General features: G+C 62.0%; 47 protein-coding genes, 1 tRNA gene and 1 pseudogene (1 of these 49 running past the window's edge). 23 read left to right on the top strand and 26 right to left on the bottom strand.

The window, feature by feature from the left end; genetic code table 11:
* Positions 1-198, bottom strand: the 5' end (the start) of a protein-coding gene (gene trhO, locus AC1DD7_RS20780; protein ID WP_477516411.1) for an oxygen-dependent tRNA uridine(34) hydroxylase TrhO. The gene continues 699 nt to the left of window position 1, outside the view; the window shows 198 of its 897 coding nt (coding positions 1-198); the start codon lies at positions 196-198; its stop codon lies beyond the left edge, outside the window.
* Between the two features lie 171 nt (positions 199-369).
* On the opposite strand from trhO, the gene AC1DD7_RS20775 reads away from it, so the two are divergent.
* Both AC1DD7_RS20775 and AC1DD7_RS20770 read left to right on the top strand, forming a co-directional pair.
* Positions 370-1,065, top strand: a complete 696-nt coding sequence (locus AC1DD7_RS20775) for a GNAT family N-acetyltransferase (protein WP_431116569.1) — start codon at positions 370-372, stop codon at positions 1,063-1,065.
* Positions 1,066-1,160: 95 nt separating this feature from the next.
* Positions 1,161-3,503 (top strand): DEAD/DEAH box helicase, encoded by a 2,343-nt coding sequence (locus AC1DD7_RS20770; RefSeq protein ID WP_477516410.1) that lies wholly within the window; start codon positions 1,161-1,163, stop codon positions 3,501-3,503.
* Positions 3,504-3,544: 41 nt separating this feature from the next.
* Here AC1DD7_RS20770 and AC1DD7_RS20765 read toward each other — a convergent pair whose 3' ends face one another.
* The 7 genes and pseudogenes from AC1DD7_RS20765 to ssd all read right to left on the bottom strand — a co-directional run bounded on the left by AC1DD7_RS20765 (position 3,545) and on the right by ssd (position 8,966).
* On the bottom strand, positions 3,545-3,907 hold the full coding sequence (locus AC1DD7_RS20765) for an Rv3654c family TadE-like protein (RefSeq protein WP_477516409.1): 363 nt from the start codon (positions 3,905-3,907) through the stop codon (positions 3,545-3,547).
* Complete coding sequence (locus AC1DD7_RS20760) at positions 3,904-4,266, bottom strand: TadE family type IV pilus minor pilin (protein WP_477516408.1); 363 nt, start codon at positions 4,264-4,266, stop codon at positions 3,904-3,906. The genes AC1DD7_RS20765 and AC1DD7_RS20760 overlap by 4 nt, the downstream gene beginning before the upstream one ends.
* A 68-nt stretch (positions 4,267-4,334) precedes the next feature.
* Positions 4,335-4,499, bottom strand: a pseudogene (locus AC1DD7_RS20755) (DUF4244 domain-containing protein); the annotation flags it as partial.
* 636 nt (positions 4,500-5,135) lie between these two features.
* Positions 5,136-5,741: a type II secretion system F family protein gene (locus AC1DD7_RS20750; protein WP_477516407.1), complete on the bottom strand. Its 606-nt coding sequence runs from the start codon at positions 5,739-5,741 to the stop codon at positions 5,136-5,138.
* Positions 5,738-6,196 (bottom strand): type II secretion system F family protein, encoded by a 459-nt coding sequence (locus tag AC1DD7_RS20745; protein WP_477516406.1) that lies wholly within the window; start codon positions 6,194-6,196, stop codon positions 5,738-5,740. Before AC1DD7_RS20745 ends, AC1DD7_RS20750 begins: the two co-directional genes overlap by 4 nt.
* 353 nt (positions 6,197-6,549) lie before the next feature.
* Complete coding sequence (locus AC1DD7_RS20740; protein WP_477516405.1) at positions 6,550-7,851, bottom strand: TadA family conjugal transfer-associated ATPase; 1,302 nt, start codon at positions 7,849-7,851, stop codon at positions 6,550-6,552.
* A complete protein-coding gene (ssd, locus tag AC1DD7_RS20735) occupies positions 7,848-8,966 on the bottom strand; it encodes a septum site-determining protein Ssd (RefSeq protein ID WP_477516404.1) in 1,119 nt (372 codons plus the stop codon). The genes AC1DD7_RS20740 and ssd overlap by 4 nt, the downstream gene beginning before the upstream one ends.
* 124 nt (positions 8,967-9,090) lie before the next feature.
* Between ssd and AC1DD7_RS20730 the strand changes: the two genes are divergently transcribed.
* The 3 genes from AC1DD7_RS20730 to AC1DD7_RS20720 all read left to right on the top strand — a co-directional run bounded on the left by AC1DD7_RS20730 (position 9,091) and on the right by AC1DD7_RS20720 (position 12,161).
* Positions 9,091-10,782: a bifunctional 3'-5' exonuclease/DNA polymerase gene (locus AC1DD7_RS20730; protein ID WP_477516403.1), complete on the top strand. Its 1,692-nt coding sequence runs from the start codon at positions 9,091-9,093 to the stop codon at positions 10,780-10,782.
* Between the two features lie 43 nt (positions 10,783-10,825).
* A complete protein-coding gene (locus tag AC1DD7_RS20725; protein ID WP_477516402.1) occupies positions 10,826-11,725 on the top strand; it encodes a CHAD domain-containing protein in 900 nt (299 codons plus the stop codon).
* 235 nt (positions 11,726-11,960) lie between these two features.
* Positions 11,961-12,161, top strand: a complete 201-nt coding sequence (locus tag AC1DD7_RS20720) for a YegP family protein (protein ID WP_223934443.1) — start codon at positions 11,961-11,963, stop codon at positions 12,159-12,161.
* A 21-nt stretch (positions 12,162-12,182) separates the two neighbouring features.
* Here the strand turns inward: AC1DD7_RS20720 and AC1DD7_RS20715 are convergent, their stop codons facing one another.
* The 3 genes from AC1DD7_RS20715 to AC1DD7_RS20705 are packed head-to-tail and all read right to left on the bottom strand — an operon-like array spanning position 12,183 to position 15,089.
* Positions 12,183-12,860, bottom strand: a complete 678-nt coding sequence (locus AC1DD7_RS20715) for an NUDIX hydrolase (RefSeq protein WP_477516401.1) — start codon at positions 12,858-12,860, stop codon at positions 12,183-12,185.
* Positions 12,857-13,651: an endonuclease III gene (gene nth / locus AC1DD7_RS20710; protein WP_477516400.1), complete on the bottom strand. Its 795-nt coding sequence runs from the start codon at positions 13,649-13,651 to the stop codon at positions 12,857-12,859. The genes AC1DD7_RS20715 and nth overlap by 4 nt, the downstream gene beginning before the upstream one ends.
* Before the next feature lie 10 nt (positions 13,652-13,661).
* Entirely contained in the window at positions 13,662-15,089 is a 1,428-nt protein-coding gene (locus tag AC1DD7_RS20705; RefSeq protein WP_477516399.1) for a hypothetical protein, read from the bottom strand.
* Positions 15,090-15,526: 437 nt separating this feature from the next.
* On the opposite strand from AC1DD7_RS20705, the gene acs reads away from it, so the two are divergent.
* The 4 genes from acs (at position 15,527) to AC1DD7_RS20685 (ending at position 20,744) form a co-directional block, all read left to right on the top strand.
* Positions 15,527-17,572, top strand: coding sequence for an acetate--CoA ligase (gene acs, locus AC1DD7_RS20700; RefSeq protein ID WP_477516451.1), 2,046 nt, complete (start codon positions 15,527-15,529; stop codon positions 17,570-17,572).
* Positions 17,573-17,737: 165 nt separating this feature from the next.
* Complete coding sequence (locus AC1DD7_RS20695; RefSeq protein WP_216927051.1) at positions 17,738-18,535, top strand: DeoR/GlpR family DNA-binding transcription regulator; 798 nt, start codon at positions 17,738-17,740, stop codon at positions 18,533-18,535.
* An 87-nt stretch (positions 18,536-18,622) separates the two neighbouring features.
* Positions 18,623-19,372 carry an ABC transporter ATP-binding protein gene (locus AC1DD7_RS20690; RefSeq protein ID WP_477516398.1) on the top strand — a complete coding sequence of 250 codons (750 nt, stop codon included), beginning with the start codon at positions 18,623-18,625 and terminating at the stop codon, positions 19,370-19,372.
* Complete coding sequence (locus AC1DD7_RS20685) at positions 19,365-20,744, top strand: FtsX-like permease family protein (protein ID WP_477516397.1); 1,380 nt, start codon at positions 19,365-19,367, stop codon at positions 20,742-20,744. Before AC1DD7_RS20690 ends, AC1DD7_RS20685 begins: the two co-directional genes overlap by 8 nt.
* Before the next feature lie 115 nt (positions 20,745-20,859).
* Here the strand turns inward: AC1DD7_RS20685 and AC1DD7_RS20680 are convergent, their stop codons facing one another.
* Both AC1DD7_RS20680 and AC1DD7_RS20675 read right to left on the bottom strand, forming a co-directional pair.
* Entirely contained in the window at positions 20,860-21,879 is a 1,020-nt protein-coding gene (locus AC1DD7_RS20680) for a LacI family DNA-binding transcriptional regulator (protein WP_477516396.1), read from the bottom strand.
* 14 nt (positions 21,880-21,893) lie between these two features.
* Positions 21,894-23,093 carry a Gfo/Idh/MocA family protein gene (locus AC1DD7_RS20675; protein WP_477516395.1) on the bottom strand — a complete coding sequence of 400 codons (1,200 nt, stop codon included), beginning with the start codon at positions 23,091-23,093 and terminating at the stop codon, positions 21,894-21,896.
* A 202-nt stretch (positions 23,094-23,295) separates the two neighbouring features.
* Here AC1DD7_RS20675 and AC1DD7_RS20670 point away from each other — a divergent pair, with 202 nt between their 5' ends.
* From AC1DD7_RS20670 to AC1DD7_RS20655, 4 genes are all read left to right on the top strand, one after another.
* Entirely contained in the window at positions 23,296-24,270 is a 975-nt protein-coding gene (locus AC1DD7_RS20670; protein WP_442003426.1) for a carbohydrate ABC transporter permease, read from the top strand.
* A gap of 27 nt (positions 24,271-24,297) precedes the next feature.
* The gene (locus AC1DD7_RS20665; RefSeq protein WP_477516394.1) at positions 24,298-25,266 is read left to right on the top strand and encodes a carbohydrate ABC transporter permease; all 969 of its coding nucleotides are present in this window, start codon (positions 24,298-24,300) and stop codon (positions 25,264-25,266) included.
* Positions 25,267-25,293: 27 nt separating this feature from the next.
* Positions 25,294-26,634, top strand: coding sequence for an ABC transporter substrate-binding protein (locus AC1DD7_RS20660; RefSeq protein ID WP_477516393.1), 1,341 nt, complete (start codon positions 25,294-25,296; stop codon positions 26,632-26,634).
* Positions 26,635-26,736: 102 nt separating this feature from the next.
* On the top strand, positions 26,737-28,938 hold the full coding sequence (locus AC1DD7_RS20655; protein ID WP_477516392.1) for an alpha-galactosidase: 2,202 nt from the start codon (positions 26,737-26,739) through the stop codon (positions 28,936-28,938).
* Positions 28,939-29,058: 120 nt separating this feature from the next.
* Here AC1DD7_RS20655 and aroQ read toward each other — a convergent pair whose 3' ends face one another.
* Together aroQ and AC1DD7_RS20645 are read right to left on the bottom strand one after the other, a co-directional pair.
* On the bottom strand, positions 29,059-29,523 hold the full coding sequence (gene aroQ, locus AC1DD7_RS20650) for a type II 3-dehydroquinate dehydratase (RefSeq protein ID WP_477516391.1): 465 nt from the start codon (positions 29,521-29,523) through the stop codon (positions 29,059-29,061).
* Between the two features lie 51 nt (positions 29,524-29,574).
* Complete coding sequence (locus AC1DD7_RS20645) at positions 29,575-30,759, bottom strand: MarP family serine protease (protein ID WP_477516390.1); 1,185 nt, start codon at positions 30,757-30,759, stop codon at positions 29,575-29,577.
* Between the two features lie 235 nt (positions 30,760-30,994).
* On the opposite strand from AC1DD7_RS20645, the gene AC1DD7_RS20640 reads away from it, so the two are divergent.
* Positions 30,995-31,672 carry a Crp/Fnr family transcriptional regulator gene (locus tag AC1DD7_RS20640; protein ID WP_011775987.1) on the top strand — a complete coding sequence of 226 codons (678 nt, stop codon included), beginning with the start codon at positions 30,995-30,997 and terminating at the stop codon, positions 31,670-31,672.
* A 140-nt stretch (positions 31,673-31,812) separates the two neighbouring features.
* Here the strand turns inward: AC1DD7_RS20640 and AC1DD7_RS20635 are convergent, their stop codons facing one another.
* Genes AC1DD7_RS20635 through AC1DD7_RS20625 form a run of 3 tightly spaced genes read right to left on the bottom strand, consistent with a single transcriptional unit; the run spans position 31,813 to position 33,436 of the window.
* The gene (locus tag AC1DD7_RS20635; RefSeq protein WP_477516389.1) at positions 31,813-32,724 is read right to left on the bottom strand and encodes an NUDIX hydrolase; all 912 of its coding nucleotides are present in this window, start codon (positions 32,722-32,724) and stop codon (positions 31,813-31,815) included.
* Positions 32,725-32,741: 17 nt separating this feature from the next.
* Entirely contained in the window at positions 32,742-33,278 is a 537-nt protein-coding gene (locus tag AC1DD7_RS20630) for a RidA family protein (protein ID WP_431116595.1), read from the bottom strand.
* 2 nt (positions 33,279-33,280) lie between these two features.
* Positions 33,281-33,436, bottom strand: a complete 156-nt coding sequence (locus AC1DD7_RS20625) for a DUF4177 domain-containing protein (RefSeq protein ID WP_011775990.1) — start codon at positions 33,434-33,436, stop codon at positions 33,281-33,283.
* Here AC1DD7_RS20625 and AC1DD7_RS20620 point away from each other — a divergent pair.
* From AC1DD7_RS20620 to AC1DD7_RS20600, 5 genes are all read left to right on the top strand, one after another.
* Positions 33,435-35,768 (top strand): transglycosylase domain-containing protein, encoded by a 2,334-nt coding sequence (locus tag AC1DD7_RS20620; protein WP_477516388.1) that lies wholly within the window; start codon positions 33,435-33,437, stop codon positions 35,766-35,768. The two genes, AC1DD7_RS20625 and AC1DD7_RS20620, sit on opposite strands and share 2 nt — an antisense overlap.
* Positions 35,769-35,770: 2 nt before the next feature.
* Positions 35,771-36,718, top strand: coding sequence for a metallophosphoesterase (locus tag AC1DD7_RS20615; RefSeq protein ID WP_477516387.1), 948 nt, complete (start codon positions 35,771-35,773; stop codon positions 36,716-36,718).
* Between the two features lie 186 nt (positions 36,719-36,904).
* The gene (locus AC1DD7_RS20610) at positions 36,905-38,704 is read left to right on the top strand and encodes an ABC transporter ATP-binding protein (RefSeq protein WP_477516386.1); all 1,800 of its coding nucleotides are present in this window, start codon (positions 36,905-36,907) and stop codon (positions 38,702-38,704) included.
* Positions 38,701-40,533, top strand: coding sequence for an ABC transporter ATP-binding protein (locus AC1DD7_RS20605; RefSeq protein WP_477516385.1), 1,833 nt, complete (start codon positions 38,701-38,703; stop codon positions 40,531-40,533). The genes AC1DD7_RS20610 and AC1DD7_RS20605 overlap by 4 nt, the downstream gene beginning before the upstream one ends.
* Positions 40,534-40,608: 75 nt before the next feature.
* Positions 40,609-40,685 (top strand) — tRNA-Pro (locus AC1DD7_RS20600).
* 137 nt (positions 40,686-40,822) lie between these two features.
* Here AC1DD7_RS20600 and AC1DD7_RS20595 read toward each other — a convergent pair.
* Entirely contained in the window at positions 40,823-40,960 is a 138-nt protein-coding gene (locus AC1DD7_RS20595) for a hypothetical protein (protein ID WP_477516384.1), read from the bottom strand.
* Positions 40,961-41,464: 504 nt separating this feature from the next.
* Here AC1DD7_RS20595 and AC1DD7_RS20590 point away from each other — a divergent pair.
* Positions 41,465-45,925, top strand: a complete 4,461-nt coding sequence (locus AC1DD7_RS20590) for an nSTAND1 domain-containing NTPase (RefSeq protein WP_477516383.1) — start codon at positions 41,465-41,467, stop codon at positions 45,923-45,925.
* A 789-nt stretch (positions 45,926-46,714) separates the two neighbouring features.
* Here AC1DD7_RS20590 and AC1DD7_RS20585 read toward each other — a convergent pair.
* A complete protein-coding gene (locus AC1DD7_RS20585) occupies positions 46,715-46,936 on the bottom strand; it encodes a hypothetical protein (protein ID WP_224165320.1) in 222 nt (73 codons plus the stop codon).
* A gap of 124 nt (positions 46,937-47,060) precedes the next feature.
* On the opposite strand from AC1DD7_RS20585, the gene AC1DD7_RS20580 reads away from it, so the two are divergent.
* On the top strand, positions 47,061-48,353 hold the full coding sequence (locus AC1DD7_RS20580; RefSeq protein ID WP_477516382.1) for a helix-turn-helix domain-containing protein: 1,293 nt from the start codon (positions 47,061-47,063) through the stop codon (positions 48,351-48,353).
* 71 nt (positions 48,354-48,424) lie between these two features.
* Here AC1DD7_RS20580 and AC1DD7_RS20575 read toward each other — a convergent pair whose 3' ends face one another.
* Positions 48,425-49,363 carry a phosphoribosylaminoimidazolesuccinocarboxamide synthase gene (locus AC1DD7_RS20575; RefSeq protein ID WP_477516381.1) on the bottom strand — a complete coding sequence of 313 codons (939 nt, stop codon included), beginning with the start codon at positions 49,361-49,363 and terminating at the stop codon, positions 48,425-48,427.
* Between the two features lie 2 nt (positions 49,364-49,365).
* A complete protein-coding gene (gene purD, locus AC1DD7_RS20570) occupies positions 49,366-50,676 on the bottom strand; it encodes a phosphoribosylamine--glycine ligase (protein ID WP_442018724.1) in 1,311 nt (436 codons plus the stop codon).
* Between the two features lie 136 nt (positions 50,677-50,812).
* Between purD and AC1DD7_RS20565 the strand changes: the two genes are divergently transcribed.
* Together AC1DD7_RS20565 and AC1DD7_RS20560 are read left to right on the top strand one after the other, a co-directional pair.
* The gene (locus AC1DD7_RS20565) at positions 50,813-51,829 is read left to right on the top strand and encodes an asparaginase (RefSeq protein WP_477516380.1); all 1,017 of its coding nucleotides are present in this window, start codon (positions 50,813-50,815) and stop codon (positions 51,827-51,829) included.
* A gap of 44 nt (positions 51,830-51,873) precedes the next feature.
* Positions 51,874-52,269 carry a sterol carrier family protein gene (locus tag AC1DD7_RS20560; RefSeq protein ID WP_477516379.1) on the top strand — a complete coding sequence of 132 codons (396 nt, stop codon included), beginning with the start codon at positions 51,874-51,876 and terminating at the stop codon, positions 52,267-52,269.
* Between the two features lie 61 nt (positions 52,270-52,330).
* On the opposite strand, the gene AC1DD7_RS20555 is transcribed toward AC1DD7_RS20560, so the two are convergent.
* From AC1DD7_RS20555 to AC1DD7_RS20540, 4 genes are all read right to left on the bottom strand, one after another.
* Positions 52,331-53,818: a cation:dicarboxylate symporter family transporter gene (locus tag AC1DD7_RS20555; RefSeq protein WP_431116604.1), complete on the bottom strand. Its 1,488-nt coding sequence runs from the start codon at positions 53,816-53,818 to the stop codon at positions 52,331-52,333.
* 253 nt (positions 53,819-54,071) lie between these two features.
* Positions 54,072-54,839, bottom strand: coding sequence for an SDR family oxidoreductase (locus tag AC1DD7_RS20550; protein WP_477516378.1), 768 nt, complete (start codon positions 54,837-54,839; stop codon positions 54,072-54,074).
* Positions 54,840-54,884: 45 nt separating this feature from the next.
* A complete protein-coding gene (locus tag AC1DD7_RS20545) occupies positions 54,885-55,661 on the bottom strand; it encodes an aspartate/glutamate racemase family protein (protein ID WP_477516377.1) in 777 nt (258 codons plus the stop codon).
* Between the two features lie 13 nt (positions 55,662-55,674).
* A complete protein-coding gene (locus AC1DD7_RS20540) occupies positions 55,675-57,240 on the bottom strand; it encodes an NCS1 family nucleobase:cation symporter-1 (RefSeq protein ID WP_477516376.1) in 1,566 nt (521 codons plus the stop codon).
* Positions 57,241-57,671: the final 431 nt, after the last annotated feature.

The raw sequence follows: 57,671 nt of genomic DNA, 5'->3' as shown, positions 1-57,671 counted from the left end.
GTATTCGCGGGTAGTTTTCACGTACTGCTTCATGTTGTTGAGCTCGCCGCCAACTGTGGCGTTAATACCGTCCTTGGAGATCAGGATCCGGCCGGTGAGTCCCAGTTTCTCGCAGAGGGCACGCTGCCACAGACGCACGGCGTCGGGGTCGGCGATCGGCGTAAAGCCATAGAAAAGTACGATTCGGTTTAAAGCCACTATTAAAGGGTACTGGGTGTACTAAAATCCGCTGCGCCTGGCTGACAGCCCCGCTGAAGGCTCAAAGAAAACCGGGCCCGCTCCAGGCGTCGAAGTCACAATTTCATAAGCACGGATTCTTCCGCCGACGGGACTCTGTTGCTTCCCCGGGCGCTGACATAGTCTCTCTACATGAGTCCAGACGCCTTGGTTGAAGACATCGCGCACCTCTTGGAAGTCTGGGTGGCCGGCTGGGCCGGCTGCCGGGGCTATGAGTCACGTCAAGAGGGACGCTTCCCCGCCGCGCTGCGCGCAGACAAGACAGGTGACTGGGAGTATTTTGCCCACGATCCCTCCGATGAAGAGTTCGCCAACCTGGCCGCGAAGACTGCGGAAGCCGAAACACGGATTCTGACCGTGCTGACCAACGACGTCCAACGCTATAAGTACCTGGCCGAGCAGCATGGGCTGAATGTCACTTCCGCCTCACAGACGATGATGATCGTGGACATGGAGACCCAGGATTCCGAGGACCCATGGCTGCCTGATGATGACCTCGAACTCGCTACCTCCGAAACCAACGGCGTTCATCATGCGGTGGTCCACTCGGGCGAGAACGTGGCCGCCAGCGGCCGGGTATTCGTGGTCAACGGCACCGCGGTTTTCGACAAGATCGTTACTGAGCCTCAATTCCAGCGCCGGGGCCTCGGTAGTTTCATCATGAAGGCCCTCGCCGCCCAAGCGTTCGAGCACGACGTCCAGAACGGGCTTCTCCTGGCATCCTTGGACGGCCAAAAGCTCTACTCCCACCTTGGATGGGACGTGGTGTGCCACGTTCTGATGATGTCCGTCAGCAGCAACCAAGGTTCCGACCTCTCCGTAGCGTGAGAACGCTTGTTTAGCGGCCCTCGTCGACGGCAATCCCTTCGAGTGCCGCCGTGGGCGTCGCCGTCGACGCCGCAGCAGAGTGACAGAATGATTTGGTGGCTGCACCGAATTCGCTGATCTCTTTGCTGGGCCGGACCCCGGACCCGGAGCAGCTGCGCCATGTCCACACCATCCCTGCCCGCAAGGCCGTGAACGAACCGTGGCCTGAATGGGTGCACCCGGACATCGTCCAGGCCTACGGCTCCCTTGGCATCCACGAACCGTACCGACACCAGGTCCAGGCCGCCAACCTGGCCCAGGCAGGCCAGCATGTGGTGATCGCAACGGGCACCGCCTCAGGGAAATCGCTCGCCTACCAATTACCCGCACTGGACGCGATCCACCGCTCGGAGCTGAGGGTACTGTCCGAGCCTGGAAAGATCCACGACGACGGTGCCGTGACACTCTATTTGTCCCCCACAAAGGCGCTGGCGGCGGACCAATTGGCGGCCATCCGTTCGCTGAAGCTCCCTACCGTCCGTGCAGAAACCTACGACGGCGACACCGACGTCGCGTCGCGCCGTTGGATCCGCGATCATGCCAATTTCATCCTGGCAAACCCGGACATGCTGCATTTTGGCATTCTGCCCAACCACACGTGGTGGGCACGGTTCTTCCGCAGGCTGCGCTATGTGATCGTGGATGAGGCCCATAGTTACCGCGGTGTTTTCGGCTCGCACGTAGCCAACCTCATGAGGCGCCTTCGCCGGATCTGCGCCTACTACGGCGCCGGGAGCTCCTTCCCTGAACCCGTATTCATCGCCGCTTCTGCCACTGCTTCCGAACCCGCCGTCTCCTTCGGACGGCTCATCGGTGCTCCGGTCAGGGAAGTTTCCGAAGACTGTTCTCCACATGGCTCTACAACCGTGGCGTTCTGGGAGCCTGCCTTGACAGACGTCAAGGGCGAAAACGGAGCGAAGCAACGGCGGACTGCCGTGGCCGAAACAGCCGATATCCTGGCGAACCTTGTTTCCTCCCGGGTACGGACCATTGCCTTTATCAAGTCCCGCCGCGGTGCTGAATCGATTTCGTCCATCACCAAGCGGCTCTTGGACGAGGTGGACCCCAGCTTGCCCAGCCGCGTGGCCGCGTATCGTTCCGGGTACCTCCCCGAAGAGCGGCGTGCCTTGGAAAAAGCGTTGCGGTCCGGACAGCTGCTGGGGGTTTCCAGTACCTCTGCCTTGGAACTCGGCATCGATATCTCCGGCCTTGACGCGGTTTTGGTTGCCGGCTGGCCCGGGACCAGGGCCTCGCTCTTCCAGCAGATTGGACGCGCAGGAAGGGCTGGCCAGGACGCCATAGCGGCGTTCGTGGCAAGCGACGACCCCTTGGATACATACCTTGTGAACCATCCGGAAGCAATCTTCGATGTGTCGGTCGAAGCCACAGTATTTGATCCAGGAAACCCGTACGTCCTGGGACCTCACTTGTGCGCGGCAGCAGCGGAGTTGCCAGTGGGCCCGGCCGAACTCGAACTCTTCGGACCCACAGCGGAAAGCCTCCTTGACCGGCTGGTCCTGCAGGGGTATCTCCGCAAACGCCCGGCTGGATGGTTCTGGACCCATCCGGAGAGCGCAGCCGGGATGGTGAATTTGCGGGCCGACGGTGGCGGACCTGTGAGCATCGTCGACGCCGGGACAGGTTCCCTTCTGGGGACAATGGACTCGCCGCAGACCCACTATCAGGCCCATACCGGAGCGATCTACGTCCACCAGGGGGACAGCTACCTGGTGGAGGAACTCAACGAGGCCGACCACTGCGTCATGGTGAGGCGCGTGAACCCCGATTTTTACACCACAGCCCGGGATGTAACTCAGATCGAAGTCCTGGAAACCTTGCGCTCGGTCCAGTGGGGCGACATCACTGCGCACTTTGGGGACGTAAAGGTCACAACCCAAGTGGTTTCCTTCCAGCGCAAGGCATTGATATCGAACGAGATCCTGGGCGAGGAGCCACTCGATCTCGGGGCCAGGGATCTGTTTACCAAGGCGGTGTGGTTCGTTGTGGACAACAAGTCCCTGCATGGCGCCGGTCTGGTGGAAGCGCAGTTCCCCGGCGCTTTGCATGCGGCTGAACACGCGGCGATCGGCCTCCTTCCGCTGGTGGCGTCCAGTGACCGTTGGGACATTGGCGGTGTATCCACCGCCCTGCATGCTGACACTGGGGTACCAACGATCTTCGTCTACGACGGGCACCCCGGCGGTGCCGGATTTGCCGAGCGCGGCTTTGAGAAGGCCAAGGTCTGGCTTACGGCCACCCGGGAGGCCATCAAGGCGTGCGAATGCGAAGCCGGCTGCCCGTCCTGTGTGCAGTCGCCAAAATGCGGCAACAAGAACAACCCACTGGACAAGGCAGCCGCCATCACACTTCTGGATGTCCTCTTGAAAGACGCCGTCTAGCCTGGGGCAGTTCCAACCACCCCGCAGCCCAGCCCCCTTGGCTAAGGAGGCGGCCCAGCCCGCGCCCTGCCTGTAGCCGTGCCGAACAGGAACGGTTGGTCCAGCTCGGTGGCGACCTCCACGACTTCGCCCCGGACGACGTCGCAGGCAGTCACTGTGGCACCTTGCTGTCCTGCCACTCCGGCCGCCACGGCACAGGGCTCACCGGAGGCTATTCCACGCGCTGCATCGGCCGCCGCGAGAGCTGCCAGGTCTGCTGCCGACGCAGCCCGCGACGCCATGACCCCGGCTTGGGCAAGAAGCAGCAGCCCGGCAAGCAATGCCAGGACTGCAAACGCCAGCGTTAGCGCCAGAACTGTACCGGATCCTTGCTCAGGGTGTGACGCTACAGGAGGACTCTTCATGGTGCACCGCCGGGTGTTTCAGCCCGGGCCGACGCCGAAGCCGTCAAAGTCCAAGGGATCAGTGAGCCCAACGAACCTCCTACCGCTGCGGAGGCTGTCACGGTCATCCAATCGCCGTCGCTTGCCACCCCCGCCGTGGCCCCCTCGCCCGCCAAACGCCTGACGATGCCCTGCACCTCCCCAGTGTTCTCGCCGCGCGCAAGGCCTCGAGCACCGGCCTTGGCCGCCTCCTCCAAACGTAGCTGAGTTATCCCCGCTGCACCGGCCGCCAACAAGAAGGCGAGCAGCAAAATCACCGCTGGCAGGGCGACTGCGAACTCAGCCGTTACGGCACCACGTTGCTTCTGCCTTGCGGGCATTTTGATGGGGAAAGGCAGCGGCTTGATTAGGAGAGGTACCGGCTTGATTAGGAGAGGCCCCGGCGAGCTCATGGCAAGGACAACGCGGTGCGAACCAGGTTGAGCAGGAATCCTCGAACTTCCTCGCTCCGCAGGATAACCACCAGCAAACCAGCGAGGCCCACGGCCGCGAGCGTTGCTATGGCGTATTCCGCTGTTGCCATGCCGCCTTCGGAGCCCATGAGCGGGATTCGCCTAAGGGTCGTCTGACTGAGAGGGGTCCGCCTGAGAATGGTTTGGCTGAGGGTGGTTTGGCTGAAAGTGCTCTGCGTGGGATTGGTCTGCTTCGGGCTGGTCGGCTTCGAGCTGGTCTGTCGGCGGATCCCGCTGAGTGTACGACTGCGCAGGTAGTTGGTCCACTTGCTGGTCCACGCTGTCCCAACCCGTTGGTTGTCCAACTGCTGGATTGCGGCCGGGGCGTGAGGTTCTACTCGGTTAAACAGCTCGATCTCCAGCTGCTCCATCCCATGCTCTTCAATCCCGAATTGCACACCCCCGCGGTTGCCACTCTTGTGTTGTGGGGCCTCATCCTGGCCGCTGCCATGCCCGACGGATGCAAGACCGGCAGTATTTGCTGCGAGCGCACGCGATGCGTTCCGTCGGTCAGAGCGCCGGGCGGAGAGGGTGCTGGACGGAGTTTCCATAGTATGTTCCTTTCAGAAAAGCCGGCAGATCTGCCGGGGTGAAATCGACTCTTCCTTGACTCCAGCCGACCCTGAAGCCCCTGGTTCATCCAAGTGGATAAACCCCCGCTGGGACTGGTTGTGGAGGAAGAGTCGGCCGCGTGGCGGAAGAGACGGCTGCCGCGCATTCAGTTGATGCCCTGCGGCCTATCCGGCCGGAAGCATGGCGATGAGGACGGGCACGATTCCCAGGCAAATGAAGGCCGGCAAGGAACAAAGGCCCAGGGGAACCACAAGCTTCACTCCCAGGGCGGCAGCTCGCTTCTCGGCGGCACGGAATTGCTCGCGGCGCTCCCTGGCCGCTTGGGCATAAAGAATGGAAGCCGAGGGAGCACCGGTCAATGCGGCGAAAGCCAGAGCATCCTTCAAGCGCGCTACCTCGGGCTGATGGCGGGTAGGGTTTCGCCAAGCAGCGTCCCAGTCGGCCCCCATGGCCAGCGCAGCCACGACGGGGCGGAGATCCTGGCTGATTTTCGGTGCGGCGCTACGGGAAATCAGTTCCAGTGCCCGCCCGATTCCGGCGCCTGCATCCAGCATGGAAGCTACGAGTTCCAGCATCATCGCCGTGTCCCGGAGCCCATCCCCGGCAGTGGCGGCATCTGGTCGAAGGCTGGGGTCATCCTTGGAGTTAGGGTCCTTGGAGCTAGGGTCCTCGGCCCAACTTACCTGCAGTCGGGCGCGAAGCCCTGCTGGCCTGGCGAATCCCACAAACGCTGCCAGAGCCAGTACCGCCAGGAGCGCAAACAACATCATGTGGCCCCGACCGCCGAAGCGACGAGTCGGGAGGACCACACTCGCCCTGCCACGGTCAGCAGAAGGCCAATGATCAGAGTGGCCACTCCGAGGATATTACCCAGCAGGATTCCCAACGGGTCCACCCCGAGGGCCATCCCTAGTACTAAGCCAAGGACCGGGAGCCAGGACAGCAGCCTCACGGTGGCTTTGGGTCCAGCGAGGGCAGTTTGACGTGCTGCTTCAGAATCCTCCTCAGCTTCGAGTTGTGCTGCGAACCGGGTGAGGAGCTCTGCGAGTGGACAGCCGCTGGTTTCGGCTACATCCAGGCATGCAGCCAATTCCATCCAGATGCGGCGTTCTGTGCTTCCCCGGCCCGGATATACCTTCGCGGAGGTGTTGCGAATAGCTTCTGCTGGGGAATTTCCAATGGTTGAGGCTGCCCGCGCTGAGGCCAGCACCCTGACTGATTCCACTGAGATTCCTGGAGCCGGTTGGTGGGCTGTGGTCCCCGGATTGGCCTCCAGCCCCGGTCCGGGGCTGTGGACGAGCCATAACTCTTCCCAAAGCTGCGATTGTCCGCGCCCTCCTCGCAGGAGTGCAGCGAGCTGCTGCACCAACACCACGAGGGATAAGGGTTCTACCTTTGCCCGCCACAGCCGGCGCCACGGCCTTTTGCCCGCTTCTGCTGTTGCGTGATCTCTCCGAACACCGGTCCCACTCAGAGATGAGGGCTTGGCGAGTCTTGCCCGCATTCGCCGACTGCCGGCTTGGGGCGGCTTGAGCTGGAGCCATGCCGCCAGCACCAGGGCTAGAACCAGCGTGGGGATCACGAGTCCAAGCCCATCACTGTGCGTACATCCGAGCCGACGGATAGGCCCTGCAAATGTCCGCCCGCCTCCCCGGATAATCCAGGAGAAAGCCGCAAATTCAGCTCCGCCCACGCTGGTCCATGCAGCAGTCCTTCGGGGCTACATCGCAGTGCGGTCACCACTCGTTGGCCATCCAAGGAGTCAGTCAGGACGCCGATCGAGCCTACTTTCCGCCCCAAAGGCGTCCGTTCAACATGAATCACAACGTCCAATGCACTTGAGACCTGCAACCGCACGGCCTCGGCGTTCAACCCTGCGAGCGCGCCGAGGGCTGTCAGCCGTGCCGGAACTGCTTCCGCCGTGTTGGCGTGGATCGTTCCTCCACCGCCTGTATGACCGGTATTGAGCGCGGTGAGCAACTCGCGGACTTCGGCACCGCGGCACTCCCCCACAATGAGCCGGTCCGGACGCATACGCAGGGCTTGACGGACCAACTCGCCAAGATCCAGCGCTCCACCTCCCTCAAGGTTTCCATGGCGGGATTCAAGCGTGACGACATGCGGGTGGATCGGGTTGAGTTCAGCGGCATCTTCGATCAATACCAAACGTTCGGACGGGTGGCACAGCCCGAGCATGGTGGACAGGAGCGTTGTCTTCCCGGATCCGGTGGCACCGCTGATCAGGAAGCTCAGGCGCCGCTCCACAATCGCGCGGAGAAGAACGTCGATGTGCTGATCGAACATGCCACCTTCGCGCAATTCGGCCATTGTGAAGGTTTCTTCGCGTCGAATTCGAATCGATAGCAGAGTCCCCGCAGTTGATATCGGCGCCAGAACTGCGTGCACGCGATAGCCGCCTTTGAGCCTGACATCTACGCAGGGAGAGCCATCGTCCAACCGGCGACCACCTGCAGAGACCAGCCTTGCGGCCAGCGCCCTGACTTGCTGTTCAGAATCGAAATGCACGGGGGACCGTTCCAGGCCCCGTCCCCGGTCGAGCCAGACGGACTCGGGGCCATTGACAAAAATGTCTGTGACCGAGGGATCGTGCGCAAGCTGCTGCAGGGGCCCCAGACCATTCAGTTCCGCATTGATGGATTCCGCGGCTTCCAGTGCTCCCGCGGTACCCAACAGTTTGCCGGTGGCCTGCACGGCGGCCGCAACAGTGGAGGGTGTTACTGGCCCGTTTCCCGAGAGGACAGACTCCCGGACGGTTTCAAGAAGGACGGCGTCCAACCGACGGCTCTGACTCCGGCGCCCTGCGGTGAATGGTGTTCCCGTCCGAGGCCAGCCTTGCGCGCTTCTGTCCTGACGGCTCATTCAATCGTGCCGTTCAATTCCAGCACGCCCCGGGCGAACCGATTCACGGACTTGCGACGGCCCAGCTCAAGGAGCCGACCGAGTTCTGTCCCTGCGGCCGCTCCTCGAATCTCCGGAAGAATCCCCAAGAGCGGCAGTCCCAACGACTCGGCAATGAGTTGCGCATCAACGGCCGAAGGGCCACCACGCCGGACCACCAATCCCGTATCCAGGGGTGGCAGCTCGTTGAGGATGCGTGCCGCGGCGACAGCCGGTTTCAGGTGGGCTGTGGTCATCAACAGGATCTTCTCGCAGTCCCAGGCAAAGGTTCGCAGGCATTCCTCACTGCGCCCGATGTCCACCACAACGAGTTCGAAACTTCGTCGCGCCGCATCCATGACAGCGGCCACAGAACCGGTATCCGGTGTTGTGAACGCTTCACGTGTACCCGGCCATGACAGGAACGCGAAGCCACCGGCCACTGGCAGGGAGTCCCTGAATTGGACGGGATCAATGCTTCCCCGCGTTTCGGCGAAGTCCGGCCAGCGCAAGCCGGCCAGCTCTTGAACAGTAATTGCCAGTTCCAGGCCCCCACCCCGGGGATCTCCGTCCATCAGCATGGTGCTGATGCCGTCACCCGCCGCTGCCTGGGCAAGCCAAATTGCTGTGGTGGAGGCTCCAGCCCCGCCGCAACCTCCCACGATCCCGATAACGAACCCGCCCGGTTCCGGCGAACCGGACACACTCAAGTACTCGGCCAACCAGTTTGCGGCCTCGGGAAGGACAGCTACGCGCTCTGCGCCCAGGGCAGCAGCCAGCCGCCACAACCCATCGCCCTCAGCAGACCTGCCCAGTAAGACAGTGGGCGCCTGCCTTCGAGGCGGCAGCTCGCGGATGTCGCTGCCCACCAGGACAACGTCGGCGCCATCCCAGCCATGCATTGCCGCTCCTACGTCGGCGGCCAACTCGAGGCTGCCACCCGCGGCAGCGACGATTCTTCGCGCCTCTTCCTGAAGGTAGGCGTCGCCGGTGACGAGGAGGATATCGGCAGCTTCCCCCGGCATCCAGGAATCGTCCGCAGCCTGCCCCACGAGTTCGTTTCTGGACCGTCTGTGCCCAAGATGTCGCTTGCTCATGAAGTCACTTTCCCGGCGTCGAAGCCTGGAACATAAGCTCTCAAACGCCCCATGTGGACAACCGAACTCAAACAAGGGGTGTGGAGGAACAGTTGATGTACTCCCACAGGGCAGAATGGACACCATGTATTTGCTGCTCGCCGCCCATCCGGACGGCGCAGCCATACAGAGAGTCTCTCCGACGGGGAAGGCCACCACCGACCCTCGCGTCGTCGCGCGAGGTGAGCTACCCGGCGTCGTCCGTGAACTGGAAAGCCAGCGGCCCCGCTGGGTGTGGCATCGCGCGCAGGACTGCTACCCGGAACTCCTGAGGAACGGCGTGAAACTGGAGCGCTGCCACGACCTCGCACTCTGCGGAGCTATCCTGGCGCACTCCTCTTTCACTGCGCACACAGACTACGCAAAGAACGCTGAAAAGCTCACGCAGGACGACGATTCAACGCCGCCCCGCGCACTGCAGCCCCCACCCCCGCCCGCCGATCAGGGCGCACTCTTCGAGGACTTCACCCCGACATCCAAAAGTCCGGGGCTGGCTGAACTGCGGGATGAGTTTGCTGCGCAACAGCACGCGATCGCCCAGGTCCCTGCAGACGACCAACGGAAGCAACGCTTGCAATTGCTGCTCGCGGCCGAGTCCGCCTGTGCAATCGTTGCGGTGGAAATGCAACACGCCGGCGTTCCCTGGCGGGAGGAGGTGCACGAACAGATTCTTGCCGACGTACTCGGGCCCCGTCCGCCACTTGGCCACAGGCCCCGGGCACTTGAGATGCTGTGCAACGAGCTGCGGGAGATCCTCACATCACCAAGCCTGAACCCGGACTCCCCCCAGGACCTTATGCGGGCCCTTCATCGGAACGGAATCGAAGTCAAAAGCACCCGGCAATGGGAGCTCCAGGAATCCAAACACCCTGCGATCCAGCCCCTGCTTGCGTACAAGAAGCTCTCCCGCCTGCACACCGCGAATGGTTGGGCATGGCTGGATGCTTGGGTCCAGGATGGCCGGTTCCACCCCGAGTATGTGGTGGGAGGCGTGGTGTCCGGCAGGTGGGCCTCCCGCGGCGGAGGTGCGTTGCAGATTCCCCGGAATATCCGTGCCGCAGTCCGTGCGGACCCTGGCCACAAGCTCATCGTCGCCGATGCCTCCCAACTGGAACCTCGCGTCCTTGTAGCGCTCGCCCAGGACACAAAGATGGCCGAAGCCGCGCGGGACAAAGACCTTTACGCCGGTATAGCAGCCCAAGGCTTCGGCGGGGATCGGTCCAAGGCGAAGGTTGCGCTGCTCGGCGCCATTTACGGCGCCACCACCGGTGAATCGGGCAGACTCATGCCGCAGTTGGCCCGGACATATCCGCGAGCGGTGGGCTTTGTTGAGCAAGCAGCGAGGGAAGGCGAGGCAGGCCGGACCGTCACCACCCGTTTGGGACGAAGCAGCCCACCGCCGTCCCACGGCTGGCTGCGAAGCCAACAGTCCACCACCGCCGAGGAGCAGCGGCGAGCCGACAACCTGGCGCGCTCCCGTGGCCGCTTCACGCGAAACTTCGTGGTCCAGGGTTCGGCCGCGGAATGGGCCTCCTGCTGGTTGGCGGAATTACGACGGCGGCTGCGCGCCTTGGATGCCGAAGGCTCACCCTCAGGGGAACTCGTCTTCTTCCTCCACGACGAAGTAATGGTCCATGCCCGGGATGAAGCCATAGACGCCTGCATCCAGGCGATCGAGGAGTCCGCAAACGCAGCGAAAGAGCTTATGTTCGGCCGGATTCCGGTCGAATTCCCGGTGAGTGTCGCCGTCGTCGATTCTTACGACAAAGCGAAGTAGGCACCTGCTTGTCCCCCGGGAGCGTCCGGGGGAAACTGGCCACGTGGGTTCGGACGTGCGTGATTCCGTGGATTCGTACATCGCTTTCCAACTTGCAGAGCTGGAGGGCTGCTTGCCGCTGGTTGGCGCGGCCGACCAGGACGCCGTCCACGGCGCCCGGCTGGCGCTTCGGCGGCTTCGTTCTGTCCTTTCATGCTACAAATCCGTTCTCCCTGACATCCCGGAGGCTACGGGCCGAGATGTCCGGTGGCTGGCGCGCTCCCTCGGCGAAGCCCGCGACGCATACGTTCTGTCCCAGCGTTTGACGCTATGGCTGGACGCATCAGAGGCCTGGTTGTCGCCGGAAGCACTCCATGAAGCCGTGAACCAGCTCCTGGCCAGCAGTAATGCAATGGCTACCCGGGTCGGGACCGGAAGGCGATGGCAGGGAATCGTCAGGGCAACCCGTCAAGCCCTCCTTCCTGCAACTGCCCACATGGCGGCACAGGAAATTGACCACCATCCCAGCCTCCTGGAGGTGGCAGAACTCCTGCAGCCGCGTTGGGAGACGGTGCAGAAAAGCTTGGAAGCTGCGCAACGAAGCCTGGAAACGGATAGCCCGCATGCTGATGAAGCGGAACGCAACGAAGTGCTCCATGGCGCGCGAAAGGACATCAAAGTATTGCGGTACTCCGTGGAGGCTGTGGCCCATGTCCTGGGTGCAGGCGCCACGGCGATCATCCAAACATCGATGATCCTGCAGCGTCTCCTCGGGGAACAACACGACAGCGTGGTTGGCCAGGCATGGATAAAAAGCCTTGCAGAAATGCCCGGTGCAGAGCCTTTGGACGTCGAGGCCCTTCAAAGCATAGGACAGCGTCGGCTCGCCGAGACCGAGGCCAACCTCCGGGCAGCGTTGCTCAGCTCCCCTATCCCTGAGCCTCGCGGGATGCTGCTGGCTTGATCATTCATCCCGTTCGCCTTGGACGGACCAAACGACGGAGTAGCCGGCGCCCCAGATTAGCTGCCACCCTCAGAACAAGCCAGTCACATCTCGCAGTGTGATGGTGCATGACAATTCCATGACCGGTACCCCAAAGTAACTTTCTTTCCTGCCTCCTTCTGGATACGTTCTCTAAGTGGGACCGGCACACCGGCCCACGACTGTTGCAAGGAAGCATCAAGGGGGACAGCACAAAATGGCTGGCAGGTTCGAAATTCTCAAAGACAGCGACGGCTCGTACCGGTTTCGCCTTACAGCGGCGGACGGAACGGTCGTAGCGGAGTCACCAACGTTCAAACATCTCAAGGGCGTGGTGGACGGCATTAATGCAGTGCGTGAAAACGCCGCAACAGGGCTGATCGTGGACCGCTCGACGGCGAACCGACGGGCCGCCTAAACGGCGCACGCGGCGGAGCTGCTAGAGCTCGATCTCGTACAGTTTGTCCTGGTCCCAGGGGACCGTCCATCCGAGTTCGTCGAACAAACCGCTGAGTACCATCCCGGTAAAGCCCCAGACCACCACGCCGTTGACCCTAAAACCCGGACTCCTGAAAGTCCGGCCGAAGCGGGAAATAGTGGCGGTCACCCGGTTGACGGGATCCAGGAGATCCCGAACCGGTACCCGGAACACCTGGGCGGACTCAGCGTAATCGACGACGCGAACGGGTGATGGCGAGTCCCACCAGGCAAGTACGGGTGTCACCCGGAAATTACTGCGGATCAGCCCGAGCTCGGGGATGACGCCCAACACCTTCACGCCACTGACGTCCAGCCCGGTCTCTTCCACTGCCTCACGCAAGGCGGCGGACACCACGGAGTCATCCTCCGGATCCACGCTCCCGCCTGGAAATGCTACCTGGCCGGGATGGTCGTCCAGGGTGTGAGCCCGTTCAAGCAGGAGGACATCGAGGTCCGCCGGCGCAAAGGGGCGTCCGGATTCGGCCGGGACATCGTCCAGCACACCAAAGAGCATGAGCACGGCGGCGGCGCGATTGGTTTCCGGCGTGACGGGCAACTGCGCCCAGTGCGAAGAATGCTGCTGCTCGCCCGCCTCAAAACGGGCCACTAACTTGGCAAGGTCCTCAAACGCGGTCACCCGGGCCTCCTCTGTGATTCCATCCGGATCTCCGCCGCCCTGTGCGTCTCGGCCAGCAACTTCTCCAACAGTGCCTCGTTGCCGGGCGCGAGCTCGTACTTCAACAACTTTGCAGCCTTGACCGGGTCCGTCTCGCCGTCGCCATAGCTGGGACAGAGGCTGGCAACCGGGCACGCTCCACAGGCGGGTTTCTTAGCGTGGCATATCCTGCGGCCGTGGAAGACCACGCGATGCGAAAGCATGGTCCAGTCGCGTGGTTCAAAGAGCTCAGCGACGTCGAATTCGATCTTCACGGGATCATCGGATACCGTCCACCCGAAACGGCGTGCCAGTCTCCCGAAGTGCGTATCAACAGTAATTCCGGGGATACCAAAAGCGTTCCCGAGGACCACGTTGGCTGTTTTCCGCCCGACGCCCGGAAGCGTCACGAGATCCTCGAGGCGCCCTGGGACCTCGCCGTCGTACTCGTCCACCAAGCGGGTGCTAAGAGCCAGGACGTTCCTGGCCTTTGCCCTGAAGAAACCAGTGGGCTGCAGGATCGATTCCAGCTCAGCAGGGTCCGCTTCCGCCAAGGCACGGGCGTCCGGGTAGCGTGCAAACAGGATCTTGGTGACCTGGTTGACCAGTACATCGGTGGTCTGGGCTGAGAGGACCGTGGCCACCACAAGCTCAAACGGGTTCCGGAAATCCAGCTCGGCGTGAGCATAAGGGTATTTGTCAGCGAGGATCCTGTTGATCTTGCGTGCCCGACGTTTCAAGGCGAGCAGGGAACCAGCTTCAGCGATGGTCACAGCGTCCTGCTCAGCCGCGTTCGATATTGCTGAGCTCCCGCAGGACCCCAACTTTGCCATCGGTGTCCTGAACCAGGAATTCGTCGCCACGGTCCTCGAGCGCCAGAACCCAACCGCCCGGCTCAATGGTGAAGGCCGGAGCACCTGTCCGCTCGTCATAGGCAGTTCGGGGCTGGGCTACGGCAAACCAGAAGGCTTCATAAGCGGGAGAATCATCAGACCGGCTGGACGGATCCACAGTTGCACCAATGGAGTCGCTCACGGAACGGGTATCGGCGGACACGATGGGCGTGGCCATGGTGGCGGCCCATCCGCGCTCATCGGCGGGCTGCTGGGCTGCGGGCTGTGCGGCTGGTTGCTGGGCTGCGGGCTGTGCGGCGGCGGGCTGTTGGGCGGCCGGCTGCTGGGCATGCTGGGTAGTAGCCGGTGCCTGCGTCGGCGACTGCGGTTCTCCCGGGTTGTCAAAGACAATGTCAGGCTCGGCCGGTGAAGGCTCTGCTGGCGAAGGCTCTGCCGGCGAAGCCTGAGCGGGCGACCCGGACGCAGCCGAGGCCGCGGCGGTTGGAGCCGCAGCAGCGGGCGAGGCGGGCGCGGAGGGGGCGGCAGCTTGAGATTCCGCAGGAGGCGTGGAATCAGTCGAATGCACGACGGCGGGCCCAGCAGTTGGGGCCGGAGCAACGGGGCCGGACGTGGCTGGCGGAGCGTAGGGGCTCGCGCCGGCTGGCGGAGCATATGGATGGGCACCGGCCGAACCTGCACTCTGTGCCTGATACCCCGTTGCTTGGAAGCCCGGCGTCGAAGGCCCGCTGGCTGGCTTCGGCGTCTTGGGTTCCTTGGGAGGCTTCGGGGCAGCAGGTTTACGGGTGGGAATCGCGGCCTGACGGGCAACAATGTGGGCCGGCGTTTCAGCGCGGCCCTTGAAATCGGCCGACAGGAAGGGCAGATGCGGGGCCAGAACGGTGGCCGCCAGCAAGCCCAAGGAACCCACCAGGCCCAACAGGACACTGCCGTTGAAGGAATCGGCGATCGTCAGGAAGAACAGCGGTACCGCAAATGCAGCGGTCACGGAAGCGAACTGGTCAATCGACAGCGAGCCGACGCGGACAATGGTCCCGGGCTGCAGCCGGCGGGCGACGAAAAGCGCCACAACCACCACCGGCAGGATGATTCCCAAGAGAAGGAAGAAAAGGTTGTCCAGGTTCCACAGGTTGTAACGGCCCCCGAACATGGGCAGCAGCGAGGCGATGAACATCAGGAGTACAGAACCGAAAACCGTGAGGTCACGAATGGTGAAAGGGCCGGCAACTGCCTCGTATTTGGTGGGTTCGCCTGAGGCGGACTTCGCAGCTGTGGCGGTACCGGCGTCGTTCGCCTTTCCAGCCGCGGTGTCCGGTCCCGTCGGGTGTGAGTCGTGCGGGCCTGGGCTCAGCTGGTTCATCTGTTTCTCCTTCGTACGGCGGCGTCTTGGACAGTCCGGACCGGTATTTTCCGCAGGTTTCCGCGGAAAACCGGACACACCTGACGATGCGTCCCAAGACTTATTCAGCCTATGCCACCCCACTGACACTCTTCTAGCTGAAATCGGCTACGCTGCTCCGTCCACAGGAAACTCCAAGGTTCCTTACAGTCAAGCACTGCCAACTGTCGTCATGTAAACGCTTCCTGACAACGTAAACAGCCATTCGTCGCCGAATCCGTACCGCTCGCTGACCCATTTGTGACCACGCACACGTAGGACCTCCCAAGGCGATAATGTTGGAGGCGGACAACACTCTGCGGATCCTCCGCGGGACGCACGACGCCGGCTAACGGCTTGGGTGCGCACCCTCCCGGCGGGGTCCGCGCAGCAAAGATCGATGAATGATGAGGTTCACCATGTCCCAGGACACCACCGGATCCACGACCACCGCTGCAGCGTCGACGCCGCAGAACGGTCCGGCACCGCACGTCGAGGCTCTCGAGAATTTGCTCCACGAGAACCGTAAGTTCCCGCCATCACCTGAGTTTGCTGCGAATGCCGTGGCTACTGCCGATGAGTATAAAGAGGCCGAAGCGGACCGTCCCGCGTTTTGGGCCAAGCAGGCCCGCGAGTTGTTGAGCTGGGACAAAGACTTCACGCAAGCCCTGGATTGGTCAGACCCGCCGTTCGCCAAGTGGTTCGTTGGTGGTGAGGTCAACGCTGCCTACAACGCGCTGGACCGCCATGTGGAGAACGGCCTGGGCGACCGGGTGGCCATCTACTTCGAAGGCGAGCCCGGTGACACCCGCACATACACCTACGCGCAGCTGACCGAGGAGGTCAAGAAGGCCGCGAACGCATTCGAAGCTCTGGGCGTTGCCAAGGGCGACCGCGTGGCCGTCTATTTGCCGATGATCCCCGAAGCCGTCATCACGCTCCTCGCCTGCGCTCGGATCGGGGCTGTGCACTCCGTGGTGTTCGGCGGATTCTCCGCCGACGCGCTCCGTTCCCGCATCGAAGACGCCGAAGCAAAGCTCGTGGTCACTGCGGACGGCACCTACCGTCGGGGCAAGCCCAGCGCCCTGAAGCCCGCCGTGGATGAAGCCCTCAGCAAAGAAGGCCACACCGTCCAGAACGTCGTCGTGGTCAAGCGCAACGGCGAGGACGTCAACTGGGTAGAAGGACGCGACCTCTGGTGGTCCGACACCGTAGATAAGGCCTCAACCGAGCACACCGCCGTCGGGCATGATTCCGAGCATCCGCTGTTCATCCTTTACACCTCCGGGACCACGGGCAAACCCAAGGGCATCCTGCACACCACCGGCGGGTACCTCACCCAGACCGCGTACACGCACAAGGTGGTCTTTGACCTTCACCCGGAAACGGACGTGTACTGGTGCACCGCCGACGTCGGATGGGTCACCGGACACTCCTACGTCTCCTACGCCCCACTCATCAACGGCGCCACCCAGCTCATGTATGAAGGCACCCCGGATTCCCCGCACCAGGGCCGTTGGTGGGAACTCGTGGAAAAGTACAAGATCTCCATCCTCTACACCGCCCCCACCGCGATCCGCACCTTCATGAAATGGGGACGCGAAATCCCGGGCAAATACGATCTGTCCTCCATCCGCGTCCTGGGCTCCGTGGGCGAACCCATCAACCCCGAAGCGTGGATGTGGTACCGCGAAGTCATCGGCGGCAACGCCGGCAAGAACGGCGAACGCAAGGAACACCCCGCCCCGATCGTGGACACCTGGTGGCAGACCGAAACCGGCGCGCAGATGATCGCACCCCTGCCCGGCGTGACCGCCACCAAACCAGGCTCGGCACAGGTACCGCTGCCCGGCATCGCCGTGGACGTCGTGGACGAGAACGGCCAGTCCGTGGCTAACGGTGAAGGCGGCTACCTCGTGGTCCGCGAACCCTGGCCCTCCATGCTGCGCGGTATCTGGGGAGATCCGGAACGGTTCAAGGACACCTACTGGTCCCGGTTCGAATCCATGTACTTCGCCGGGGACGGCGCCAAAAAAGACGAAGACGGCGACGTCTGGCTCCTGGGCCGCGTGGACGACGTCATGAACGTCTCCGGCCACCGCCTTTCCACCACCGAAATCGAATCCGCCCTCGTCTCCCACCCCTCCGTGGCCGAAGCGGCCGTGGTTGGCGCCGCTGACGAGACCACCGGACAGGCCGTGGTCGCGTTCGTCATCCTCCGCGGTGACGCCGTGAACAACGGCGACGAAACCATCTTGGAACTGCGCAACCACGTCGGCAAGGAAATCGGCCCGATCGCCAAGCCCAAGCAACTGCTCATCGTTCCGGAACTGCCCAAGACGCGCTCCGGCAAAATCGTCCGCCGCCTCCTCAAAGACATTGCAGAAGGCCGCGACACCGGTGACGCCACCACCCTCGCCGACCCCGCCATTATGCAACAAATCGCCGAATCCCTCAGGAAATAGCATTCACGACGGCGCCGCTCCCCTCCCAAGGTGAGCGGCGCCGTCGTGCGTTCAAAAGGATCGTGACGAAGCCGCGACTCCATTTGCCACCCGGCAGCAGCGCCGCGTCCTAGACTGGAGCCAGAATCAGCCTCATGTTTGATGAGGCTCTCCAGAAAGGCCTTGATGCTTCAGGCAGCACGCCACTCCGCCATCATCGATGCCGTCCAGCGCGAGCGCGTTGTACGGGTATCGGACCTCGCCCAGTTGCTGGGCGTCTCCCCCATGACCGTCCGGCGCGATATCGAAGCCCTGGAAGAAACCGGTCGGGTGGAACGCATCCACGGTGGGGCCAAACTTCCCGGCGATGCCAGTACCCACGAGCCCGGCTTTGAGCTCAAATCCACACAGCTGACCGCGGAAAAGCATGCCATTGCGGTCGAAGCTGCCTCGCTTGTCCACGAAGGCATGGCGATCGGGCTCAGCGCAGGAACCACAACCTGGGCGCTGGCACAGGAGCTCGTCCACGGTCCCCGAATCACCGTGGTCACCAACTCCGTGCGGATTGCCGACCTCTTCCATCACGGGTCTTCGTCAGGGCCGGCCCGGTTCGGCTCCACCGTGATCCTGATTGGTGGCGAGCGCACGCCGTCGGACGCGCTGGTAGGGCCGATTGCGACATCCTCGCTCAAGCAGCTTCATCTGGATGTCCTGTTCCTGGGTGTCCACGGCATGGACGCACAGGCCGGTTTTACCACTCCAAACCTGCTCGAGGCCGAAACGGACCGGGCGTTCATGGCATCGGCCCGCAGCACTGTGGTCCTGGCCGACTACAGCAAGTGGGGCGTAGTGGGCATAGCCTCCATTGCCCAGTTGGAAGAAGCCGACGAGCTCATCACCGATTCGAACCTGGGTGAGGATGCCCGCCGCGTGCTCGCCGAGAATGTGGCAAAGCTGAGAATTGCGGACGTCCAGGCCAAGTAGGCTCTCATACTGCGGGTGGAGGCCTGTCCGCAGAGTTCAGCCGCCGGACTGACGCCTTGGCATGGGCCCGGCAGCCAAGCTGGATCCATGAACGCCATCCTCCATGCCCAGCAACTCACCAAGCACTATCCCGGCAGCGTCGCGCTCGATCACGTGGACTTCGCCGCAGTTGCGGGTGAGTCCATTGCCATCATTGGGCCGTCGGGTTCCGGTAAGACCACCCTTCTGCACTGCCTCGCCGGGATTTTGAGGCCCGACGCCGGTACGGTCACCTTGACCTCGACAGCCGGTCCGATCCGGTTGGATTCCCTCGGAGATGGGGCGCTTTCCGGTCTCCGCCGAGAGGAGTTCGGTTTCGTCTTCCAGCAGGGCATGCTGCTGCCGGAACTGACTGCCCTTGAGAACGTGGCTTTGGCGCTGATGCTGAACGGCACCGATCGGACTACGTCCGAGGCCCGTGCCGCCGAGTGGTTGGCGGCCCTTGGCCTGGCAGGCATGGAACAGCGCAGGCTCGGTGAATTGTCCGGCGGGCAGGTCCAGCGGGTGGCCATCGCCCGGGCACAGGTCACCGGGGCACGCATCGTCTTTGCCGACGAGCCCACAGGTGCTCTGGACTCGGCTACGTCCAACGAAGTCCTGGACGTTCTGCTTCACTCCGTCGCAGCCAACGGTCGAACACTTCTGGTGGTCACGCACGATCCCAACGTGGCAGCACGCTGCCAACGCGTCGTGGAGCTGCGTGACGGCCGAATCGTGGCGGACACTGGCTGCGCTGTTCCCTCTCCCAGCCAGCCGGCTCCTGCAGCCACCAACTTCAAGGGTGCGTTCAATGTCTAGCCTTGCCCTGGCCCTTCGCCTCACCCCGTACCTCTCCCGAAGCAACAGCCTTCGCCAAACGGGGTTGCACCAAACCACACTGCGCGACGCCGGGTTGCCGATTCTCGCGTTCGGCACGGTCACGGCACTCCTGTTGACGGTGGCTGGCGGTTCCCAAGTCTTTTGGTCCTGGTCTGATGACATCGCGGGCACCTATCAGGCGTTGGCCGTCGTCGCCATGGTTTTGCTCGTTATACCGCTGCTGACGCTCGGTGCCTCCGCAGCGCGACTGGCCGCCCGCCGTCGTGATGACCGCTTGGCGTCCCTTCGCCTCTTGGGTGCCAGTAGTGCCACGGTCGTGTGGATGACGGTCATAGAGTCAACAGTTCTGGCGGCAATCGGGGCGGTAGCCGGTGCCGGCCTGTATGCCTGCGCGGCGCCTTTCCTGGGATTGATCCAGTTCCGGGGACAGGCGATAGGCGGCCACGCCTGGCTGTCCGTGCCGTCAATTCTCGGATGCATCCTCGCGGTCTGCGTCCTTGCCGCAGCGAGCGCTGCGCTCGGCCTGCGCAAGGTGGTACTGACGCCGCTGGGCGTGCGGACCAGGCAAACGGCCGACGGCGCCCACTGGGTTCGCGGTCTCATCGCGGCTGTGGTGGTGGTCTTCGGAGTGGTAGCCATGGGCATGCTCAGCAGCTTCGGCGCGTTTATGGTGATTATCGCCGTGATGGGCGGCTGCTTCGGGCTGGCGCTGCTTGCACTGAACCTGATGGGGCCGTGGGTCCTGCGGCTTCAGGCGTCAGCGCAGCTCAAGAGGGCAAAGCGGCCCGAGCAACTGCTCGCCGCACGGACAGTCCTGGAAAGTCCCAAGGAATCGTGGCGACAAGTTGGGGGCGTCGCGATGACCAGCTTTGTGGGAGTGTTCGTGGGCGTCGGCATGGCGGTGGCGGACACGATGGGCGGCAGCGCGTCGGATGAAACCACGCTGCTGGTGCGCGATATCAACACCGGCGTGATGATCACCCTGCTGGGCTCGTTCCTGATGGTGGCTTGTTCCGCCGGCGTCAACCAGGCCGCTGCCGTGCTCGACCGTGCTTCGACCCTCGTGGCACTGGACCGGGTAGGGATGCCGCGGAAACTTATGGTGGCTGCGCGGGTCAAGGCAGTGATGTCGCCGTTGCTCCTGGTGGCGGGCATCTCTGCGGCCGCAGCAGCAGCGTTGGTTCTGCCACTGGCGGGTCCTGCCTTGTTGACCCGTCCCGTGGTGTTCCTGACCGTCGGTGGAGTTTTTGCGGTCGGTTTCCTGTTGGTCCGGCTCGCCCTGGCCGCGGGCACTGCGCAGATCAGCCAGGTACTCGCCCGGCCGGAACGCTACGCAAGCATGGACTCGTAACTCCCCGATGTTCTCTCACATCGGCGCCCTTTTGCAGGATGTTCTCTCACATCGACGGCAGGATGTGAGAGAACGTCGGCACCAAAGCGGCAGGATGTGAGAGAACGTTGGAAGGTCACTTGCAGCCGCACGACTGGCGCACGATCAACTCCGTGGGCAGGATCCTGTGCTGCAGTGCCTCGCCCCGGCCCTCCCCCACGAGTGCGCGAACAGCCGCTTCAGCCATTTCCTCCACAGGTTGCGCCACAGTGGTCAATGCCGGCCAGCTGTATTCGGAATCAAGGGAACCGTCGAAGGACACCACGGCCATGTCGTCGGGAACGTTCAGCCCCGCCTCGTGGAGGGCGCGGAGGATTCCGATGGCCTGCATGTCGTTGCTGGCGAAGATTGCCGTGGGGCGGTTGGCCATGGCGAGGAAGCGCTTGCCTACCTCGTAGCCTCCCGGTCTGCTGAACTCGCCATGAAGCATGGGGCCATCCGGCAGTCCTGCGTCGCGCAACGTTCGAAGCCAACCCACTTCACGTCCGTCGAGCTGGTTACCGGTGTTGGTTCCTATGGCCAGGCCAATGTTTGTGTGGCCGTGGCCTATGAGGTGCTCGACGGCGGCCCGGGCGCCTGCTTCGAGGTCCACACCCACACTGGTGAACCCTGGCGGCGAGCCGGCATTGTTCAGCAACACCGACGGGATTTCCGAGGCTTCAAGGTCGGTCAGATCGGGATCGAACACGCAGCTCGCCAGGAACACTCCGTCCACTTGCCGTGCGGCCAGGTTGCGGATGTTCTGCCGTTCCTTGGCCAAGCTGCCGCCCGAGTTGGTGAGGACCATGCCGTAGCCAAGTTCTGCCGCAGCGTCTTCAACAGCGTGGGCGAGCTGCGAGAAAAAGGGGTTGGTATTGTCCGGAACAATCACGCCGACAGTTTCGCTTGAGCCGAGCTTCAGAGCCCGCGCGGCAGCGTTGGGACGGTAGCCGAGGATACGGATGGCGTCGCGCACTTTGGCTTCCGTCGCCGGGGCCACGTTCTTGGGTCCGCCGTTCACAACGTAGCTCACGACGGCGGTACTCACCCCGGCGTACCGGGCCACGTCCTTGCGTGTAACCGGTCCGCGCGGGGTTTGTACTGCCGAAGTTGTCATGACCTAAATGCTAGCTACAAGGAGGGAGCGTCGCCGAAGTCCCGGATGGGAAGGCGTTCGCCGCCGCGGAGGGCAGATTCGTGGGCTATGATTCCGGGCAAGGTGAAACGGGCTGCAACCCAGGCGTTCACGGGTGGCAGCGTTCGATTGTTGACCGCTGTGACAAAGTCATCCACAAGGAATTGGTGGCTGCCTTCGTGTCCGTTGGGCGCTCCGAGGAATTCCTCGGGAAGCCGTGATTGATCGTGAACCGGCGCCAGCCCGGAGATGAAGGCATCGCGCAGCTCCGGCGCCACGTCAGCCAAAGATGGATCGTCGGCTGACATCGTCGGCTTTGTCTCAACTTGTTCTGAGACGTCCTCCACCTTTGTTTTGTCCTGCCACACCGTGGTGGTTGCCAGCTGCTCGAAACTTGCCTCGGTGCCAAAGAAGCGGAAGCGGGATTCGCGAAGGTGCGAGGGATAGCCAACCCGGCGCATCTCATTGGTGCGCATCGCACCGCCGTCGTTCATTTCGAACAACGCCGTAGCATTCGAGAAATCGTTGGCGAACATACTGACGTCTTTATCAAAGACGCCATCTCCGCGATCGTCCTTGACCCCAATGCAACTGACGCTGACCGCGTGAGCCGGCACTGCGCCGAGGACGCCACCGATGGCGTGGGTCGGATACAGCATGGGCGGATAGCTCGCCGTTTCCTTCCACCGCTCGCCACCGCTGTACTGGTAGGCCTCGTAGAAGCCCAGGTCCATGTCGTGGACGTAGTCGCCTTCGGTGTAGAAGATCCGGCCAAACTTCCCGGCCGCATGCTGTTGCCGGGCGAAGACTGTTGCGGGGTTGTAGTAGCTGGTCTCTCCCATGGCGTAAACAAGCTTGGTTTCGCGCACGGCCTGGATGATCCGTTCGATTTCCGCTTCGGAGATCGCCATCGGGACGGCTGAATACACGTGCTTGCCCGCGCGGAGCGCCCGCTCGACGAGGGGTCCGTGAGTCCACCGTTGCGTGAAGATGGCGACAGCATCGACGTCGGACTCCAGGAGTTCCTCAAAACTTCCCACCACGCCATCAAGGCCCCAACGTTCCTGAGCCGCTGCGGCCCGCTCAGGTAGTTCATCCACCACGTAAACTGCACTGACGCCGGGGTGGAGCTTGAAGAGGTGCGCGAACTGGCTGCCGAACTGCCCGACACCTAGAACACCGATCGAAAACGTCATCGTTTGCCTTCCCTGAAGCTGACTCGGCAGCAGTTGTAGTGGCCCCTCAGTGGGCTCGCTTGAGTCTTTCACTACGATCTACACGAGTCAACAATTTGGACAGAAACGAACAAATATTCCCAAAAAGCTTGCATCGCTCGGATCTACTCGTGTAGATTCTAGTCCAGTTGTTACCCATATCACAGTCAGGAAAGGGTCGACGATGACCACGCTAACCAAGCAACCGGGCAACGCCTCACGGCGGTCTGCCAGGAACCTCCTAGGCCGGCAACCCCGCAAGCTGCAACCTGCCAAACGCAGCATGACTAGCCGCCTCGGTGACCTGAAGATCGCACTCTTCTTCATCTTTCCCGCCGTTATCGGCTTCGTGGCGTTCTTTCTGATCCCCACAATTCGCGGCATCTACCTCAGCTTCACTGAGTACAGCATTCTCGGCGAACCCACCTGGATTGGGCTGGGGAACTACACGGCAATATTCGGCGATGAATTGTTCTGGAACGCCATGGGAGTGACAATCCAGTACGTTGTCCTGAACATCGGCTTCCAGACCGTGATCGCGCTGGGACTCGCACTTCTGATGCACCGGGTGGCCAAATCCACGTTCATCCGAGGCGCACTTCTGCTGCCCTTCCTGGTGGCCAATGTCATCGTCGCCCTGCTGTGGTTCTGGATGCTGGACTACCAGCTGGGCATCGTCAACGAGGTCATGAGCTGGGTGGGCCTCCCCCGCGTCGCCTTCTTCGGCAGTGAGCAATGGGCGATTCCCACCATCGCTTTCGTGAACGTGTGGCGCCACATGGGCTACACGGCCCTCCTGATCTTCGCCGGCCTCCAGTCCATCCCGAACCACCTGTATGAGGTAGCAAACCTCGACGGCGCCTCCCCGGCCCGGACGTTCTGGAGCGTCACCATGCCGCTGCTCCGCCCAGTGCTGGTACTCGTGCTGGTGGTCACCGTGATCGGTTCCTTCCAGGTCTTTGACACCGTTGCTGTCACAACCAACGGTGGACCCGTCAACGCCTCGCGCGTGATCCAGATGTACATCTACCAAAAAGCATTCGGCGAATCCGATTTCGGCTACGCCTCCGCATTGTCCGTGATCCTGTTCGTCATTCTCGCCCTGGTGGCCTTCGTGCAAATGAAGTTCCTCAAGGGCAACGAATCGGACCTGGACTAAGCCGGATTTGGAATAAGGAGAGCCGCCATGACTACTTCAACCCTGCCTGACAAAGACCTGCCCGACAATGACCTGCCCCGCAAGAATGCTTCCGGCCAGAACGCCGCTTTGTCCCCAAAGAAGCCCATCAATTGGCGCCGGGTTGGCGCCTGGGTGCTGGTCGCCGTCGCCGTCGCCGTGACTATTGCCCCGTTCCTCTGGATGCTGCGGACGGCGCTGTCCAGCAACAGCGCGTTGGCTTCCAACGCCGGAAACCTCCTGCCGGCCGACTTCAGCTGGGGCGCCTTCAAGCGCGTCCTCGGGCTGCAGACCACAGAGGAAGCCATCGCCGACGGCGGCTCCGGTGCCGCCATCAACTTCTGGCTCTACCTGCGAAACTCCATCATCTTCGCCACGGTCACAACAGCCGGCCAGGTGTTCTTCAGCGCCATGGCCGCTTACGCCTTCGCCCGATTGCGCTGGCCTGGCCGGAACAAAGTGTTCGCCGTGTTCCTGACCACCATGATGGTCCCGCCGATCTTCACGGCGCTGCCCAACTTCCTCATGATCAAGAACCTCGGCCTGCTCAACACCATGGCCGGGATGTCCCTGCCGTTCCTGTTCATGACCCCGTTCGCCATCTTCTTCCTGCGCCAGTTCTTCCTCAGCATGTCCCGCGAGGTTGAGGAAGCGGCAATGCTCGACGGCGCCAAGCACCTGCGCATCTTCTTCCAGATCGTGCTTCCCAACGCCGCCGCCCCCATCGCCACCCTGGCGCTGCTGACCTTCATCGGGCAGTGGAACGAATACTTCTGGCCGCTGCTGGTGGGCCAGGACGAGAGCGTCCGGGTGCTCACCGTGGGCCTCAGTGTCTTCAAATCCCAATCACCGCAGGGCGCCCTCGACTGGTCCGGGCTCATGGCCGGAACTCTCGTCGCAGCGCTGCCCATCTTCCTTCTCTTCATCGCCTTCGGCAAGAAGGTCGTCAACTCCATCGGATTCTCCGGAATCAAGTAACCCGCACTCCCCAACGAAAGGTTCGTCATGAAGAAAACCCTCGGCGTCGCCGCTGCTGCCGCCGCCATCGCCCTAACAATGTCCGCCTGTGGCGGCTCCGCCCCTGCTTCCTCCGAGGCCAAGGGAGAAATCAACTACTGGCTCTGGGACGCCAACCAGCTCCCCGCCTACCAACAGTGCGCTGACGATTTCACCAAGGCCAACCCGGATATCAAGGTCAAGATCACCCAGCGTGGCTGGGACGACTACTGGACCACGCTGACCAACGGTTTCGTTGCTGGAACAGCACCGGACGTTTTCACGGATCACCTGTCCAAGTACCCGGAGTACGCCGCAAAGAAGCAGCTTCTGCCGCTCGATGACGCTGTGGCAAAAGACGGAGTCAAGCTTGATGCCTACACCAAGGGCCTCCCGGAGCTTTGGGTGGGCCAGGACGGCAAGCGCTACGGCCTGCCGAAGGACTGGGACACCGTGGGCCTGTTCTACAACAAAGCAATGACTGACGCCGCCGGGATCAGCGCGGAGCAGATGGCCAACCTTGACTGGAACCCTAAGGACGGCGGCAGCTACGAAAAGACGATCGCGCACCTGACCGTAGACAAGAACGGAAAGCGCGGGGATGAAGCCGGTTTCGACAAGAACAACGTAGCCACCTACGGACTGGGCTTGACCGGCAGTGGCTCCGGCCAAGGCCAGACGGAGTGGAGCTTCCTCACGGCGACCACCGGCTGGACTTCCACGGACAAGAACCCTTGGGGCAGCAAATTCAACTACGACGACCCGCGTTTCCAGGAAACGATCGCGTGGTGGGCCGGTCTGGTGGACAAGGGCTACATGCCCAAGCTTGAGACCACTGTTGGAGCCAGCATGCCGGACAGCTTCGGTGCAGGAAAGGCCGCGATCAACACCAACGGTGACTGGTTGATCGGCCAGTACAAGACGTATAAGGGTATCGAGACCGCCTTTGCGCCGACGCCCAAGGGCCCCAGCGGTCAGCGTGCCAGCATGTTCAATGGTTTGGCTGACTCCATCTGGGCAGGCACCAAGAACCCTGCTGCCAGCGTGAAGTGGGTGGAGTACCTCGGCTCCACCGCTTGCCAGGACGTCGTGGCCAGCAAGGCCGTAGTCTTCCCGGCCATCAGCAGCTCGTCTGATATAGCCGCCAAGGCCTTCGCAGACAAGGGCACCGACGTTTCCGCCTTCACCACGCACGTGAAGGAAGGCACCACGTTCCTGTTCCCGATCGCGGACAAGGCTGCAAAGGTGGACGGCATCATGAAGCCGGCCATGGATGCCGTGCTCTCCGGCAAGAAGCCTGCGTCGTCATTGACTGAAGCCAACAACCAGGTCAATGCCCTCTTCAAGTAAAACCTCCCGTTGTGAGGCCTGCTCTGCGCGTCATTTCCTTCGCGAAGCGCGCAGAGCAGGCCTCACAAGTCCACACACCATCTTTGAAAGCGACTCATACCCATGCAACCGCTCCATCTCCGTTCCGCCGGTACCAGCCTGGTGATCAGCACTCACCGAGGAGAGGCCGAAATATCCCACTGGGGAGCAGACCTGGGCGACGCCCTTCCGGACCTTTCCATCCTCAATGAGCCCGTCCCGCCTTCCTCGATCGATGCCAACGTACCGGCCGGGCTCCTCCCTCAGGCCTCCTCCTCGTGGCAGGGCCGGACGGGGTTGCGCGGACACCGGTTCACGGATGGCATTCCCGGGCATGACTTCTCCGTACGCCTGCGCGTGGTGAGCGCGACTGCGGACGGCAGCAGCGCCGTCGGGTCCTCAGCGGTGATCGTTCAATCAGATCTCGACGCCGGCATCACGGTCACGAGCACCCTCACCTTGCACCCGGGTGGGCTTTTGGAACTGCGGCACACAGTCACCAACGACGGCACGTCGCCTTTCCAGGTGGACGAATTGGCGACGATTCTCCCAGTGGCGCCGGACGCCGTCGAGCTTTTGGACCTTACTGGCCGTTGGTGCCGCGAACGGCACCCACAACGCAGGGCAATCCAGCAAGGAACCTGGGTCCGCACCGGCCGCCACGGCCGTACGGGACACGATTCCTCGCTGCTGCTTGCAGCCGGAACCGCGGGCTTCGGCAACCGGCACGGCAAAGTCTGGGCCACGCACTTGGCGTGGAGCGGAAACCACGAGCAATTTGCTGACAACGTAGCCGATGGCCGCACAATGATCGGCGGTTCCGAACTGCTGGGCCCCTCCGAAGTAGTGCTGCAATCCGGCGAAAGCTACACCACACCGGCGTTGTATGCCGCCTACTCCGACCAAGGTTTGGACGGCATCAGTGAAGCCTTTTACAGCTGGTTCCGGTCCCGCCCGCACCACGTGGATGTCGCTGGGAAACCACGGCCAGTTGTCCTCAACACCTGGGAAGCGGTGTACTTCGATCACAACCTGGAGACCTTGATCGAGCTGGCCGAGTCCGCCGCGGACCTGGGCGTTGAGCGTTTTGTGCTCGACGACGGCTGGTTCCGCGGACGCCGGGACGACCACGCTGGGCTGGGTGACTGGTACGTCGATGAAACCATCTGGCCTTCAGGCCTGACGCCCCTGATTGATGCAGTGACTTCACGCGGGATGGAGTTTGGCCTCTGGGTAGAACCGGAGATGGTGAACCTTGATTCGGACATCGCCCGCGCCCACCCCGAGTGGATCGTTGGACCATCTGCCCTGTCGTTCAAGGACGGTGGCCGGCTGCCGCTCGAATGGCGACACCAGCACATCATCGACCTCGTGAACCCCGACGCGTGGCAGTACATTTTTGACCGTATTGACGCCCTGCTGCGGGAAAACACCATCAGCTACCTCAAGTGGGACCAAAACCGGGACCTCGTGGAGCATGGCCATGCGGGCCGTTCGTCCGTGCATGAACAAACCCTTGCCGCTTACCGGCTCTTCGATGCCCTCCGTGCAGCGCACCCGGGTGTCGAGATCGAGAGTTGCTCCTCCGGCGGCGCCCGAGTGGACCTTGGGATCCTGGAACGCACCGACCGGATCTGGGCCTCGGACTGCAATGACGCCTTGGAGCGGCAAACCATCCAGCGCTGGACCGGCATGGTGGTTCCCCCGGAGCTGGTGGGCGGGCACATCGGGCCCACCACCTCGCACACCACAGCGCGGACGCATAACTTGTCGTTCCGAGCCATCACGGCACTCTTTGGGCATTTCGGCATGGAATGGGACATCCGCGAAGTCCAGGGGGCCGAGCGCGAGGAATTGAAGCGCTTCATCACCCTGTACAAGGAGCACCGCGGGTTGATCCACACCGGGCGGATGGTGCGCGCCGATCTGGCGGACGATTCCATGATGCTGCACGGCGTTGTTGCTGACAGTTCCATGCACGACGGCGGTACTGCAGTGGGTGGGACGGCGGCCCTGTTCGCCGTGGTCAAGACGCGGACTGGTTTCGCCGAACAGCCCGGCCGCGTAGCCATTCCGGGGCTGGAAGCCTCCCGTTCCTATCGTGTGGAAGCAATCTTCCCCACACCGGCGGATGCCGACTACGCGCACACGTTCATCGAAGCCCTACCGGTCGCCTGGCTGGCCGATGGTGCTGTGGCAACGGGACGATTCCTTGGCGAGGTGGGCCTTCCCATGCCGGTGTTGAACCCCGAGCACGCGCTCTTGCTGCGGTTCACTGCCCTCTAACCTTCTCTCACATCCACAGGGCTTCCCGGGGATCCCTCTCTCACATCCACAGGGCTCCCCGGAGATCCCTCTCTCACATCCACAGGGCTTCCCGGGGATCCCTCTCTCACATCCTCCGGTCTACACCGTTTCAGCCAGGTAATCGATGGCCAGCTTGTACCCAAGCACGCCCGCGCCGACGATGATCGCGTTGCACACACCGGACAAGTAGGAGTGGTGCCGGAACTCTTCGCGCTGGTGAACGTTGGTGATATGCACTTCAACCGAGGGCAGCTGAACTGCGGCCAGGGCGTCACGAAGTGCCACTGACGTGTGGGTGAAGGCCCCGGCATTGATGACAATTCCCGCCGCGGTTCCCCGCGCAGCATGGATAGCATCGAGGAGGTCCCCTTCGTGGTTGGACTGAACGCAGTCCACCGTGAAGCCATGGGCAGCCGCCGCCGACATGGCCAACTGCTCGACGTCGGCGAGGGTGGAAGTGCCGTACTTCTCGGGCTCCCTGGTGCCCAAAAGGTTAAGGTTCGGTCCGTTGATCACAAGAATGGTGCCGCGACCAGCTTCGGTGGCGGGGGTGGCTTCAGTCATGGCTCCCAATCTATTAGGCGACGGGAGAATGTCCGGGAATTGCGGTCAAAGTTACTTGCGTGTGCATTGCCCGGGCGAAACCGGAGCGCTAAGGCCTGGAGCTTGTGCGGCCACCGGCTGGATGTCCTCCATGGTGAGTGCAAACCCAAGTGCCGCATCAGTGGTGGTCTTGGCAAAGATCAAGCCTGCTACCTGCCCCTGCATGGTGAGCAGCGGTCCTCCGGAGTTACCGGGTTGGACGTCACCCGCAAGCTTGTAGACCAACTCCGGAGAAGGATTGCTGCCATAAATGTCAGGCACCAGGATGGTCGAAATACCTTGGACAGTTGCTGGTTTGGACTGGAAAGGACCGCCGTGCGGGTAGCCCGCAAAAGCTGCGGGACTGCCGGCTGCCAGGTCTGGACTCAGCTGAAGCGGATCCGATGAAAGACCATCCACGGCCAAAACTGCGATGTCCCGCTGGGAGTCGAAATAGACCACCCGACCCGGCAACGCGCCGCCGTCGGGAATCTCCACCACCGGCTGCGACACGCCCGCCACAACGTGCGCATTGGTCACGACGCGCCCGGGCGACACCACAAATCCGGAACCAGTTTGGTTCTGGCCGCATTCAAAGGCTGTGCCCGCGATCTTCAGGACGGACTCGGCAGCCTTGTTCAGGGCTGGAGTGTCAGTGGATTCGTTGGGAACCGGAACCGGTGTGGCTGGGCCGAAGCCCTCAATCAGTTTGGGAATACCGTCGCCAATGACCGTAGACCGCAGTTGGGCCATAGTGGTTTTGACCGGCGTCGGCGTCAAGGAATCGATGTACCGAATGACCCGGGATTCAGCCAGCTGCTGCGAGACAAACGGCACGCCCAGCGAACTGATACTGAACGCCAACATGGACATCACCAGCGCCGCGACCACCACGCTGACCACGCCGCCAATCAAGCGGTCAGCTGCGTGCAACGGCTTAATCCGCACAGCATGGCGGACTTTTCGTCCGATCATGGTCCCCAGCCCATGGCCAAGTGCAATAAGTACGACGGCGGCACCCACCGTTGCGGTCAGCCTCCAACCGCTATCGCTCACCCAGCCGCTCACAAGTGGAACAGCCATAAATGCAGCAATCGCGCCAACCACAAAACCGGCAATTCCGCCGAGCGTCACCAGGAAGCCATTGCGCAGGCCATAGATCAGGTAGGACAGGAGCATCAAGATCAATGCCAAATCCAAAATCGTCAAGCCAAACACCAATGCTCCTCGTGACCGGGTAGCGCCAATTGTAGTTGGGCACCCTGACAGGGAACCGTTAGTCCCATCACGATACGAGTCCGCTCCGAGCGTCCAAAGGCACGGCAAACAAGGGCCGATAGGGGCAAAAACCGCGCCGTTTCAGCGTTTCGCCTGCCAAGTACGTCACAGAAGCTTAAAAATTCTGAAACAATGGCTGGAGCGCCACGACCGAAACTTATATTCAGGAGATTTCATGGACATCGAGGTATTGCGCCGCGCACCCCTCTTCGCCACCCTTGACGACGACGCATTCCGCTTGCTGACGGACGAACTCACCGAGGTGGACCTCTCACGCGGGGCATCGGTATTCCGCGAAGGCGACCAGGGTGACCAGCTGTACTTCATCGTTTCCGGCAAGGTAAAGCTCGGCCGCACGTCCCCCGATGGCCGCGAGTCCCTGTTGGCCATCCTCGGCCCGGGAGAACTCTTCGGCGAAATGGCGTTGTTCGATCCCAGCCCCCGCACCGCGACGGCCACCGCCGTCTCCGAAACGCGCCTGGCAGGACTGAAGAACGAAAGCCTCAACGCGCTGCTCCGCACACGTCCGGAGGTTTCCGCGCAGCTGTTGCAGGCCCTCGCCCGCCGGCTCCGTCGCACCAACGATTCACTGTCCGACCTCGTTTTCTCGGACGTCCCGGGCCGCGTCGCCAAGGCACTCCTGGATCTGGCTGACCGCTTCGGCCGTCCGGCCACCGACGGCGTCCTGGTTGCCCATGAACTGACGCAGGAAGAACTGGCCCAGCTGGTGGGCGCTTCCCGCGAAACCGTCAACAAGGCACTGGCCGAGTTCGTCCAGCGCGGTTGGCTGCGTCTGGAAGCGCGCGCCGTCGTCATTCTGGACATGCAGCGGCTCCGCCAGCGTTCGCGCTAATTTATCCTTGCAAAAAAGCCGCCCTGGTGATGAACCGGGGCGGCTTTTTTCGTCGGGATGTGAGAGAGGATCCGTCAAAACCCGGCAGGAAGTGAGAGAGGATCCGTCAAAACCCGGCGGGAAGTGAGAGAGGGACAGATTCAGCGCTCCCGCTGGGGCTCTCCGGCTACGGTCCTGGCGGCTTCGACCTCGAGCATCAGCACTCCACCCTCGTCCACCAGTTTGGGTTGGTACACGTGGGCCTTGCGCTTGTAGCTCAGGTAGGCGATACAGCCGTTGGCGTGGGCCATTTTTTCGAGCATGATCTCGGACCCGGGGACCAGGAGCTGGCCGAGGGTGAGTCCGACCGTGTTTTCCTGGGCTATTTCGTCGCCGAGGGCTGTGGTCTCCCGGAGGGCGATGGCTTCCGCGGCGCACACCCAGCGGCCCCAGACTCCCTTGCTTCCCAGGATGCTCGGCTGCTGGTTCACGGGGACCGTAGCGGCGAAATAGCGCGTGTTGAAACGCGTGTGCGCGAAGTCGGGGCTGAGCCAGTTGACCAGGGGCTTCAGCAGGTCCGTGCGCAGTGAAAGGCCACGCTTGGCGAGCACTTCGCTGAAGGACTTCTCCTGGCTGGACACAGCTTCCCGGGCTTTCATCCATTCCACCGTGGAGTTGGCCTCCACCGTGGAGGAAGCGTCGGGGCCGGCAAGGAGGACGCCGGTTTCCTCGAAGAGTTCGCGGATGGCGCCCACCACGTGGCGGCGGGCGAGTCCGACGTCGTCCGTTCCCATGTGCTCAGCCCAATACTGCGGTGAGGGACCCAACCAACCGACGGGGTCGTCGTCGGATGGGTCCAGGGATCCACCAGGGAACGCGACGACACCCAACGGTGAGGAGCCTGGCCTGTAACCAAGCCAGGTCTCCAGACCGGTGGGTGAGTCCCGCAAGAGGACGACGGATGATGCATAGCGGGCGGCCCTGGGGGTCCGCTCGCCGAGCTCAAGCCAGTTTCGTGCCGCCCCTTCGAGTGCCGGAGGGAGTGCGAACAGGCGGCGGGCAAGCTGCGGCAATTGGGTGGACCGGTTCCTTAGCTGAATTCAGCGATGAGCTCGACTTCGACCGGAGAGTCGAGCGGCAGGACGGAAACGCCGACGGCGGAGCGTGCGTGCTTGCCGGCGTCGCCCAATACCTGGCCGAGAAGTTCGGAGGCGCCGTTGATCACGCCGGGCTGGCCCGTAAAGGTGGGCTCGGACGCAACGAAGCCGACTACCTTGACGATGCGGGTGATGCGGTCGAGGTCGCCAATGACGCTCTTAACGGCAGCGAGGGCGTTGATCGCACAGACAGCGGCGTAACGCTTGGCATCCTCGGGATCAACGGTGGGCTCGTCGGAGGCACCCAACTCGCCGAGGGAGACCTTGCCCGTAGCTTCGAGTTTGCCCTTAATAAAGGGCAGCTGGCCGGACGTGTAGACGTAGTTGCCGGAGACGATCGCCGGCACGTAGTCGGCAACAGGTGCGGCGACCTCGGGAAGGGTCAAGCCGAGCTCGGCGAGACGCTGCTCAACGGCCGACGTCGGAGCGCCGGATTCCGCGGCAGACGTGGTTTCTGCGGGGGTTGTCATGGTTACTGCTTCTCCCTCTTCAGGTATGCAACAAGGCCTTTGCCATCGGGGCCACCGACGACCTGGACAAGCTCCCAACCGTCCTCGCCCCACTGGTCCAGGATCTGCTTCGTGGCGTGGATAATGAGCGGAATCGTGGCGTACTCCCATTTGGTCATGACAGAAAGCCTAGCCCTTGCCGGTAAAGTGGAAAACATGGTGACTCGCAAGAACCCCATATTCGACACTGCCACCACCCTCGGAAAGATTTTAGGTTTCCTTGGCGTGAGCGCGATTTGTGGCGTCCTGGTGGCGGGCCTTTTGGTCCCCGCAGCCGCCGTTTCGGGCAGTGCCGCAAGTGGTTCAATCCAGTTCTTTGACACTCTGCCGGCAGAGCTGCAGGTGGACCCGCCGAGCCAGAACACAACGATTCTGGCGAAGGACGGCACACCGATTGCCTCGATCTACGCTGAGAACCGGACCAAGGTCCCGCTGGATCAAATGAGCCCGTTCATCAAGGACGCTGTCATCGCTATCGAGGACAGCCGTTTTTATGAGCACGGCGGCATCGACACCACCGGCATCATGCGAGCCATCGTGAGCACCGCCCGCGGCAACAAGCAGGGCGCGTCCACCATTACGCAGCAATACGTTAACAACGTCATCAACGAATCGCTGGTGGCATCCGGCAAGGACGAAGACGTCAAGCTGAACGGCCTGAACAAGGGCGTCGGCGATAAGCTCCGCGAGATGAAACTGGCTATTGCCCTTGAGAAGAAGTTCAACAAGGAGCAGATCCTCGAGGGCTACCTCAACATCGTGTTCTTCAACCGTGACGCGTACGGCATTGAAGCTGCCTCCAAGTTCTTCTTCAGCACTTCAGCCAAGGATCTGACGCTTCCGCAGGCAGCCTTGCTGGCTGGTTTGGTGAACAGCCCGTCCGCCTTCGATCCGATCACCAACCCGGATAACTCCAAGAAGCGCCGCGACCTCGTGCTGGCTGCCATGGTGAACCAGGGCAAGATCAGCCAGGCAGAGTACGACGAAGCGGTAGCCACCCCTGTCACCACCAAGGTCACTCCCGCACGCCAGGGTTGCGCATACGCCACCATGGCTCCGTATTTCTGCGACTATGTGCTGCACCTGCTCTTGAACAACCCTGCGTACGGCGAGACTTCGGACGAGCGCGAGAAGCGCGTCATGCGTGGCGGCCTTACCATCCGAACCACCCTCGATCCCACGGCGCAGACCGTTGCCCAGCAGCAGGTTGATGCGACGGCGGGCGCTAACCCGGACAAGTGGGGTGCTTCAATCACCTCCGTCCAGCCGGGCACCGGGCAGATCGTGAGCATGGCCCAGAACACTGTTTGGCTCCCTCAAGAGGGCAAGTTCGATCAGACGCAGAACTTCAATGTGGACGTCCTCGATGCCGAGGGCAACGACCTCAACGGCATTGGTGGCTTCCAGCCCGGTTCTACGATGAAGCCGTTTACGTTCGCTGAATGGCTGAACGAGGGCAAGTCAATGAATACGACAATCAACGCTTCGGTCCGCAGGTACCCCCAGAACTTCCGGTGGAGAAACACCTGTCCTGCGCCCACTGTTGGCTGGTATGACGCCACGAACGGCACTTTCGACCTGCAGAACTCCGACGAGGGTTACTACAGAAACATGACGGTCCTCTACGGCCTCATGAACTCCATCAACACAGCCACCTTTGCTTCGGCTTCCCAGCTGGACCTATGTGGCATCCAGGGCATTGTTGATGCGACGGGCATCCATGGCGGATTGCCCGCACGGGATGATACCGGCAAGATCACGGATCCCAATCCGAAGGTGCCCATGACCACTCTGGGTAACCTCATTGGTTCCACCCAGACTGCGCCTCTCACCATGGCCAGCGCCTTCGCCACGTTTGCTGCCGACGGCAAGTACTGCCAGCCAATCGCGATTACCTCGGTGAAAGACCAGTCCGGTGCCGATCTCCCGGCCCAATCCTCCAACTGCAAGGATGCCGTCAAACCTGAGGTTGCCCGAGGTGTTGCTTACGCGATGGGGAAGGTGCTCGACGAGGGCTCTGGCTCTCTGATCCGGCCAGCCTTGAACTCCAAGAACTTCCCCGTAGCCGCCAAGACCGGTACCAACGACACCAATGGTTCCACCTGGGTCGTCGGCTACACCACCGGGTTGGCCACGGCTTCCTGGTTCGGCGACCCCTTGGGTGACCAGAAGCGTCCCGGACGTAACCTGACCGTCAACGGCAAGTTCTACCAGTCCATCGATGGTTACATGATTGCTGGTCCGCAGTTCACCAACTACATGCTGTCCGTTGCCCCTGCGTATGGAACCAACCCGTTCCAGGCGCCGCCGTCCAACCTCCTCGGAGGCCCTGCTCCACAGCGCAGTACGGCGCCAGCACCCACGCAGAACAATCCCGCCCCGCCGACAGCCCCCGCCAACAACGGTGGCAACAATGGGAATGGGAACAACAACGGCCCTGGCAAGGACTAAGCGTGCAGTTCCCTGATTCCCTGGCAAACTGCGTCCGCACTATCGGGCGCGGTTTCGCCGTCACTACTGCCCTCGGTGCCACAGCGGGCGCGGCAGCTGCTGCCTACGGTTGGTGGGAAAAGGACCAGTTCGGAGTCCGTCATGAGACTCTCCCCATCCTCCCGGACGGTTCGGATCCCTTCCGCGTACTGCACCTGAGCGATATCCATTTCGTTCCGGGACAGGACAAGAAAACCCAGTGGCTGCAGTCTTTGGCGGATCTGAAGCCCGATCTTGTAGTCAACACCGGCGACAACCTCAGCCACGAACAGGCCGTCGATCCGCTGATCACTGCTCTCCGGCCTCTCATGGAATTTCCTGGCGTCTTCGTCCCGGGCTCCAACGACTACTACGCACCGAGGATCAAGAACCCGGCGGGCTACTTCCGCGGACCGTCGAAACTCAGGACCGATCCGATCAAGCTCGACTGGCCCAGGTTGCGGTCTGCGTTCGGCATGGGAGGCTGGGTCGACCTCACAAACCGAGCCCAGTCGGTGGTGCTGAATGGCCTGCGTTTCGATTTCTCGGGCGTCGATGATCCCCACTTGAAGCGCGAACGTTATGCCGGTTGGCCGCGCGGCACCGTGAACCAGGATGCCCGTCCGCACCTGAAGGTCGCCGTCATCCATGCGCCGTACCAACGCGTCCTCGATCACTTCACTGAAGCCGAGGCCGATCTCATCCTCGCCGGACACACTCACGGCGGCCAGATCTGCATCCCCGGTTACGGCGCTATCGTCTCCAACTGCGACCTCCCGACATGGCGGGCCAAGGGCCTCCACGATTGGGAAAGCGACGGATTCACGACGCCGGTGAACGTATCAGGCGGCATCGGCACCTCGCGCTACGCCCCGGTCCGGATCGCGTGCCGCCCGGAAGCGGTCCTGCTGACGCTCACGGCCCGCAGCTGACGCTCACCGTTCTCAGGCAAACGCGACGGCCAGCTAAACGCACGGGCCATTACGAATCTCAATAACTGGCGAACTTTCCACATAGCAAAGTGTGGTCCTGTGAAACGAATCACGGCATGGCATAGGGTAGTTGCTACGGGAAACTACCTCTGCACCATCTGAAGATCCAGCTGTTGAGAAGCGGGCATGTCCAAACAAACGTCATTCTTCACATCCGTCGGCCGCCTGTACCCTCATGTGCGGCCCATCCTCCCCCGGCTTTTCATGGGCCTCCTCTGCGCCCTGCTCGCCAGCATCGTCGCACTGACCATCCCTCAGGTGTTGCGTGTATTGGTCAACACCTCGCTTCAACCCGGCGGTGACCCAGGCGCTGTCTGGATTGCCGCCGTCGTGATTCTTGCGCTTGGTGTGGCTGAAGCCGGACTGGTGGCCTTGCGGCGGCAGTTCGTGATCAACCCGGCCACGACGGTCGAGACCAGGATGCGCGTATCGCTGTATGGTCACCTCCAGCAGCTCACAGTGTCTTTCCATGACCGTTGGGGCTCCGGGCAGTTGCTGTCCCGCGCCATGACGGACTTGAGTTTTCTACGCCGCTGGATGGCGTTCGGCGCGATCATGCTGGTGGTCACCACGTTGACAGTGATCATCGGCGTCGGAGTCATGTTCTCCATGAGTTGGCAACTGGCGTTGATTTTCCTCGGCGCGGCTGTGCCGATCATGGTCAATTCGTTCCGCTTCCGCCGTCGCTTCAGCCTGGTCACGCGCCTCAGCCAGGACCAGGCCGGTGATCTTGCCACCACTGTGGAAGAGTCCGTCCACGGCATCCGCGTCCTGAAGGCTTTCGGCCGCAGCCGCGAAGCGCTGGAGAATTTCAACGGCCAGGCAGAAGAGCTGCGGCAGACAGAGATTGCCAAGGCGAAGCAGCAAGCCGGCTTCACGCTGGTGGTCACGTTGCTGCCTGAGCTGGCGCTGGGCGTCGGCCTGGTGGTGGGCATCATGCTCGCGGCAAGCGGCCAGCTGAGTATCGGCTCGCTGGTTGCATTCTTCGCGACCGCCGCCGTGGTGGCCACTCCCGTGGAATTTTCCGGCATGCTCCTGGCCATGGCGCTGACTGCCAAGACTGCACTGGACCGGCACTTCGAAGTCATGGACACCGAGAAAACTATCACCTCGCCGGATCATCCTGAGCTGCCGGCAACGGTGAAGGGCGCCCTGCGCTTTGAGCATGCGGGCTTCGGATTCGACGACGGCGGTACGCTCCTGCACGACATCACCCTGGACATTCGTCCCGGCGAAACCATGGCACTGGTGGGCATCACCGGCAGCGGCAAGAGCGCCCTGCTCCAACTGGTCCCCCGTCTTTACGACGTCACAGTAGGCTCCGTGACGATTGACGGCGTGGACGTCCGCGACTACGACATCGAGGAACTCCGGCGCATCGTTGCGGTGGCTTTCGAGGACACCACCCTGTTCTCCAGCTCTGTGCGGGACAACGTCCTGCTCGGCTCCCCTGAACCCAGCGACGCAGCCCTGGATGAAGCCTTGGACGTCGCCCAAGCCCACTTCGCGTACTCTTTGCCCGAAGGTGTGGACACGCTGATTGGTGAGGAAGGATTGAGCCTTTCAGGTGGCCAGCGGCAGCGCATAGCTCTTGCCCGGGCCATCGCAGCGAAGCCGAAAGTCTTGGTCTTGGACGATCCCCTCTCGGCCTTGGACGTCAACACCGAAGAACGCGTGGAAGCCCGGCTCCGCGAAGTACTGCACGAGACGACCACGCTGATCGTCGCGCACCGCCCTTCGACTGTGGCATTGGCGGACCGCGTGGCCTTGCTTGAGAACGGAACCATCACCGCCGTCGGAACCCACACGGAACTGTTGGCTGAAAACGCCCACTACCGCTACGTCATCGCAAGCCTGGATACCGGTCCCAGGGACCTGGACAGCGAACTGGACGAGCTCGAAGACGCCGAGGAGGCCCGCCGGTGAGCGCCACAACTTTTGGAACCGCCAACGAGGACAACACGCTCCTAAGCAAAGCGGACAGCAAAGCAGTACGACGCCGGTCGCTCGCCTTGCTGGGCTCGCTGATCCGCCCCGTGCGCTTGCGTTTCTGGATGACAATCGTGATGGTGGTGGTTTCGCAGCTCACCCGCGTCGCGGGGCCGGCCCTGATCGCCTTTGGCATCGACACCGCTTTGCCCGCACTGCAAGCCGGCGACAATGGCCCGCTGGTACTCGCCGGTGCGTTGTACTTGGCCGCGGCCGTCGCTACCGCTGCAATGACCGCCCTCTATGTAACGTCCACGGCCCAATTGAGCCAGGCCATGCTGCTGGACCTACGGGTCCGCGTGTTCAGGCACACCCAGCGGTTGAGCCTTGAATTCCATGAGAAGTACACGTCCGGTCGCATTATCGCCCGTCAAACCTCGGACCTCGAGGCGCTGCGGGAATTGCTGGACTCCGGCGTGAGCTCGCTGGCCTCGGGCATGCTGTTTATGCTCTTCACAGCCTTCACCGTGTTTGCCTTGGACTGGCGCAGTGGATTGATCATGCTTGCGGCGGGCGTGCCCATGTTCTTACTCGCGCGCTGGTACCAAAAGCATTCACAGATCGCGTTCCGGGAATCTCGGGTGGTTTCGGCGCGGCTGATCGTGCACTTCGTGGAAACCATGACCGGAATCCGCGCGGTGAAGGCCTTCCGCAAGGAGCGCGAGAACGCCGACCGCTATGGTGCGTTGGCTGAGGACTACCGCAAGAACACTGTCCGCTCCATCAACCTGAACGGCATCTTCCAGCCGGGGCTGGTACTGATCGGCAACGTGTGTGTGGCGGCGGTCCTGTTGTTCGGCGGGTTCAGGGTGCTCAGCGGTGACCTGGCCGTGGGCGTCCTCCTGGCCCTGATTTTGTCCACGAAGCGCTTCTTCCAACCGGTGGACCAGATGGCTATGTTCTACAACTCCTTCCAGAGCGCCCAAGCGGCGCTGGAGAAAGTATCAGGGCTCCTCGAAGAGGTGCCCACCGTCCGGCCGCCAAAGAACCCTGTGCCGCTGAAGAGTTCACGCGGCGAGATCGACTTCAAGGGTGTGCAGTTCGGGTACAGCGATGGCAAGGTGGTTGTGCCCAAGCTGGACCTGCACATTCCGGCTGGCCAAACCGTTGCCTTGGTTGGGCAGACGGGCGCCGGCAAATCCACTCTTGCCAAACTCGTTGCGCGCTTCTACGACGTCACGTCAGGCGCCATCACTTTGGATGGCGTTGACCTTCGGGACCTGGCTACCACCGACCTTCGCCGCGCAGTGGTCATGGTGACCCAGGAAGCCTTCCTGTTCAGTGGCTCCGTGGCGGAGAACATCGCGCTGGGCCGGCCGGAAGCCTCGCGTGCTGAAGTGGAGGCCGCGGCCAAAGCAGTGGGCGCCCATGAATTCATCATGAGTTTGCCCGAGGGATATGACACGGATGTCAATAAGCGCGGTGGCCGCGTCTCGTCGGGCCAGCGACAACTTATTGGATTCGCCAGGGCTTTCCTCGCCGCGCCTGCCGTTCTGATCCTGGACGAAGCCACGTCTTCGCTGGATATTCCTTCCGAGCGGATGGTGCAGGCAGGACTCGCCCACCTTCTGGAGGGTGTTGCAGGCCAGAATGCTGCCCGTACCGCCATCATCATTGCCCATCGCCTCTCCACAGTGGAGACGGCGGACAGGGTGCTGGTGGTGCACGACGGCCGGATTGTTGAGGACGGAACACCGGCGGAGTTGATCACTGGTGGTGGCCAGTTTGCCCGGCTCCACGGAGCATGGCGGGACTCGCTCGTGTGAGGAGCGACACCCCTTCCTCGATTTCGCATCCCGCAGCGATTCAGCTATCCTTGAACAGTTGCTTTCGCAGCGGATCGGGATGTAGCGCAGCTTGGTAGCGCGCTTCGTTCGGGACGAAGAGGTCGCAGGTTCAAATCCTGTCATCCCGACCAAAAAGGAAAATGGCGTCGAGAAATCGGCGCCATTTTCGTTTGCCCGGATCTCCTGACACGTACGACCAATGGTCATTTGTTCCACGGAGCCAATGGGCTTCAATAGATTTACAAACTCGTGCTTCATGGTTGCCCCGCTACCTGTGGAACCGGCGGACTTCCCACGCCGCGTACTCGGCGAAGGGATCTGAGAGGTAGTTGAGCCGCTCCGATGTGCGAGGGTCACCGTCGGACTGCAACTGCGCCTCCCGGCTCAACATGCCGGTCAGATGCATGCCAGTTGCCGTAACCTAGCCGGTTGCTTGGACACGCGCCGCCGTCACGAGCCCATTGGCCGCTTCGGCATTCTGGCGCCACTGGAGGGACCTGCACTCGGAACGCAAGGACCCCTCGGGAGGCGCTGAGGGAGAGTGATCTTGCCACTCGGGCCGGGACTGAGCTCTGTCATGCCCCTATCTTTCGATCTTGGATGTCTCCTGCTCTTGATGAGCAACTGGTAGACGCCCTGGGCACGGCGATCCGTAGGTGTGTCGTGACCGAAAAGTGCACATCTGGGAGATTTTCCGGCCACCATGGAATATATGGAAGGAACGCTCACCCAGGAGCTAGGTGATCACAGCGAGCTAGCGCCGTGTGTCCCGAGTGAACTGGACAAGTACCTCCCCGACTGGCGCAGCCGCCGCGATCTGCTGAAGGTGCGCACTTGGTTGAGGAGGCCTGGTGATGGTTAACCGCAGTGAATACGCGGAAACACGAACCACGTGCAGGTTGGAGTCGCTGTGAGTCCGAGGCCGGGAGGTGAAGCCGACAAGCTGGGGAACAAGTACGAGGCGGCATGGGCAATTAGGCATGCGCTCTACTGCATCGCCGATGGCCGCCATTCACTGACGTTAGAAGACGTAGACATCGAAGTCGGCAAAGGTTCGGAGTTCACCTTTGCGAGCAGTGCATCCACCGAGGTTCATCAGCTCAAACGCCAGAACGGAAACAGTAATAGCTGGACGGTGAAGTCCCTGGCTGACCTCAATGTCTTCGAAGCGGCGGCCACTCATGTTGCCGCAGGTCGTGAGTTTCACTTCGTTTCTCTAGTCCCTTGCCGTTCGTTGCAGGAGTTGGCTGAGCGAGCTCGCAAGTCGCCCGACCTGACCTCGTTCACCCAGTCCTGGCTGACAGGCGAGCTCCTTCCGGTCTTTGATCAGTTGTCCGCCACGGGCCTTCTTGGTAGTCCGATGAAGGCCTGGGACACTTTGCGAGGCATGTGGTTCTCGGTCCAAGACGAGCACGACATCATCAGAATGAACGGGATGCTCGCCGCACGCCAGTTGGGTGGGGCGACGGGTCATCTGATTGCGCTCGCGGTCGGAGACATCCTTCTTGACAACCTTGGCCGACGTCTTACCCGGAATGAACTTCTGGAGCTGCTCGCTCTGCAAAATATCCGTCCAATCGAGGCTGCTTCGCACCAAAGCGCCCGCGAGCAAGTAGGTGCCCTTACGAACAGTTGGCGCGAGTCGGTCCAACGCGAACTACTGCAGCCTCGCATTGAGCGAGCAGAAGCCCCTAAGCTAATCGACGTGCTTCGCGACTACAGGATGGGCTTCGTGGCCGGTACGGCGGGTGGCGGCAAGAGCTCCGTTCTGGAGCAATCCGTCGAGTCACTTGAAGCGACAGGCGTGAAAGTGCTCGCCATTCGCCTTGACCGCCTCGACTCGTTTGCTTCGACGACGGACTTAGGCCGACAACTTGGACTAGAGACCTCGCCGGCTGTTGTATTGGCGATGGCAGCCGAGGACCGGGGCGCGATTCTTGTTATCGATCAGCTCGATGCAGTCAGCCTTGCGTCCGGGCGAATGCCCGAGAGCTTCGACATCGTTGTGGACCTCATTGGAGAAGCGTTGTCGGTGTCGGGCATCAAAGTCATCCTCGCCTGCCGTGAGTTCGACATCGACAACGACCATCGGATTCGATCACTGACTGACCGGCCGGATACGGCGAAGGTGTCCGTCGGGCCTCTCTCTGATGAAGCAGTCAACGCCGCCGTCACTGAGATGGGTCTCGACGCGACGCGTCTGACCCCTTCCCAGCGATCAATCGTGCGAACTCCGATGCACCTCGTGCTACTCAAAACGATCGCTGGCCAGGAGGGAGCGTTGGCGTTTCAATCCAAAGGATCATTGTTTGAGGCCTACTGGGAACGTAAGCGACAAACTTCTCGTGCAAGGCGAGCTGATGTGCGATTCAACGAGGTCCTCAGCCGGGTCGCGAACGCGGCGAGCGACCGCCAGACGCTTTCCGTCCCAGTCGAGATTCTTGATGAGGGCGACCTGATCGAGGATGCGAACGTGCTCGTATCGGAGCACGTCCTAGCACGTGACGGCGACCGGATGGCCTTCTTCCACGAGACGTTCTTCGACTACGCGTTTGCTCGGCAATGGGTGTCGCGATCAGAGTCATTGGTCGACTTTCTGCTTCGGGACGAGCAAGAGCTGTTCCGCAGAGCTCAGGTTCGTCAGATCCTGCAGCACCTATATGAACGCGAGCCTGAACGTTTCCGAGTCGAAGCATCGGCCGTGTTGGTGAGTGAACAGATACGCTTTCACATCAAGGCAACAGCGCTCGCAGTCCTTTCTAACCTCAGCGCTCCGACCAGCGAGGACGCCGAAGCGGTCTTCGAGGTTGCCGCAACGGCTCCGCGGCTCGCGGAGCAACTCTGGTTGCATACACGCCGAGCCCCGTGGTTCAGAAGGTTTTACGAAGACGGCACAATCGCCGCCTGGCTTGATAGAGAGGAGCCGGCTCTTCGGCAGCGCGCAGTAAACCTCATGGCAAGCGCGATCAAGGAAGCACCGGGCGAAGTCGCAGAGCTTCTACATGCTCGTCGAATTGCGCCTGAGTACCTCAAATGGCTGCGCTGGATCACCCGGTTCTCGGATGCCCACGAGAGTCGCGCGCTATTCGACCTAGTACTCGCGGCGGTCGTCGAAGGTGGCTTCGATGCCGCTGATCATGAGTTGTGGCTATCGGTCCATGACCTTGCGAAGCACAAGCCGCTTTGGGCGATTGAGTTGATCCAAGCACGGGTCGTTAACCACCCAGAAGGACTCCTGCTCGAGGACAGTGGGAAGGTGGCTCTCCTCAAGCTTCGCGAGTACGGCGCAGCAAAGCTGGTGCGCGAATCCGCCGCAGCCGAGCCTCTGGCCTTTGCCCAGGCTGTCGTGCCGTATCTACTTCGGGTTATGGCCGCCACGGCCTATGAGCCCCGCCCCGATGACCCCATTCGTGACCGACACTTCTCCGCGCGGTTTGATGTCGACGATCTAAACGACAGAGAGCTTGACGATGCGCTCTTCACCGGCTCAGTTCGTGCACTCGAAGCGCTTGCTCGGACCTCACCTCAGGAAGTTCAACCGCTTCTCGAGGAACTCGCCGCCGATCCGCACGATGCGGCACAATTCTTGCTCTACCGGGCGCTCACTGCGGGTGCTGCCAACTTCGCTGATTGGGCTGCGACCCTGATCTCGGAAGGCGGTGCTCGTCTTGATTGTGGCTACATGTCAGACTCAGACTGGGCCGCGCGTGAATTGGTCCAAGCCGTTGCTCCGCGCCTTAGCGATGAGGTTCACCGGCAGCTCGAAGACCAGTTCCGCGACCTGCGCAATGAACACGAGATTCGACACAGTTTCGGACGATCTGCGTTCACCTTCCTCTCGGCCCTTGAGGAGCATCGCCTAAGCCTATCCGGTGTGCGTCGGCTGGGAGAGTACCGCCGAAGGTTTCAGGAAGACGAACCGTCAAAGCCGCGGGGCATTATCGGCGGCACAATCGGTTCGCCAATCGGGTCGCAAGCAGCAAGCAAGATGACCGATGAGCAGTGGCTCAAAGCCATGATCAAGTACAAATCTGACGAAACGAATTGGGGTACCTTCACTGGTGGAGCCCGCGAATTGTCGCATGTTCTGCGGGAGCAAACTGCTGCCAACTCAAACCGCTTCGCCCGTCTGGCACTCAGACTGACACCAGAACACAACGCAGCCTACGCCGATGGCATCTTGATGGGCTTCGCGGATGCCGACCACTCTGACGAGACCGGCCCACTGATTTATGAGGCCGTTCGACACATCGCGTCCCTGGGGCATACTGACGTCGACCGTTGGCTTGGCAACGCACTGCGACACTACTACCGCGACGTGCCGCTTGATCTAGTCGAACTTCTCCGCGATCGCGCACTTCAGTCCTCGGACCCCGCAGACGACTCGCCTATCTTCACTGGCGAGGGAGACGACGGCAAAAGTGCTGCCGATATGCACACCAATGGCATCAACACGGCGAGAGGCAGTCTTGCCGAGACGCTTGGCGATCTGCTGGTCTACGACGCTGACGGCGAGCGAACTGAGATCGTTCGACCGCATCTCGATGCTCTCGCTAGCGACCCAGTGCTCTTCGTCCGATCGTGTGTAGCACATACGGTGGCAGCATCACTTCGACATGCTCGTCCGGATGCCGTCGCGGCGTTCGAGAAGTTGATCGATGCCGACGACCGAATCTTGGCAGCGGTGATGGTGCAGCGGTTGATGCTCTACATTGGCAATGTAGATCCAGAGATCATTGCCCCGGTCATTCAGCGGATGCTGGAGTCTCGGGACGCAGAGGCACGCGAGGCGGGCGGAGCACTCGCCGCATTCGCTGCCCTCGAATGGAGCCGTCCCGAGTTGATGACGCAGGTATTGGCAGGTGACGCCAAGACGCGCAAGGGTGCCGCAGAGATCTGCGCCAATCGAGTTGACCGCACGTTGAATGCCGAGCTTGCGAGCTCCACTCTCATCGATCTAATGAATGATGATGATGACGAAGTCCTAGAGGCCGCCGCGAATGTCGCTCCTCACCTACGCGGCCACCCATTACGCCCCTTCGGTGACCTGCTGACTGCACTCATTGAATCGCCGGCCTACGACCATGCCACGCCGCAGCTCCTTCTCACACTGCAGCACGCGCCAGACAAGATTGATGAACTCGCTCTGAAAGCGTCGCTACGGTTCATTTCCGTCTTTGGCAGTGATGCCAGCGACATCAGGACCAGTGCCGCTGGCGACGCTCACTACATCAGCGAGCTTGTAGTCCGCGGCTTGGCCCAATCTCGCAGCAGAGGCCATCGGGCGGCATTGCTCGACGTCCTGGACACCCTCCTCGAGCTCGGCGTATACGGCGTGGACAACGCAATCGCAGAAGCTGAGCGACTGTAGAAACCCGTAGACAAACAAACCTGCGCTTGACAACCTTGCACGTCATATAGGCTGCCCAAAAGCCATCCTTGAGATGGCCACGTGACGAGCAAGATATCGACGACAAGCCGGAGCCCTAGTCCGATGTACTGGCCGGGAGAAACAGTCGGGCGGTATCGTAGCTGCAGCCAACGAGCTTGGCGAGCCGCGGATGACCACCCCCTGTTTCCGGAGCTGAAGAATCTCCTTCTCCTTGACTGGCGTCAGACCGCGAGGCTTGGAGGCGACACCGTGTTCGGCTAGCAGGCGGAGGAAGCTTGATTTGGCGATGCCATGTTCACGCGCCAGTGCCGTGCTCATTTCGCCAGCTTGGAAGCGAGCGACGAGTTGTGCCAGCTCGTCAGGCGTGAAGCGGTCAGCAAGGCGGTATCGCTGCGTCTTACGGACTACATGTGGTGGACGTCGCTGAATCTGGCCAGTGTCCAAGCGCATCAGCGCAGCCGCGATGGTCTCCATCTGCTCAATTTTGTCGCAACTATGCTTCGAGTAGCGTCCTAGGACCTCCACCAAACACGAGAATGGCGTCGAGAAATCGGCGCCATTTTTGTTTGTCCGGATCTCTCAAGCTTCTACCAACGACGCCCATCTTCACCCGCGCCACACATCCACGCTGCCGACGCGCACATCCGGGCGTCGCCAGCCCGTTTCTGGTTCTTAGGCGAATTTGGGTGTCACCGCCGGGACAAAGGCAAAAGAAAACCCCGGAGCATCGCTCGTCACGCTCCGGGGTTTTCTTCAGCAACTACTGATTTACATAGGATCCGGCCAGTTGCCGATGGACGACGTCGTGTACGTCGTGTCACCTGACTTGGTAGGTACCGTGGTGGTGGACCTCATAGGATCGGGCCAGTTACCAATAGCACTTACCGAGCCGGAGTCTGCCGCTGCAGCAGCAGAGACGACTGCGGGAGCCGCAACCGTAAAAGCGAGAGCGCCTGCCAAGGCCACCGAAGCGGCCATTTTCTTGAACATAATGTTCCCCAATGCGAGTCGGATTCGTTACGGAAATTGCACGGTCCCTGTTGACATACATTGTAAAATGTTTTCCACAGAGACTGTCAAGGTTTTGGTGAAAAGACACCTGTAGGAGGGCCCCGTGGGAAACGGATTCGGCGAGAAGCTACGTGCCGAACGGCTCGAACGCGGGTTAACGCAGGCAGAACTGGGCAAAAACCTGTATTCCCCGAGCTACATTTCGCTGCTTGAAACAGGCCGACGCGAGCCTACTGCCGAGGTCATCGAAGAGCTGGCACGCAGGCTGGAGCTGGCGCCCAAGGCGTTGGAAGCCTGGAGCCAACCTGTATCGGTGAGCGACGCGGAGTACGTGCTGGCCGGCTTGTATGCCCGGCAAGCGTGGGACCTGCGCGACTACCAACTCGCAGCAAGCCATGCAGCAACTGCGGCGCAGATCGCCCTCGAGGCGAAAAACAACAGCGCTTGGTGGAATATGACCTATATGCAGGCCGAGTGTGTCATGAAGCAAGGCCAGCTCAAGGAATGCCAGCAAATTGTCGAGCATTTGCTGGAACATCCCATGGCGACGGAATCTGCAGGCCTTGGCGTGCGGGCATGGCAGATGCTTGCCGCGGTCTGTCACGGACAGGGTCAGCTGGCCACCGCCGTCGAGCATGCAAAGAAGGCCGTGCAACTGTCCGAACAGCTGCCCAAGGGCTCCACACTGATCATCGGCGCGCACCGCGCGCTGATCGGCGCCCTGGCCGAGAGCGGCAAGCTGGACGAAGCGTGGCAGTACTGCCTGACCATGATCGAGCATATGGACGAGCACTCCATGTCCCAGCTGGCCGGCGAGGTCGCGTGGGTTGTGGGCAACGTTGCTTTCATGCGACACGACTACGTGGAGGGCATCAAACACCACGAGCGCGCGGCAAAGCTGCTCTCCCCCGCCAACGACATCGAACTGTGGGCCCGTTTCAACAAGGCATCGGCAGCCGTAAGGTTGTCGTCCGGCATTGTTGAGCCCGAAACCCTGTCCGCCATTGAACGTGCCGAGCTCGCGCTATCCATCGTCGGCGGAAACAAGACGGACCAGCTTGAAGTAGCCTTCATCCGCGCCCGCTGGCTATATTTGACGGGCGATATTCCGGCAGCCGTGGACAAGCTTCGCGAGATCTACAAGGACCGCAAGGTATTGGCCCGCCACACGGCTGGCGAAGTCTCGCTGTTGCTGGGGAAGTCCTTGAAGGCAGCTGGTGAGACCACGGAAGCCTTGCACTACCTGGAAGAGGCCCAGCACGATTTCAGTGCAGCCGGCGCCTCGGATCGGGTCCAGCAAGCCATGGATGCTGTCCTGGAGATCCGCCTGGCGGAACGCCGCGCTGCTGCATCACACCCGGAAGCGCATCCCGAAGCCCATTCCGAAGCCAGCTAAACCCAAGTAAGTCGCAGTTAATCGCGTTTTGAGGGGTCAAAACGCGCTTAACTGCGACTCAGTTGGATTACCTAGGCGAAGGTTCGGCCCGTCAGTTTCTCGTAAGCTTCCACATAGCGGGCGCGGGTGCGCTCCACGACTTCAGCGGGCAAGGCCGGTGGAGGTGTGTCCGAGGACTTATCCCAGCCGGACTCGGCCGAGGTCAGCCAGTCACGGACGTACTGCTTGTCATACGAGGGCTGCGACTTACCCGGCGCATAAGTGGATGCGTCCCAGAAACGGGAGGAGTCCGGGGTGAGGACTTCGTCGCCCAGGGTGATGATGCCCGTGTACGTGTCGAGGCCGAACTCCACCTTGGTGTCAGCGAGGATGATGCCCCGCTCGCGGGCGATCTCCTCAGCGCGGGTGTAGATCTTCAGCGTGAGTTCGCTGAGGCGGGCGGCGATGTCGTCACCGACCATGGCTACGACGTCGTCATAGGTGATGTTGACGTCGTGCTCGCCGACGTCGGCCTTGGCAGACGGCGTAAACAGTGCCTTCTCCAAGCGGGAACCGTCAACAAGCCCCTCGGGAAGCGGGATGTCGCAGACCGTGCGGGAGTGCTTGTACTCCTCCAGGCCGGAACCGGTGAGGTAGCCACGGGCGATGCACTCCACCGGGAACATCTCCAGCTTCTTGCAGATCATGGCCCGGCCCTCGACGGCGGCAGGAACGCCACCCTCAACCGTGGAGGCCAGCACGTGGTGCTCAACATCCAACTGATCGAACCACCACAGGCTGAGCTGCGTCAGTATGCGGCCCTTGTCAGGGATTTCGCTGCTCAGGACATGGTCATAGGCACTGATGCGGTCGCTGGCGACCACCAGTACGCATTCCTGCCCGACCTTTTCCGTGATTGATTCATCGGTAGGGACGTAGAGGTCGCGAACCTTGCCGGAATAGACATGCGTCCAGCCCGGAAGCTGCAGGGTCTCGGTTTTAAAACCGCCTGTGGGGAGCGAATCAGTCATGCTCAGGCCTGTACTTTCGGGATGGTTCCGGTTGCTGCGTAGGGCACTCGGATTTCGCCGCGGGCGGCTTTGCCTCCGATATCCGTACGGAACTGTGAGCCTTCAAGCTGAACCAGCTCAACGCCGTCGTACGCTTTTTCGCGGGCCTCCACCAGGTCGGAACCCAGCGCGACCACGGCGAGCACGCGGCCGCCGGCGGAAACCACTTTGCCCTCCTCGTCCAGCTTGGTACCGGCGTGGACAACGTGGACGCCTTCGAGCTCGTCCACCTTCTTCAGGCCGCGGATGCGATCCCCTGTGCGGGGAGCATCCGGATAGTTTTCGGCGGCCACGACGACGGCGACTGCCGTGTCCTTGGACCAGCGCAACTCTTCTGCGGTGTCCAGTTCGCCCTTGGCAGCTGCCAGAAGCAGCGCACCGAGCGGGGTCTTGAGCCGGGCGAGGACTGCCTGGGTCTCGGGGTCTCCGAAGCGAACGTTGAACTCGATGACGCGCGTGCCGCGCGACGTGAGTGCAAGGCCGCAGTACAGCACTCCGATAAAGGGGGTGCCGCGGCGGGCCATCTCATCCACGGTGGGCTGGGCGACGCGGTCGATAACTTCCTGGACCAGCCCTTCGGGAGCCCACTCGAGCGGAGTGTAGGCACCCATGCCACCGGTGTTGGGGCCTTCGTCGTTATCGAAGATGCGCTTGAAGTCCTGCGCCGGAGACAGGGGAACGGTAGTGCGGCCGTCGCAGAGGACGAACAGGGAAACTTCGGGGCCATCGAGGAACTCTTCGATGACAACTGTTCCACCGGCGTCGAAGCAAGCCTGCGCGTGCGCGAGGGCTTCCTCGCGGTCGTTGGTGACTACAACGCCCTTGCCTGCGGCGAGGCCGTCGTCCTTTACAACGTGCGGAGCGCCGAACGTAGCCAGGGCGTCAGCGGCTTCCTCAGCGTTGGTGGCAACGCGGGCCATGGCCGTGGGAACGCCGGCTTCAGCCATGATCTGCTTGGCGAAGGCCTTGGATGCTTCGAGCTGGGCTGCTTCCTTGCTGGGTCCGAAGACCGGAATCCCGGCTGCACGGACGGCGTCGGACACACCGGCGGCCAGGGGAGCCTCCGGACCGACGACAACCAGATCCACGCCCAGCTTGGTGGCGAGCGCGGACACGGCTTCCGGGTTGTTCCCGTCAATTGCGTGCGTGGGAACGAGTTTGCTGATGCCCGCGTTGCCCGGAGCCGCGTGGACCTCGGAAACGTTGGGATCTTCAAGCAGAGAGCGGACAATGGCGTGTTCGCGGCCGCCTGGGCCAATGACGAGTACCTTCACAGTCTTCAAGGGTACTTTGTGTAGGGCGCGGGGCCTAAGCTGTGTCGTTCCCCGGCAACGGATGACTGGATCCGGGACCGCGCCCGGACCTCGCATGTGACCGGGGAACACAGCCGTCGCGCCCTAGACTGGCCTCATGCCCATGAGTTCGCATGAAACGTTCAACGTTGAGTCCGCCGTCGAACTGGCAGTCATCGAACGCAGTGGCTTTATCGAGTCCCGGCACATCGGTGCTGCCGTCGTCCTTGCCGGTGACGGAAGCGTGGTTATCCGGCTTGGTGACATCGATGCTCCCATTCTGGCCCGCTCCACCCTGAAACCATTCCAGGCCCTCGCTGCCATGCAGTCCGGCGTTCCGCTCCGGGGCGCTCAGGTGGCCGTCGCCTGCGGAAGCCACACCGGTTCACTGGACCACATGGACGTGGTGGAGGGAATGCTCAAAGCGGCAGGTGTCCGCGAGGACCAGCTTCAGTGCCCCACCGCGTGGCCGCAGGACGAAATCGCCCGCAACTGGCTGGTCCGTTCCGAGCGCGGCCAAACCAGGCTCGCCTTCAATTGTTCCGGGAAGCACGCGGCTTTCCTCTGGGCCTGCACGGAAAACGGCTGGGACCTTCGCAGTTACCTTGAGCCGAATCATCCGCTGCAGCAACGCGTGCGGTCCGTGATTGAGGAATACAGCGGCGAAACGATCTCGCACCTGGGCATTGATGGCTGCGGAGCACCCGTTGCGGCGATCTCGCTGACTGGACTGGCACGGGCGTATTCGCGGTTGGCTAAATCACCGGGCGATTCCTCCTCGAACGCACGCGCCGCGACCATCGCCACCTCCATGCTGGACTACCCGTGGGCGGTCCAGGGCAAGGGCGAGTCCAACACGATCGTCATGGAAGAGCTGGACATCCTGGCCAAGATCGGCGCCGAAGGGATTCTGGTCCTTGCCACGTCCACCGGTGCCACCGTCGCGGTCAAGGTGCTGGACGGGAACCTCCGCGCTACGTCCCTGGTGGGCTTAACCCTTCTTGCCGTCAGTGGCGCGGTGGACATTCCCGCGGTTTCCAACGTCCTGGAACGTGTCGTGGAACCCGTGCTGGGCGGCGGGCGGCCCGTGGGCAAGATCCGCCTGGGCCACGCCGTATCGGCGATGCTCGACTGAGCCGGCCCGTTACTGAGTCACCTAGTTATATAAGGAAAGAAACCATGGCAGTTGCACGACGCCGCATTGACGTCGACGAGGGCCGCGCTGCGCTGGCAGCCTGGCAATCCGCCGTCGAGCGTTCGAACGGAGAAACCAGTGTGGCCGCAGCACCGCCGTCGCGCTCTTTGATTGCGACGGCGGTGCGCTACTCGCTTGAGGAAGTCACCGCCCGTGCGCCCGGAAATTCGGTGGAGGTCCGCGTGCCCCCGTTCGGCGTCACGCAGTGCGTTGAAGGGCCCCGCCACACCCGCGGCACTCCCCCGAACGTCATAGAGTGCGACGCCGCCACGTGGCTTGAGTTGGTTACCGGCCGGATCTCGTGGGGAGACGCCGTTTCGGCTGGCCGCGTTGCCGCGTCCGGACTGCGCGCGGACCTCTCGGAACTGCTTCCCCTCTAAACACAGTTGATGCCCTCAAGACCGAAGTCATAAGGGCATCAGCTGTACACAAACCATGAAGTTAGTCGGGGCAGATCGGGGTGGTTGGTTGCCCTGGCTTGCTCATCTCGAATTGCGGGATTTCGTCCGCTGTGGGACCACCACGGAATTTCGGTGAGGGGTGGTGGCCTTCGCTGAGGCGTTCGAGTTCCTGTTCCTCGAACACTTCCTCCTGGCCGAGCATGATGGCCGAATCCTCGTTGGTAATCTCGCCGTTGAAAGCACGGACCATGACGCTGCGGTCGAACTGGCCTTCCCACTTGGCTACAACGAAGGTGGCTACGCAGTTGCCCAGCAGGTTGACGACGACGCGCATGGAGTCCATGAGGCGATCAGCTCCGAGGAGGAGTGCCACGCCGGCAACCGGGAAGATGCCAAGGGCTGCAGCCGTGGCCGAGAGTGCCAGGAACGATGAGCCCGGGACGCCCGCCATGCCTTTGGAGGTCAGGAGCAGCACACCCAGTGCGGCCAACTGCTGGCCGAGGTCCAGATGGTGGCCGAACGCTTGGGCCAGGAACAGAAGGGAGATGGAAAGGTAGATCGCTGCACCATCAAGGTTGAAGGAGTAGCCGGTGGGAACCACCAGGCCGGTGGTCGCCCGGGAGCAGCCGGCGTTGGTCAACTTGGTCATGATGCGCGGCATGACAGCTTCCGTGGAGGCAGTGCCAAGGGCGAGCAGGAATTCCTCGCGGGTGTATTTCAGGAAGTGCCACAGCGGAACGCGGGCGAAGCCCCAGGCCACCAGGAACAGCAGGCCGATAAAGACGACGGCGGCTCCGTAGCAGGATGCGATGAGAAGCGCATACGTGCCAAGCGTGCCAAGCCCGTATTGGCCGATGATGAAGGCCATGGCGCCGAAAGCACCGATGGGAGCAACCTTCATGATCCAGGACATGATCTTGAAGATCAGCTCCAGAACAGTCTCCATGAGGCTGATCACCGGCAGGCAGCGCTGGCGACCGATGACCACGATCGCGGCACCGAAGAAGACGGAGAAGAAAAGCACCTGGAGCAGGCTGTTGTTGGCGAAGGCGCCGATCACACTGGTGGGGATGACGTCCAGCAGGAAGGCCGCAGCGTCCTTGGGAACTGCATGGCCGGTCTTTGCGTCCACGGCTTCCTGGGAAAGCGTGGAGGGATCGATGTTCAGGCCGGCACCGGGCTGAACGATGTTGCCCACGATGAGTCCGAAGACCAGGGCGAAGAGGGTGGCGCAGGTGAAGTAGAGGAGTGCTTTGACCCCGACCCTTCCGACCGCCTTGACGTCGCCGACTGCCGAGATGCCCGTGACGATCACGAGGAAAATCAGCGGGGCGATGATCATCTTGATGAGTTGAATGAATCCATCACCCAGCGGCCGGAGGGTGGACCCGAGGTTCGGCCAAAAATGACCGATGAGCACACCTGCGACGACGGCGATCAGGATTTGAAAAAAGAGCGACTTATACAGTGGCTTCTTCTTCAGCGGGGCCGAACTCGCCTTCAGCGCCGCAGAGTCTGGGATCTTCATTGATCTGAACCAATCAGTTGGGAACAGCCCCACATTTGGGGGTTGTTTTCAAATGTAAGCCCGCTCACATCATTCCGCAAGGGGAAATTGAATTTCCATATTGCGGAAAGTCACATTTGGATGCGAAGCCCTGCCGACGTGGCTTCCTGACCACTTTTGGCAAGGAAAGGCCCACGACACGCCCTGGAAATGGGCGTGCCGTGGGCAGAGTTGGAGCAAAGAAGGTCAGGACGACACAGTCAGGCCTGGGTGACTAGCCGCGGCCTATGAACGGCATGCCCGCGGCCGTCACCACCAGGGAACCAACGTTGGCCGACGCCGGCATGTTGGCCATCATCAGCACAGCACGGGCGGCGTCCCCCACGGGGAACATCGGCTCCACGCGACGGCTGCCATCGGCCTGCAAGGCACCCGAGCCGACTCCGATGGTGTCCATGATCTCGGTGCGGGTATTCCCGATATCGATCTGGCCACAGGTGATGCCAAAACCACGGCCATCCAGCTCGATGCTCTTGGTCAGGCCCGTCATCGCGTGCTTGGTCACCGTGTAAGCCACGGACCTGGGCCTGGGGGAATGCGCAGAAATGGAGCCATTGTTGATAATCCGGCCACCCCGCGGTTCCTGGGCCTTCATGGTCCTCACGGCCTCAGCGGCACACAGCATGGAGCCCGTGACATTCACGCGCAGCGTGGCCTCCCACTCATCGACGTCGATCTCGCCAACATCGCCGGCTGGTCCGAAGATGCCTGCGTTGTTGAACAGCACATCAACCCGGCCCCAGCGCTGGCGAACGGCAGCGAAAAGGCGCGCGACGTCGTCGGGCACTGTCACATCACAAGGCACGGCCAGGGCATCCGGATGGTTGTCCGCGGTTTCCAGCAACTGCGCTTCGCGACGCCCTGCCAACGCCACACGGTAGCCATCGGCGAGCATGAGCCGGGCTACGGCCCGCCCAATGCCGGAACCGGCACCGGTCACGACGGCGACCCTCGGGTCTGCGGGCGGGCGTGGGTCAGTCATGTGGTGCCTTTCAGGGAATCGCCTTCAACTACTGAGTAGCCAGCGTCAGCGCGTGGCCTCTGCGGACGGCTCAGAGGTGGGCTGGGCAGCTGTCGGTTGGGCTGCTGTTATCGGCCAGCCTATGACAGTCTTCGGACGCGGCGTTGCATAGGTGCGGACTTTGGACGTGGTGAGGCCGAGCCGGACCAAGGATTCAGCGATGGTGACGGCCGCAGCCACACCATCAACAACGGGCACGCCGGTGCGCTGCCGTACCTGCTCGTCGAGGCCAGCCATGCCACCGCAGCCAAGGACGATCACCTCGGCCTTGTCCTGGAGCACAGCTTGCTCGGCCTGGCCCACGATCGCTTCGACGGCGCGGTCCGGGTGTTCCTCGAGTTCCAGTACAGCCATACCGCTGGCGCGGACCGAGGCGCAGCGCGCGTCCAGCCCTGCAAGCTTGAGGCGATCCTCAATCAAAGGGACGGCACGGTCCAACGTAGTAACCACGGAGTACTTATGGCCGAGGAACATCGCGGTGCTGGCAGCAGCCTCGGTGATATCGACCACCGGGACATCGAGGAGTTCCTGCAACCCCTCGCGGCCATGCTCGCCATAGCCTGCCTGGATAACGGCGTCGAACGGTTCGGGATAGTTGACCACGGCGTCCATGACGGCGATCGCGGCAAGGTAGCTCTCGAAGTTACCCTCGCAGGAGTCGGCGCCAAAGCGTGGAGTAATGCCGATGATCTCAGTGCCGGGGGCTGCAGCAGCCCTGGCCTGGGCAGCGATGGAATCGGTCATGGACTGTGTGGTGTTCACGTTTGCGACAAGGATGCGCATGGTTTCCTCCGTATCAGTGGGTGCTGGCGACCGCGATCGGTTCGCCGGAGACGTCCTCGTGGGCCTGCTTCTTGTCAGCCACAGCGAAGTACGTGAGCGCGGCGACGCCGGCCCCAATGAACCACGCGAACGGTGCCGCGGGAGCCAGGCCTGGAATAAAGGCGATGGCAATGGCCAAGGCAGCTGCGGGGAGCATGGCAACGATGGCCTTGGGGTTCACGCCCCGCTTGTAGAAGTACGCGCCCTTGGGATCATCGGTGTAAAGCTCTGGGACGTTGACCTTGCCTCGACGGACCAGCCAGTAATCGGCCATGACCACTCCGAACAGCGGGCCGAGCAGGGCGCCCAGGCCACCGAGGAAGTACACGATCACGATCGGGTTGTTGTAGAGGTTCCACGGCAGGATGATCAAACCGATAGTGCCGCTGACCCACGCCGCTTTACGGAAGTTCAGGTGCCGCGGGAAGAGGTTGGTCAGTGCGTAGACGGGTGCTACGAAGTTGGCCATCAGGTTCACGGCGATGGTCAGGATCAGCAGGGCAAGGCAAGCCAGGACAAGCAACAGAGTATTAGGGATGCTCTGGACGATGTCCGACGGGCTTTCGATGACTGTGCCGTTGATCTTGTACTGCCCACCCGCCATGACCACCACGATTGCGCCGAATACCAGCATGTTGATGGGGATGCCCCAGAAGTTGCCCTTGACGATGGACTTCTTGGAGACAGAGGACCTGGTGAAGTCGCAGAAGTTCAGGACGAACGTTCCGTAGATGGAAACCCACAATGCCCCGCCGGCGAAGATGGTGAGCCACATGTCCGCACCTTCGAGCCCCTTGATGCCGCTCCACTGGATGGCTCCGCCGGCCTCGATGAAGACCCACACGGCAATCGCGGCCATGGTCACCAGGATGATGGGACCTGCGAAGGCCTCATATTTACGGATCATTTCCATGCCGAAGCTGACGATGACCAGCTGAACTATCCAGAGCGCCACGAAGGAGAGCCAGCCCAGCGTTGAAAGGCCCAGGATCGAGTTGCTGTCCAGATCCTTCAGGCCCGGGGCCATGGCAACGAGCATGACGCGAAGCACTACGGATGCCAGGTATGTCTGGATCCCGAACCAGGCGACAGCCACGGCGCCACGGACGAGGCTGGCGATCTGGGCACCGCGGATGCCGAAGCTGATCCGGCTCATGACGGGGAAGGGAACGCCGGTCTCCTGGCCCATGAATCCGGAGAAGTTCAAGAGGGCGAAGAGCAGGGTGGCCCCAATTCCCAGTGCCACCAGGATCTGCCAGCCGCCTAGACCGAGCGAGAACAATCCAATGGCGAAGGCATAGTTACCCAGGCTGTGGACGTCATTGGCCCAGAGGGTAAAGATGCTGTAGCTCGTCCACTTACGGCCTGCGGCCTTGGTGGGTGCGAGGTCAACGTTGTAAAGACTGGGGCTGATGGTACGGCCTGCGGCTTCGGAAGCAATAGCGCATAGGTCCGTGTTACCCACGGCCGGATGGTTGGGCCCACCTGCTGCTTTGTCTCCCGGAGTCTTAGTGACGCCGACTGATGAAGTCGTCTGCATCGTGGATCTCCACTTCGTACTGTTTCCACAAGGCGGAAACAAGTTATTGAATAGTGAAATTACTCTATGACGCAGGTCACGTCACGTCAAGGCGTCACAAGTGTATGGAGGGTCACATTCGGTTGATTGGCCACCTGTTTCCCAGTTGACTGTTGCGGTTACGTAATCCGTGTTGACGCTGCCCATCGGCAGACGTAATCTCGAATTGCAGAATTTTATTCTCACAATACGAAATTCCTTGAGCGCCCCCACAGAGCAAGCGCCCAGACATTCAATGAAGAGAGGTTGGACGTGGCTGCAGGAGAAGAGACCTCACACATCCTCAGCGGGTTGACTGCCCAGCTGCCTGATCGTGATCCGGAAGAGACCGCGGAGTGGATTGAGTCCCTTGATGCGTTGATCGCGGAGCAGGGCACGGAGCGTGCCCAGTA

The sequence above is a fragment of the Paenarthrobacter sp. 10L412 genome (genome assembly GCF_056395565.1).
This window is presented reverse-complemented; position numbering and strand designations above follow the sequence as displayed.

Bases quoted from the DNA above. Each gene is read 5' to 3' on its own strand.
- AC1DD7_RS20655 (WP_477516392.1), top strand. From the start codon at position 26,737: ATGCAACCGCTCCATCTCCGTTCCGCCGGTACCAGCCTGGTGATCAGC.
- AC1DD7_RS20665 (WP_477516394.1), top strand. From the start codon at position 24,298: ATGACTACTTCAACCCTGCCTGACAAAGACCTGCCCGACAATGACCTG.
- AC1DD7_RS20595 (WP_477516384.1), bottom strand. From the start codon at position 40,960: ATGCATCTGACCGGCATGTTGAGCCGGGAGGCGCAGTTGCAGTCCGAC.
- AC1DD7_RS20585 (WP_224165320.1), bottom strand. From the start codon at position 46,936: ATGTTCAAGAAAATGGCCGCTTCGGTGGCCTTGGCAGGCGCTCTCGCT.
- AC1DD7_RS20760 (WP_477516408.1), bottom strand. From the start codon at position 4,266: ATGCCCGCAAGGCAGAAGCAACGTGGTGCCGTAACGGCTGAGTTCGCA.
- AC1DD7_RS20630 (WP_431116595.1), bottom strand. From the start codon at position 33,278: ATGACAACCCCCGCAGAAACCACGTCTGCCGCGGAATCCGGCGCTCCG.
- AC1DD7_RS20545 (WP_477516377.1), bottom strand. From the start codon at position 55,661: ATGCGCATCCTTGTCGCAAACGTGAACACCACACAGTCCATGACCGAT.
- AC1DD7_RS20740 (WP_477516405.1), bottom strand. From the start codon at position 7,851: ATGAGCCGTCAGGACAGAAGCGCGCAAGGCTGGCCTCGGACGGGAACA.
- AC1DD7_RS20680 (WP_477516396.1), bottom strand. From the start codon at position 21,879: ATGACAACTTCGGCAGTACAAACCCCGCGCGGACCGGTTACACGCAAG.
- AC1DD7_RS20575 (WP_477516381.1), bottom strand. From the start codon at position 49,363: ATGACTGATTCGCTCCCCACAGGCGGTTTTAAAACCGAGACCCTGCAG.
- AC1DD7_RS20705 (WP_477516399.1), bottom strand. From the start codon at position 15,089: ATGAACCAGCTGAGCCCAGGCCCGCACGACTCACACCCGACGGGACCG.
- AC1DD7_RS20640 (WP_011775987.1), top strand. From the start codon at position 30,995: ATGGACATCGAGGTATTGCGCCGCGCACCCCTCTTCGCCACCCTTGAC.
- AC1DD7_RS20670 (WP_442003426.1), top strand. From the start codon at position 23,296: ATGACCACGCTAACCAAGCAACCGGGCAACGCCTCACGGCGGTCTGCC.
- AC1DD7_RS20775 (WP_431116569.1), top strand. From the start codon at position 370: ATGAGTCCAGACGCCTTGGTTGAAGACATCGCGCACCTCTTGGAAGTC.
- AC1DD7_RS20690 (WP_477516398.1), top strand. From the start codon at position 18,623: ATGAACGCCATCCTCCATGCCCAGCAACTCACCAAGCACTATCCCGGC.
- ssd (WP_477516404.1), bottom strand. From the start codon at position 8,966: ATGAGCAAGCGACATCTTGGGCACAGACGGTCCAGAAACGAACTCGTG.
- AC1DD7_RS20750 (WP_477516407.1), bottom strand. From the start codon at position 5,741: ATGATGTTGTTTGCGCTCCTGGCGGTACTGGCTCTGGCAGCGTTTGTG.
- AC1DD7_RS20685 (WP_477516397.1), top strand. From the start codon at position 19,365: ATGTCTAGCCTTGCCCTGGCCCTTCGCCTCACCCCGTACCTCTCCCGA.
- AC1DD7_RS20555 (WP_431116604.1), bottom strand. From the start codon at position 53,818: ATGAAGATCCCAGACTCTGCGGCGCTGAAGGCGAGTTCGGCCCCGCTG.
- AC1DD7_RS20540 (WP_477516376.1), bottom strand. From the start codon at position 57,240: ATGCAGACGACTTCATCAGTCGGCGTCACTAAGACTCCGGGAGACAAA.
- AC1DD7_RS20720 (WP_223934443.1), top strand. From the start codon at position 11,961: ATGGCTGGCAGGTTCGAAATTCTCAAAGACAGCGACGGCTCGTACCGG.
- AC1DD7_RS20565 (WP_477516380.1), top strand. From the start codon at position 50,813: ATGCCCATGAGTTCGCATGAAACGTTCAACGTTGAGTCCGCCGTCGAA.
- AC1DD7_RS20620 (WP_477516388.1), top strand. From the start codon at position 33,435: ATGACAGAAAGCCTAGCCCTTGCCGGTAAAGTGGAAAACATGGTGACT.
- AC1DD7_RS20560 (WP_477516379.1), top strand. From the start codon at position 51,874: ATGGCAGTTGCACGACGCCGCATTGACGTCGACGAGGGCCGCGCTGCG.
- acs (WP_477516451.1), top strand. From the start codon at position 15,527: ATGTCCCAGGACACCACCGGATCCACGACCACCGCTGCAGCGTCGACG.
- AC1DD7_RS20695 (WP_216927051.1), top strand. From the start codon at position 17,738: ATGCTTCAGGCAGCACGCCACTCCGCCATCATCGATGCCGTCCAGCGC.
- AC1DD7_RS20625 (WP_011775990.1), bottom strand. From the start codon at position 33,436: ATGACCAAATGGGAGTACGCCACGATTCCGCTCATTATCCACGCCACG.
- AC1DD7_RS20765 (WP_477516409.1), bottom strand. From the start codon at position 3,907: ATGAAGAGTCCTCCTGTAGCGTCACACCCTGAGCAAGGATCCGGTACA.
- AC1DD7_RS20660 (WP_477516393.1), top strand. From the start codon at position 25,294: ATGAAGAAAACCCTCGGCGTCGCCGCTGCTGCCGCCGCCATCGCCCTA.
- AC1DD7_RS20675 (WP_477516395.1), bottom strand. From the start codon at position 23,093: ATGACGTTTTCGATCGGTGTTCTAGGTGTCGGGCAGTTCGGCAGCCAG.
- AC1DD7_RS20730 (WP_477516403.1), top strand. From the start codon at position 9,091: ATGTATTTGCTGCTCGCCGCCCATCCGGACGGCGCAGCCATACAGAGA.
- AC1DD7_RS20610 (WP_477516386.1), top strand. From the start codon at position 36,905: ATGTCCAAACAAACGTCATTCTTCACATCCGTCGGCCGCCTGTACCCT.
- AC1DD7_RS20550 (WP_477516378.1), bottom strand. From the start codon at position 54,839: ATGACTGACCCACGCCCGCCCGCAGACCCGAGGGTCGCCGTCGTGACC.
- aroQ (WP_477516391.1), bottom strand. From the start codon at position 29,523: ATGACTGAAGCCACCCCCGCCACCGAAGCTGGTCGCGGCACCATTCTT.